This is a genomic window from Leucobacter chromiireducens subsp. solipictus (assembly GCF_016758195.1).
GTDB lineage: Bacteria > Actinomycetota > Actinomycetes > Actinomycetales > Microbacteriaceae > Leucobacter > Leucobacter solipictus.
On sequence record NZ_QYAC01000004.1, the window covers coordinates 156,283 to 213,480 of the forward strand.

Here is a 57,198-nt window from a genome sequence, read left to right on the forward strand (position 1 = left end):
CCGCCCCGAGAGTGCCACGCTGGTTCGATCCCAGTATCGCGCACAGACAGGGACTCGGCTTCGCCGGGTCCCTTTTTCGTTGCACCACGACCAGTGACCTCGCGGCACTCGCGAACGCTGCGCGTCCGCCCCGAGAGTGCCACGCTGGTTCGATCCCAGTATCGCGCACAGACAGGGACTCGGCTTCGCCGGGTCCCTTTTTCGTTGCACCACGAACCAGTGACCTCGCGGCACTCGCGAACGCTGCGCGTCCGCCCCGAGAGTGCCACGCCTACCCTGCCCGCCGCTCCGGGAGCGCCGCGAGCCAGCGCCGCGTTTCTCGCGGCGTGCGCAACCGCACCACGCTGAGGTCCGGGTTCCTGGCGAGCACCACCGCCATCCGCGAACGCCAGGTGTGCAGGGTCTTCGTTTGCCAGGCCATGATGTTCTGTTCGGGGTCCCGCGACAGCATGCGCCACACCGGCCCCTCGCGATTGCCGTTCCAGAGCCGCGTCCGCAGGAGCCCGCGCCCGAAGGTGCGGCGAAAGAGTCGCCAGCGCACCACCGGGCGAGAGTAATCGAGCCACACCGCGAGTTGCGCACGCGGCTCCAGGATCTCACCGGCCCCCTTGCTGGTGTACTGCCACTCCGTCACCCAGCGGGCCTCGCGCGCAAACCGGCTCACGTCCGCAAGAAACTCGGGGCGCGGCTCCCAGCCCGGCCCGTGATACAGGCCGTCGATTTCTGTGTGCGGCAGCCCCCAGCGAACGCCGATCGCGCGGGCGAGCGTGGTCTTGCCGGATCCACTCACGCCGCACACCAGCACCCGGTCGACGGGGCTCGTGATCGGATCGTCCACGCCGAGTAGCTGCCGCGAACGGGCCTTCCGAGCGACTTCCCCACCGCCATTGCTCAGGCCCCGTGTCGTCATGGCCGACAGCTTATCCCGCGCGCAGGCCCCCACGGAGCGTCAGATGCCCGGCGAGGCCCCTACCCCTCAGGTCCGGGATCAGCCGCAGGCACCCGCCCCGCCGCGAGGAGCGCGCGAAGTCCCGCGTGCATCAAGTGTTCGGGATCCAGATTCTGCACCGCGTGAAGTGCGGCGTACCGAGGTGCCTGCTCGCGTGGGATCGGAGTAGCGACCTCAGCGGACGCCATTGACGCGGTCGTGGCGCTCCCAATCACGAAGTTCGAGACGGTGTACGCGGTCGCGAGCGGATCGTGGACTCCGCGGGCCTCGAGAAGTCTCACCATCCGCTCCGAGAGCGCCAGATAGTGCGGGCCACGCGGGGCCCGGGCCGCAAGGACCTGCACCGCCCACGGGTGCGCCACGAGGTGCCGGTAGTACTCCCCCATGAGCTGCATGAAGTCTTCGCCCGGGCGCGCCTGCAGATCATCGACATCGGCACCCAACGCCGCATCCAATGCCAGATCGAACAGGTCGTCGATCCCCCGCACCCGGGAGTACAGGCTTGCCGGGGTCACCCCGAGCTCCGCGGCCACCGCGCGGACGGTCAGCGCCCGGAGACCACCCGCGTCGAGCAGCCTGACCGCGGCATCGGCAAGTGCGGCAGCGTCCACGGCGCGTCGACGCTGCACCGGTTTGGCGTGTTCCCAGTAGCTCACAGATTCAGACTAACCGAACCATGTTAAGTTTAGGAAATGCTCGATCCCACCGTCCTGCCCCTCACGAACTCACGCGCAACGCTTCGCCGTATGTCTCCCGCCGATGCATCGGCGTACGCGGCCGGCACCGAAGACCCGGTCACGCGGGCCTGGGCCCACCTTCCCGAGCCGGAATACACTCCGGAGTCGGTGACTGCGCTCATTCACGGGCCGATCGCCGACGGCCTCGCGGCGGGCACGCTCGCGGTGCTCACCATTGCGGACCCGAAGACCGATGCGTTTGCCGGCAGCCTCGTCGTCTTCGACGTCGCGGAGACCGCGACAGGCAACACCGCAGAACTCGGGTTCTGGCTCGATCCAGACCACCGCGGACGCGGGCGCGTGGGTGCGGCGATCGAGCTCGCCGCGGAGTTCGCGCGGCGCAGCGGGATTCGTTCGCTCACCGCGCGCACGCTCACCGACAATGTGGCGTCGATCCGGAGCCTGGAGCGAGCCGGCTTCGCGTCCCTCGGTGACCGCGAGGACACCGCCCCCTCAGGCGCCTCCGTGCGCACCCGTCACTTTGTGCGGGAGCTACCGGAGGCCGCAGAATTCCAGCTCACCTCCGAGCGGCTGACCCTCCGCCCGGTGGAGCGTGCTGACACGGAATCGCTCCTCAGCTTCTACTCCCAGCCCGGCGTGGCCCGGTATCTCCTTGAGGAGCCGTGGTCCCACGAGGATGCCCACCGCGCGCTCACGCGGCGACTCCCCCAGGTCTCGCTGTCGGGGATCGATCACTCCAGGACCCTTGTGGTCGAACACGACGGTCGGGTGATCGGCGATGTGCAGCTCTGGCTCACGGATCCCGAGCGCGGCCAGGCGGAACTCGGGTGGGTGCTCGACCCCGCAGCGGGCGGTGCCGGCTTCGCGACCGAGGCGGTCTCGGCCGTCATCGCTTGGGCCTTTCGGGAGGCCGGGCTGCACCGCGTGGTCGCACAGCTCGATGCGCGGAACACCGCCTCGGCTCGCCTCGCCGAGCGCGTGGGGATGCGGCGTGAGGCGCACTTCATGCAGAACTGGTGGAGCAAGGGCGAGTGGACGGACACCCTCGTCTACGCGGCGCTCCGAGACGATGTGGTGCGGGAGTGAGCGATCCCGCACACGCGAACGGGCCGCGCCTCAGAAGTGAGGCGCGGCCCGTTTCGGCGTGAACCTACTGGTTGCCGATCTTGCCGTCGAGGTTGTCGCGCACCTCGGCGATCTTGTCGGCGTGGTTGCCGCCGGTCACCTTGTTGGCGAGGTCTGCAGCACCGTCGAGGATCTTGTCGCTGATCGACTCGGCCTGATCGCTCTTCAGCGCCTCGCTGACCTTATCCGCGTTCTCCTTCGCGAACTCCCCCACCTTGCCCGCAACTTCGCCGGCCTTCTTGCTCAGATCTTCGATGCTCATCTGCCCATCCTTCGTGTGAGACGCGCTGCCGAACGATTCGGCCGCTTGTGGCCATTATGACGCGTTCCCGGGGTTCTGAAAAGCAATTGAACAGGAAGTCGTGAGGAATTCTGGGGGCCTGCGCGCCTGAGGGGTGACGCGAGCATGATTTCCGGCCACACTAGAGACACGACGCGCACGAGAGGATCGCAGATGAGCGACGCACGATCAATCGGTTCCCTCACCGGGGTCATCTTCGACTGTCCCGAGCCGGCCGTGCTGGCGGAGTTCTATCGCGGCGTGCTCGGCGGGGTGATCGAGCCCGACGGCGACGACTGGGTCGACCTGATCCTCCCCGGCGGCGGTTTGCGCATCGGGTTTCAGCTCGTGCCGGGCTACGAATCCCCGGAATGGCCAGGCGATGCTGGGGCCCAGCAGGTGCACCTGGACATTGCGGTGCCGGATCTTGCCGCGGCGGAGGCACCGCTGCTCGACCTGGGAGCTCGGCTCGTTGATTCCCAGGAGGGATTCCGGGTGTATCTCGATCCCGTCGGGCACCCGTTCTGCACCGTGCACTAGCGTTCACCGCGCACGAGTACCCGTCACAGCCGAACTGAGCTGAGCTGAGCTGCACTGAGGCTGTGCGCCGGCACCCGGCCGGGTGTGGGTGGCTAGGCCAGGCCGCGGGCGCGCAGAAGCGCGGCGACCGCGGGTTCGAAGCGCTCCCGCGGGAGCACGGTGCCCTCGCGCCGCATACCGTCGTGCGTCACGCGCAGAAGCCGCTCCGGGGACAGGAAGCTCTCACGCCCCTTGCTGTCCCACGGGCCCGCGCCGATCGACACAAACCCACGGTGCTGCTTGGTGCTGAGATAGCAGCCCGCCGTCGTTTCGGCGTCGAGCCGGGCAATGATGAGCACGGGCCGGTCTTTGCCCCGGCCGTCGTTCTCCACGTAGGGCACCCAGGTCCAGACGATCTCCCCAGGATCCGGGTCGCCGTCGACCTGGGGCGCGTAGCTGACGCTCAGCCCGCGCGCCTCGGCCGGCGTCAGGTCGCGCGTGGCGCCGGCACCGTACTGGCCGGGACTCTCCGAGTAGTCTGCACCGCTCGACGTCCCGGACGCGGATGCCGGGCGCGACGGGCGCGGCTTCGGCTGGGCCTTCTCGGAGCGGATCGTCCCCTGCTTGGGCCGGGCCGCCCCCTGCTGAGGCGGGGTCGACCCCTTCCGGGCGGCGCGCAGAAACGCGTCGAGGAACGAGCGGAGAAACTCCGCCCATCGCCCGGAAGACTCGCTCATGCCGCAGTCTCGCTCGCCGTGAGCGCGTTGAGCCGGGAGATGCAGCGCAGGTACTTCTTGCGGTATCCGCCGTCGATCATGCCGCCACCGAAGATCGACGTGAGCGAGAGCCCCGTCGCGCGGATCGGAATCTGCGCGTCGTAGACCCGGTCAATAAACGCGACGAAACGCAGCGCCGCCGACTGATCGGTGAGCTCGTGGACGTCGCGGATGCCGATGCAGTCGACGCCGGTGAGGAGACCGGAATAGGCGGAGGGGTGCACGGTCGCGAGGTGTGCGGTGAGCTCGGCGAAATCATCGTCGGTCATCCGCTCGCCAGCGGCTGCCACGTCCGCGAGCGCGAAGCGATAGGCGTCCGGCTCGAGGACGCGAGCGTCCCCCTCGATATCGCGCTGCCGGTAGTCGACGCCGTCGATCCGGATCGTGCGGAAACGATCCGACATCGCCTGGATCTCACGCATAAAGTCCGAGGCCGCGAAGCGCCCCTCGCCCAGGGCGTTCGGGGGCGTATTCGAGGTGGCGACGATCTTGGAGCCTGTGGAGGTGAGATCCCCGATCAGGCGGGTCATCAGCATCGTGTCGCCCGGATCGTCAAGCTCGAACTCGTCGATACAGATCAGCCGAGCACCCTGCAACACCCCGACGGCACCCGCGTATCCGAGCGCCCCCACCAGGGCGGTGTATTCGATGAAGGTGCCAAAGTATTTCCGGCCCGCCGTCGCATGCCAGGTCGCGGCAAGGAGGTGCGTCTTGCCCACGCCGAAACCGCCGTCGAGGTAGACGCCGGGCTTCGGGGTCTCCACCGGGGCCGCGGGCTTTTTCCGACCGAATCCGAAGAGCCCGCCGCCGCGAGCCACGGGCGCTCCCGTGCCGGCGAAGGCCTGCAGGAGGTCCCGCGCCTCCGCCTGTGACGGATGGTTCGGGTCGGGCCGGTACGACTCGAATGAGGCGTGATCGAACTGCCGCGGCGGCACCAGTGTCGCCACGATTTCTGTTCCCGAGATGGTGGGCCGTCGGTCGACGAGGCGCGCGGCGCTGTGCTGCTGTTCAGTGGACATCGCGGATCAGTCTAGCCGCACCGGGGGCGTCGGCAGTTCTCCCCGCCAGCCCGGACGCGGCAACGCGCGCGCGAATTGCTCGGTCACGCGTTCCCAGGCCACCGAATCGGTGTTCCACAACCGCACGTGCTCCGCGTCGTGCTGGAGGCGTAACTGCACCAGGTCGGGCCGCGCCGCCGCGAGCGCCTCGGCACCCGCACTGGGAACAAAGGTGTCGCCGCGACTCGCATGGATCAGGGTGGGCACCGGCAACGCCGCCGCAACGCGTTCCGGGCTGAGGCTCGGGAAGTCGATCCCGCCGGGTTCTCCCGCCTTCACCAGGCCGCGCTGCAGCAGCTCGATCCCGACGTCCGCAAAGGGTCGCGGCACCGGAACACCGGCAGCCTGGTGGCGCAACAGCGCGGGCCAGTCAACGGCGGGCGAGTCCAGAATGATGCCGTCCACCAGCGCGGCATACGGCCCAGTGGTGGCAGAGCGGAGCACGGCCGTGCCGCCCATGGACCACCCGACGAGGGTGACGCGATCGGCACCGCGTCGCCGTACCTCAGCCAGCGCCGCGTCAACGTCTCGGCTTTCGGCGACACCGATCCCGTACCGGCCGAATTCACCCGCTGGCGCGCCGGGATCGTTGCGGTAGGAGATCACGAGGCTGGTGACCCCCGCGCGCGCCAGTGGCAGGACCCCGCGCAGCGTCTCCTCGGGGAGCGCCCCGCGGCCGTGCACGTGCACCGCCCAGCGCCCGCGCTTGACCCGCTTGGGCCTGAGCACCCAGGCCTCGGCGTCGCCCAGCTCGGTGGGGTAGGTGATCCGCGAGCTGGCAAGCCCCAACGACTCGGGATCGGGGTACCACCACCCGGTCAGCCGGCCGCGGGTGCCGGGCGCAAGCCGTCCCCGGTCCACCTGCATGACCTCCCGCGCCACCGCTGCCGCGGTCCGCTGCACGACTGGACCGAGCCGCGCGTGACCCCGCCCCTCGTCGAACAGCAGGGAGTACTGGCCCGGCAGCGTCGCGTGATGCCCCGTGAGCCAGGCGATCACCCGGTCTTCGTCGCGGGTCAACTGCGTGATCGTGACCGGCTCCGCGGTGCTGCCCTCCGGGGTGACCACTCGGCGCGCGAGCGCCGTGCCTCCCGCGAGGAGACCGGCCGCGCCCACGGCCGCCGCTCCCACGCCGATTCCCACCGCGCGGCCGACCGCCCGTTCCCAGTTCCGCATACCCTCCACTTTCGCTGACCCCGGCCCCGCCGCGCACCCCGACACTCCGCCGCGACGACGATCCGACACTCCGCGGCGTGGCTGCACGGGAAGATTCGCGGGGAACTCTAGTCTCACCAGTGTGATGGCAATGATCGGCGAACCCGCGCTCGAGTTCAGCGTCGCCGCCGAGCAACTCCGGACCGCACGGCTGCGCAGCGAGCTCGTGTCGCAGGAGATCGCGCCCCCCGAGCGGGTCGCGCCGAATTCGATGGCGCTCGCCGCCGGAGTGGCTCGCGGGCCCCGTCGCGGGCACGCCGCAGACATCGCCCTCGACTCCCCGTACGGGGCGGGGCGGCTCATCCTGATGCATGATCCGGCGTCCACCGAAGAGTGGGGCGGCCCGTTCCGGATCGTGTGCTTCGCGCACGCGCCGCTCGAACTCGAGATCGGGGTCGATCCGTTCATCTCCGATGTCGCGTGGTCGTGGCTCGTCGATGCGCTCGACACGCGCGATGCGCGGCATACGGCGCTCGCCGGCACCGCCACCAAGACGATCTCGAGTGGATTCGGTACGCTGGAGTCGAGGGGCGATGCCGCTCAGATCGAGCTGCGCGCCTCCTGGTCGCCGCTCGGCACCGACTTCTCCGCTCACGCGGAAGCCTGGTCAGAGCTCATTTGCTTACTCGCCGGTCTCCCCCACGCAGAGGGAGTCGAATCGATCTCGGCGCGACGGACGCGCCGGTCACCTGAGGAGCGCAATACCCGTGGTTGAACAGTCGGAACTCGAGACCAATTGGTCACTGATCACCGACGATGCGGGCGTGCAACGCGCTGCCGCCCTGATTGCGGCCGGAGACGGGCCCATCGGCGTCGACGCCGAGCGCGCGTCCGGGTTCACGTACGGCTCGGAGGCCTACCTGGTTCAGGTGTATCGCCGCGGCACGACCCCGCTCCTCTTCGATCCGGTGGGGATCTCCTCGTTCGGGCCGCTCGCCGAGGTACTCGCCGACGAGGAATGGATCCTGCACGCCGCGAGCCAGGACATTCCCTGCCTCGACGAACTCGGTCTGCACCCCGACCGCCTCTTTGACACAGAACTGGCCGCCCGGCTCCTGGGCTATGAGCGCGTCGGCCTCGGCGCGATCGTGGAACAGCTGCTCGGCATCCACCTGGAGAAGGCCCACTCCGCCGCGGACTGGTCTCAGCGCCCGCTGCCGGAGTCGTGGCTCGAGTACGCCGCATTGGATGTGGCGCTCCTTCCCGACCTGCGTGACGCAGTGGCCGCCGACCTCGATGCGCAGGGCAAGGCCGAGTTTGCGCGGCAGGAGTTTGAGGCCGTCCGCACGAAACCGGCGAAACCGAAGAGCCCGGAGCCGTGGCGCAAGCTGTCCGGCGGCCACGCCCTGAAATCGCCACGCAGCCTCGCCCTCGCCCGGGAATTGTGGTTAGCTCGCGACGAGCTCGCCCGCGAACGTGACGTGGCACCGGGCCGCTTGATCCCGGATTCGTCGGTCGTCGCGGCCGCGGTCGCGAATCCCCGATCAAAGAACGATCTCGCCCGACTCGCCACATTCAAGGGCCGGGCAAGCCGCACCGAGCTGGACCGGTGGTGGCGCGCGGTGCTGGCCGGAAAAACCACCGAGGATCTGCCGGGCACGAAGCCACGCGATCCGGACGCGATTCCGCACCACCGCGGCTGGGCGCAACGGCACCCGGAGGCGGCGGAGCGACTGGCGGCGGCTCGCGCCGCCGTGGAAGCAGAGGCTGAGCGCCAGGGCATTCCGATCGAGAATCTCCTCACCCCGGATCACCTCCGGCGCTTGGTCTGGCGTCCGCCGGCCGATCCGAGCGCCGAGAACATCGCACTGCGTCTCAGGGAGCTCGGTGCCCGGGAGTGGCAGCTTGGGATTGTCTCACCAATTATCGCGGCCGCTTTTGTAGAGTTGCGATAAGCGCGACCCCGGTTTTCCGCAAAGTTCCGCCGATCCCTCACGGCATGCCCCACGATTGAGACTCCGTCCCTAATATGGAGTCAGGCAGATTCACATACCTGATGGAGGCGAAGTGGCCGCAATGAGAGATGTCGTGTTCGTGGATGGGGTGCGCACCCCCTTCGGACGCGCAGGTGACAAGGGCATGTACGCGGGAACGCGAGCCGACGACCTCGCCGTGAAGGCGCTGCAGGGGCTGCTCGCCCGGAACGAGGCGCTTCCCCTCGACCGCATCGACGACGTCGGGATCGCGGCGACCACGCAGCAGGGCGACCAGGGACTGACACTCGGTCGCACGGTATCCATGCTCGCCGGCGTGCCCCTGACGGTCCCCGGGTTCGCCCTGGACCGGATGTGCGCGGGTGCGCTCACCGTCGCCTCCTTTTTGGGTGCCGCGATCGGCTCCGGCCAGTACGACATCGCGGTTGCCGGCGGCGTCGAGCACATGGGACGCCACCCGCTGGGCCTCGACGCGGATCCGAACCCCCGGTTCGTGGCCGAGAAGCTCGTGAGCCCGGACGCGCTGAACATGGGCCTCACCGCCGAGCGCCTCCACGACCGTTTCCCGGCGCTCACCAAGGAGCGCGCTGACCGCTTCGGCATGCTGAGCCAGCACAAGGTGCAGGCCGCCTACGACCGCGGCGACATTCAGGCCGACCTCGTGCCGGTGGCAACCCGATCCGCGGCGGGCTGGGGGCTGGCCACCGAGGACGAGGGCCGCCGACCCGAGACCACGCTGGAGGGCCTGGCGGGCCTCAAGACCCCGTTCCGGCCGCACGGCCGCGTGACGGCCGGCACGTCCTCGCCGCTCACCGACGGCGCGACCATGTCGCTCATGGCCGGCGCGGACACGGCGCGGGAACTGGGACTGAGTGCCAAGATGCGGCTCGTCGGCTTCGCGTTCGCCGGCGTCGAGCCCGAGGTCATGGGCCTCGGCCCCGTCCCCTCCACGGAAAAGGCCCTGAAGCGCGCCGGGCTCTCGATCTCCGACATCGGCCTGTTCGAACTCAACGAGGCCTTCGCGGTCCAGGTGCTCTCCTTCACCGATCACTTCGGGATCGCCGATGAGGACCCCCGGGTCAACCCGTGGGGCGGCGCGATCGCGATCGGCCACCCGCTCGCGGCATCGGGCGTTCGCCTCATGATCCAGCTCGCACGCCAGTTCGAGCAGCGCCCGGACGTTCGCTACGGCGTCACCGCAATGTGCGTTGGCCTCGGCCAGGGCGGCACCGCAATCTGGGAGAACCCCCACTTCGACGGCAAGAAGGGCAAGTAACACGCCATGACTGACTACCGCAGCATCGACTTCGCTCCGCTCCTCGCGGCGTCGGCCGACGAGGTCATCACCGAGTCCTTCGTCCGCGACGTGACCCTGCCCTCCGGCGGCACGCTCGCGCTCATCACGCTCGACAACGGGCGCGATCACACCCGACCGAACACGCTGGGTCCGCGCACGCTCGAGGCGCTCGGCCGCGTGCTCGACGACCTCACCGCGCGCGCCACCGCCGGCGAGATCGCCGCGGTCGCCGTGACCGGCAAGCCGTTCATCTTCGCCGCGGGCGCGGACCTCTCGAAGGTTTCGACGCTCGCAACGGCCGAGAACGCGCGGCTGATGGCGCAGTACGGGCACCACATTCTCGGCAAGCTCAGCACGCTCGGGGTGCCCTCCTTTGCGTTCGTGAACGGTTTGGCACTCGGCGGTGCCGTCGAGATCGCCCTCCACTGCACCTACCGCACGGTGGACGCTTCGGCGGCCGCGATCGCGTTCCCGGAGGTCTTCCTCGGGATCATCCCGGGCTGGGGCGGCGCGACGATCGTGCCCAACCTGATCGGGATCGAGCAGGCGCTCGAGGTCATCGTCTCGAACCCGCTGAAGAACAACCGCACGCTCAAGCCGAAACAGGCCACGGAGATGGGCCTGTTCGACACCATGTTCGGTGCCGCGAGCTTCCTCGAGGAGTCGCTCGCCTGGGCGGACGGGGTACTCACGGGGAAGACGAAGGTGGCCCGCCCGCACGTTCCCGGGAAGCTTGAGCGGCTCACCAAGTGGCCGGCCGCGATCAAGATCGCGCGGGACACGTTGAAGGCTCGCATCGGCACCGCGGCGAAAGCGCCGTACATAGCGCTGGATCTGCTGAGCGCCGCAAAGGACAACGACCTGGAGCGCGGTTTCGAGCGTGAGGACGACGCCCTCACCGAGCTCATTGCCGGAGACCAGTTCGTCGCGTCGATCTACGCCTTTGACCTGGTGCAGAAGCGCGCGAAGCGCCCCGCGGGCGCCCCGGATAAGGAGCACGCGAAGCCTGTCAAGAAGGTGGGCGTGATCGGTGCCGGGCTGATGGCGAGCCAGTTCGCCCTGCTCTTCGCTCGGAAGCTCCGCGTGCCGGTGGTCATCACGGACCTGGATCAGTCGCGGGTCGACAAGGGCCTCGACTACATCCGCGGCGAGATCGACAAGATGGCCGAGAAGGGACGTCTCAGCTCCGACGACGCGAACCAGGTCAAGGCGCTCGTGAGTGGCACGACCGACAAGGCGCTGTTCGCGGATTGCGACTGGGTGATCGAGGCCGTGTTCGAGGAACTCGGCGTGAAGCAGCAGGTGTTCGCCGAGATCGAGCCGATCATCTCGGAGACCGCCGTCATCGCCACCAACACCTCCTCACTCTCCGTCGAGGAGATCGGTGCGAAGCTCACGCACCCGGAGCGCCTGGTCGGTTTCCACTTCTTCAACCCGGTCGCCGTCATGCCGCTCATTGAGGTCGTGAAGACCCCCGCAACCGACGACGCCACCCTCGCGACCGCGATGGGCGTCGCCCGGAAGCTCGGCAAGAGCGCCGTGATCACGGCGGATCGCCCCGGCTTCGTGGTGAATCGACTCCTCGCGAAGGTCATGGGCGAGGCGGCGCGCGCGCTCGATGAGGGGACGCCGCTCCCCGTCGTCGAACGCTCGCTCGCACCGATCGGGCTCCCGATGGGTCCCTTCGAGCTCATCGACCTGGTGGGATGGAAGGTTGCGGCGCACGTGCAGGACACGATGGTCGGTGCCTTCCCCGAACGGTTCTACGCGTCCCCGAACCTGCACGCCCTCGCCGACGTCGAGGCACCCCTGGTGAAGTCGAAGCAGGGCAAGGTCGAGGATCTGTCGAAGGCCGGCAAGAAGGCGCTGAAGCTCGGCTCCACCGCCGTCACCGAGGCCGAGATCCTGCGGCGCGTTGAAGATGAGCTCGCCGGCGAGATCAAGATCATGCTCGATGAGGGCGTGGTCGCGGCCGCCGAGGACATCGATCTCTGCCTCATCCTGGGCGCGGGGTGGCCGTTCCAGGCCGGCGGCGCGACCCCGTACCTTGACCGGGTGGGCGCGAGCGAGCGCGTGTTCGGCGCGACGTTCCACGATCCCCGAATCGCGGCCGCGGGCTAGTCGCGGGGCGAACGTCTGCATGAGGGGCGGTCGGCGCAGTGCGCTGGCCGCCCCTCAGTCGTCGACGGCGATCCCTAGGTGCTGGGCAAACACGCGGGTCAGCGACGCGGCCTGCGCTGCGCTGATCGTCGCTCCGCGGAGCGCCTTCGCGTCGCTCACCGTGCCGAGAATCGTGAGCCCACGGAGGTCAACGCTGCTGAGGGACGAGGCGTTCACCTCCAAGGATTCGGTGCGGCAGTTCTCAAACGAGACACCCTCGAGTGTCGCTCCGGTGAAATCCAGCTCCGCGAAGACGCAGTCGCGGAAAATTACTCGGGTAAGCCGCGCAGCACGAAATCCCGCCCAGCCGAACTTGCTCTCGGCGAAGAGCGTCGAACGCACGCCACTGTCCGCGAAGTCCAGGGCGCCCACCCGTGACCCCCGCCACTCAACATCGCGGAGCAGCGCGCGGCTGCCGCGCACCGTGGGCACGTTCACGGCCGTGATCGCGGTCTCGGCGAATCGGCTCCCGCGCAGCGAGAGCGACTCCCCCGTGAGCCCGGGAAACGAGCACTCGGTGAAGCTCGCGCCGTCGAGGTCCCCCGCGGCCAGGTCGAGCTCGGGGAAGGCGATCCCGTCGTAGTCGTGCCGGGCGTGGGGCCCCACGTCGCCGGCCGGTTCCAGATGCGGCAATACGAGCGGCTCGAGCACCGGAAACCGTGGACCGCGCCGCCCCGCCATCGGGGTTACGCGCTCGCCTGCGGTCGCGGCTCGGGCCGCGCGATCGGGATCTTGACCCCGCGCACCTGTGCGGACGCGTCTGCCGCGATCCGTTCCGCGGTCAGGCCCGCGTCCGCGAGCAGCTCCTCGCGGCTCGCGTGTTCGGGGAACTCGTCGGGGGTCCCGAGCTCGCTCACGGCGGTATCCACCTCGGCGTCGCGCAGCGCCTGCCGGATCCGGGTCCCCACACCGCCGACGCGGATCCCGTCCTCGATGCTGATCACCAGGCGGTGCGAACGGGCCAGCTCGACGACGGAATCCGCCACGGGCACGACCCACCGCGGGTCGATCACGCTCGAGGAGATCCCCTGCGCCTCGAGCAACGCGGACGCCTCAAGCGCAATGGCTGCCATCGGGCCCACGGTGACGAAGAGCACGTCGCGCTCTTCGACCTCCGGCGGCACCTCGCGCAGCACGTCGACCCCGTCTGCGGTCCGCCGGATCGCGGGCAGCGGCTCACCCACGGAACCCTTCGGGTAGCGCACGACCGTCGGGCCATCGTCAATCGCGGTCGCTTCGCCGAGCAGCTCACGCAGCGTCGCCTCGTCGCGCGGGGCGGCGATCCGGATCCCCGGAACCACCTGCAACGTCGCGAGATCCCACACGCCGTTGTGACTGGCACCATCGGGGCCGGTCAGGCCGGCACGATCCAGCGCGAACGTCACGCCGGCACGGTGCAGGGCGACGTCCATGAGCAGCTGGTCGAAGGCACGGTTCATGAAGGTGGCGTAGACGGCAACCACCGGGTGCAGCCCGCCGTAGGCGAGGCCCGCGGCGCTCGTCACGGCGTGCTGCTCGGCGATGCCCACGTCATACACCCGGTTCGGGTGCTTCTCCGCCATCGCGTCGAGGCCCGTGGGAGCGAGCATCGCCGCCGTCAGTGCCACGATCCGCTCGTTCTCGTCGGCGAGCTCGACCATCCGCTCGCGGAACACACCGGTCCAGCTGCGTCCCCGAGACACGGAAACGGGTTCCCCGTTGCCGGGGTTGATCTGACCGACCGAGTGGAACTGATCCGCCTCGTCGTTCTCCGCGGGGGCGTAGCCGCGCCCCTTCTCCGTGATGACGTGGACGAGCGTGGGCCGGCCGTAGCCTTTCGCCTGTCGCAGCACCTCTTCGACGGCGACGAGATCGTGGCCGTCGACCGGGCCCAGGTACTTGATGTCGAGGTTGGAGTACAGGTGCTCGTTGTTGCTCGCGCGGCTGAGGAAGCCGTGCAGCGCGCCGCGCGCACCGCGATAGATGGTGCGGCCGGGGCGGCCGAAGCGGGAGAACAGCTTCTCGCTGCCCTCCTGAAGGTCACGGTACGTTTCCTTCGACCGGACGGAGTTCAGGAAGCGCGCCATCCCGCCAATGGTCGGTGCGTACGAGCGCCCGTTGTCGTTGACGACGATCACGAGGTTGCGGTCGTTGTCATCGGTGATGTTGTTGAGCGCTTCCCAGGTCATCCCCCCGGTAAGCGCGCCATCGCCGACGAGCGCAACCACGTGCCGATCCGCCTGTCCCGTCTGGTGGAACGCGCGGGAGATCCCGTCGGCCCAGCTCAGCGAGCTCGACGCGTGCGAGCTCTCCACGATGTCGTGTTCGGACTCACTGCGCTGCGGGTACCCCGCGAGGCCCCCGCGGCGACGCAGCATCTCGAAGTCACGCCGACCCGTCAGGAGCTTGTGCACGTAACTCTGGTGCCCGGTGTCGAAGACGATCGGGTCACGGGGCGATTCGAAGACGCGATGCATCGCGATGGTGAGTTCCACGACGCCCAGGTTCGGCCCGAGATGTCCGCCCGTCTTCGCGACCTCGGCGATCAGGAACTCTCGGATCTCGGCCGCCAGCGACCGGCATTGCTCGGGTGTGAGGGCGTCGAGATCTCGTGGCCCGTCGATTCCGTCCAGGATCGCCACCCGAACACCTCCCCTTCGGCCCCGTACCGGTAGCGCCGGGGCATCCCCACAGTCTACCCGCAGCGGCATCCCCTGATCGCCCACCGCGGACACTCGGGCACCGTTCGGGTCATGCGCGGGGCCGCCGCCCCTCCCAAAGGAACGGCTGAGGCCCGGGTGCGTCTGCACCCGGGCCTCAGCTCATCACGCGTGTGGCTTAGACCAGCGAACGCAGCACGTACTGCAGGATGCCGCCGTTGCGGTAGTAGTCCGCCTCGCCCGGGGTGTCGATGCGCACGATCGCGTCGAAGGAGACGACGCTGCCGTCTTCCTTCGTGGCGGTGACGGCGACCGTCTTCGGGGTAACGCCCTCGTTCAGCTTTGTGACGCCGGAGATCTCGAAGGTCTCCGTACCGTCGAGACCGAGCGAGTCGGCGCTCTCACCGGCGGGGAACTGCAGCGGCAGCACGCCCATGCCGATCAGGTTCGAGCGGTGGATGCGCTCGAAGCTCTCGGTGATGACGGCCTTCACGCCCAGCAGACGCGTCCCCTTGGCTGCCCAGTCGCGCGACGAACCGGAGCCGTACTCCTTGCCGCCCAGGACCACGAGCGGCACCCCGGCCGCCTGGTAGTTCTGCGAGGCGTCGTAGATGTACGACTTGGGGCCGCCCTCGAGCGTGAAGTCGCGGGTGAAGCCACCCTCGACACCGGCACCATCGTTCTCAGCCGCGAGCAGCTGATTGCGCAGGCGGATGTTCGCGAAGGTGCCACGGATCATGACCTCGTGGTTGCCGCGACGCGAGCCGTAGGTGTTGAAGTCGCGGACCGCGATACCGTTCTCGATCAGGTACTGACCGGCCGGGGTCTCCGCGCGGAAGCTGCCTGCGGGGCTGATGTGGTCGGTCGTGACCGAATCGCCGAGCTTCGCCAGCACGCGCGCCCCGGAGATGTCCGTGACGGGCACCGTCTCGAGCGTCATGCCCTCGAAGTAGGGGGCCTTACGCACGTAGGTGGACTTCTCGTCCCACGCGAAGGTGTTGCCGTCGGGGGTGGGGAGCGAGGTCCAGTGCTCGTCGCCGTCGAACACGGTGGCGTACTTCGAGGCAAACATGTCCGAATCGATCGACGCGTCAGCGATCTGCTGCACCTCGGTCGGGTCCGGCCAGATGTCGCGCAGGAAGACGTCGTTTCCGTCCTGATCCTGGCCGAGGGCCTGGGTCTCGAAGTCGAAGTCCATAGTGCCGGCAAGCGAGTACGCGATCACGAGCGGGGGGCTCGCGAGGTAGTTCATCTTGATGTCCGGGTTGATGCGACCCTCGAAGTTTCGGTTGCCCGAGAGGACCGCGGTGACGGCGAGGTCGTTGTCGTTGACGGCCTGCGAGATCTCCTCGTTCAGCGGACCGGAGTTGCCGATGCAGGTGACGCAGCCGTAGCCGACCGTGTAGAAGCCGAGGGCCTCGAGATCCTGGTTCAGGCCGGACTTCTCGTAGTAGTCGGTGACGACCTTGGAGCCGGGTGCCAGCGTCGTCTTGACCCAGGGCTGCGCCTTCAGGCCCTTGGCGACGGCGTTGCGTGCGAGCACGCCTGCCGCGAGCATCACCGAGGGGTTCGACGTGTTCGTGCAGGAGGTGATCGAGGCGAGGGTGACCGCGCCGTGATCCAGCTCGAACTCGTTGCCGGCCTGATCCTTCACCTTGGCGGGGTTCGCCGCGGCGGCGTAATTCTTGAGATCGGTCTCGAACTGCGTCTTCGCGGAGGTAAGTTCGATGCGATCCTGCGGGCGCTTCGGGCCGGCGATCGACGACACGACGGTGCCGAGGTCGAGCTCGAGGTACTCGCTGAACTCGGGCTCGACGGCCGGGTTGTGCCACATGCCCTGTGCCTGGGTGTAGGCCTTGATGAGCTCGATCTGCTCTTCGCTGCGACCGGTGAGGCGCAGGTAGTCAAGCGTCACGTCGTCCACGGGGAACATCGCCGCGGTCGAGCCGAACTCGGGGCTCATGTTGCCGATGGTGGCGCGGTTGGCGAGCGGCACGGAGCCGACGCCCTCGCCGTAGAACTCGACGAACTTGCCGACCACGCCGTGCTGGCGGAGCATCTGCGTGATGGTGAGCACCACGTCGGTTGCCGTCACGCCCGCGGGGATCTTGCCCGAGAGCTTGAAGCCCACGACGCGCGGGATCAGCATGGAGATGGGCTGGCCGAGCATTGCCGCCTCGGCCTCGATGCCGCCCACGCCCCAGCCGAGCACGCCTAGGCCGTTTTCCATGGTGGTGTGCGAGTCGGTGCCGACGCAGGTGTCCGGGTACGCCTGCAGCGTGCCCTCGACGGTGCGCGTGAACGTGACGCGGGCCAGGTACTCGATGTTGACCTGGTGCACGATGCCGGTCCCCGGGGGGACGACCTTGAACTCGTCGAAGGCACCCTGACCCCAGCGGAGGAACTGGTAGCGCTCACCGTTGCGCTGGTACTCGATCTCCACGTTGCGGGCGGCCGCGCCGGCGCTGCCGTAGACGTCGGAGATCACCGAGTGGTCGATGACCATCTCGGCGGGTGCGAGCGGGTTGATTTTGTCGGGCGTGCCACCCAGATCGACCACGGCCTCACGCATGGTGGCGAGGTCGACCACACAGGGCACGCCCGTGAAGTCCTGCATGATCACGCGCGCGGGCGTGAACTGAATCTCGGTATCCGGTTCCGCGGAGGAGTCCCAGCCGCCCAGCGCCTCGATGTGCGCCTTCGTGACGTTGGCACCATCTTCGGTACGCAGCAGGTTCTCCAGCAGCACCTTGAGGCTGTACGGCAGACGCTCGTGACCTGGGACCTTGTCGATCCGGTAGATCTCGTATTCCTGCTCGCCGACGGCGAGGGTGCTCTTCGCGTCGAAGCTGTTGACGGCTCCCATGAGGCTCCTCCAATTTATCTCGATGTCAAGATAACTCTACACCGAAATTCTGGACGCTGCCGTCACTCCGGAGGGGCTGACTGCCCAATGCTCCCAACACTATCGGGCCGGGAATCATCAGATGATTTGGTCACGCGCCGCACCCCGAACCAGGTCACCACAATGACTGCAACAAAGAGCGGCGTGCCCATCACGATCCGCGCCGTGCCGAGCGCCGCAACCTGCTCCGAAAGATACATCGGCAGCTGCACGGCGAGTCGCGCCACGAACATGGCGAGCCAGAGCAGCGTGAGCAGCGTGCCCACGCGCTTCAGACGCAGCTCGCGGCGCCACCCCTTCAGATCCCCGCGCAGGAATCCGATGACCAGGCCGATCGCCGGCCACCCCACCAGCAGCGAGATCAACAGTCCGAGAGACCAGGCCGCGTTCACCACAAAGCCCCACAGGAAGTAGTCGACGCCCCGGCCCGTCACGAGCGTGATCAGCACGGCGATCCCCACACCCAACATGCCCGACAGCGCGGACACCGGGGTTTCCCGACGCACGAGCCGGATCACGAACAGGATCACGGCCAGCACGCCCGGAATGACCGCGGCGAGCCGGGCATCCTGCGTCGGCACATAGATCCCGAGGAAGAGCAGGCTCGGCAGCAGCGTCTCGGCGACGCCCCGCCACCCCCCGATCGCGGCGAGCACGCTCTGCGCGGAGAGCTCCTCCCCCGCAACGCCGGCCTGCACGGCGCGCGCCATGCCCCCCAGGCGGCCGAGCCGATCCGAATCTGCGCCCGCCTCGTGTGGCTCGGGCGCAGCAGCCACGCCGTCGCCGACGGGCGCCTGCTCGGGATCCTGCGGGGCGGCGGCACTCACGCGGGCTGCGCCCCGCCCTGAGCCTGCCCGGGGTTCGGCTGGCGCTGGGCCTGCACGCCCTCGGGCACGCGGAGCGGCAGGAGCTCGCTCGGCGGCATCGGCTGGTCACCACGGACCACGACCAGCTCCCGGAACAGATCGAGGACGCGCTCGCGCACCGCCGCGTCCGTCGCGGCCTTCCCCATGATCACGCCACGAAGCATCCAGCGCGGGCCATCAACCGCAATAAACCGCACCTGTCGCGCGCCGCCCTGATCCGCCGCGGCCGGGGTCTCGACGAAGAGCTCGGGCCCGAGCGGACCGGTCTCCTCCGTCGCCGTGCCGCCCTGCGAGGTCATCTGCTGCGCGAGATCCGCGCGCACCCCGTGCCACAGGCCCGTCGTCTTCGGCGCGGCAAACGCCTGCACCTGGAGCAGCGACTCCTGATACTCGAGCGAGACCGCGACCACGCGGTTGGCGCGTTCGTCAACCTCTAGGCGGAGCTGCAGCCCCTCACGGGGGGCCACCTTGATGCCGCCCAGGTCCACGTAGGGACGCATCGCGGGCACCTCGGAGACGTCGAACGGCCCCTGAGTGTCGCGATCCGCGGGGGCCGACTTTGCGTCGTCAATCTCCTCCGGGCCGCCCTCGTGCAGCTCGACCGCGTCTGCGCCGCTCGACACTTCCGATTCGGGTGCGTCCTGTTCGCGCTTCTCGTCGCTCATACTCGCCTTACTCCTTGATTGCGCCCCGCGGGGCTCCGTACTCATCGCTCACGCCGCCCACTGCGGCGCGCCACAACCTAGCCCCGAACCCCGGTCGATCCGAAGCCGCCGCTACCCCGCACACTGTCCGGAAGTTCGGCCACCGGCGTAAACACCGCCCGGGAGACCGGCATGATGATCACCTGGGCGATGCGATCGCCCGGTTCAACGACAAAGGTCTCGCGCTGATCCGTGTTCAGCAGCGTCACCTTGATCTCGCCGCGGTAGCCCGCGTCGACCGTCCCCGGGGAGTTCACGACCGTGATGCCGTGCTTCGCCGCGAGCCCGCTACGGGGCACCACGAACGCGGCGTAGCCCTCGGGCAGCGCAATCGACACCCCCGTGCCGATGAGCGCGCGTTCGCCCGGCGCGAGCGTCGCTCCCTCCGCGGCCATCAAATCGGCCCCGGCGTCACCCGGATGGGCGTAGCGCGGCGGGGTGTCGGCAAGGATCGGGATTTCTACAACGTCGGTCACTCCGCCAGGGTATCGGATCAGAGCGCGGCTCGGCCCGCAGAATCACTGATGTCCGCCGCACACTCAGGTCTTCTCTGGGTGACACAGAGGATAATGGACCCCATGACGAGCGACGTTCCCGCCTCACCGGCGGCCCCCGCATCCCCGGCCCCGCAGAGCTACCGCGAGCGGCTGATCCCCGGACCGGGCATGTTCCTGGCGCTGCTACTGCTCCTTCCCGCGGTCGCGCTGGTGTTCACCCCCATCAACGCATCGATCGCCATCCCCGCGGGCATCATCGTCTACCTCATCGCAGCCGTCACGCTGCTGTTGCTCGCCCCGACCATCCGCGTCGTGGGCGACCGCCTGATCGCCGGCCACGCCGAAATCCCGGTCGGACAGCTCGGCGAGATCGAGCTCCTCGGTGCCGAGGGACTCCGCGCTGCGATCGGGCCCGGCCTCGACGCCCGCAGCTACCTGCTGGTCCGCGGCTGGATCCATCGCGGCGTGCGGATCACGAACATCGATCCGGCCGATCCCGCGCCGTACTGGATCCTGACCACCCGGCACCCGCAGAAACTCGCGACGGTGATCCGCGCCGCCCAGGCGTAAACGCCACAAAACTTCCGCCGGCACGACAACCACGGAGGGCCCGGGTGCGGGAGGTCTGGATTCCAGACCTCCCGCACCCGGGCCCTCCGTGTGTGTTCCGTGAGTGTGTGTGCCCCCACCGAGCACGGTCCCCGACGCGCGAGCGAAGCCTCCGGTCAGTGCACTCCTCGCGCAGTGGCGCGAGCGCAGAATGCGGTCAGACGCTTCGCGTCTTCCCTAGGAGCACTCCTCGCGCAGTAGCGCGAGCGCAGAATGCGATCAGACGCTTCGCGTCTTCCCTAGGAGCACTCCTCGCGCAGTAGCGCGAGCGCAGAATGCGGTCAGACGCTTCGCGTCTTCCCTAGGAGCACTCTGCGCAGATCGGACCGAGGTCCGTCTGGTGGTCCATCTGGGAACGGTGACGAACGAGGAAACAGTTCACGCAGGTGAACTCATCGTCCTGCTGCGGGAGGACAACAACGTCCAGCTCAACATCGGAAAGGTCCGAACCACCCAGGTCGAAACTGGGGTTGTCCGCGTCCTCCGAATCAAGGCCAGACGCGCCCTTTGCGGGGCCGCGCTCTTTCAGAGCCTCAATGGAGTCGGCTTCCTCTTCGGACTTCCTGGGGGCGTCGTAATCAGTGGCCATTCTCTCCTGCAATCTCGTGCCGCGTGTCGGCACCTCAACCATCGAGCGGCCACAGTCTGCCGCAAGAGTGCCCGTTCGCGCAAACTCTAGCCCGGGGAGTTCTCTGTACGCGAAACGTGCGGGGGCGAAGTTTCTCCCGCGCCGCGTCAATCCAGCGCCGTGGCGGCGAGATGTGCCACCCTGGTTCGCGAGCGAGGAAGGGATGCGCCCATGGATGAATTGCGCTTTGTGCGACGCGAGGATCAGACCCTCATCGTCGCAAACGATGCCGACCAGGAGTTCCGACTCGTCGTTGACGACGCGATCCTGAGCGAGCTCCGATCCCTGAGCCGACGGGACAAGCCCGCGGGCAAGGTTCGACCGCGCGAAATCCAAGCGTTGATCCGCTCCGGCAAGACCCGCGCCCAGGTGATGGCCGAGACCGGCCTCGACGAGGCCGACATCGAACGCTACGAAGAGCCCGTGCTCGCCGAGCGACGCTACATCCTTGAGCGCGCGCAGGCGGTCCCGGTGCGCACCGAGGCGCACACCGATACCGAAGAGCGGTTCGGCGCGGTCATTCAGGAGCGCCTCATCACGCTCGGCGCGGACGCGAGCGAGTGGGCGTCCTGGCGTGACGAGGAGGCCGGCTGGATGGTGAGCCTCGAGTTCATCTCCCGTGACGTGGCACACCGGGCCGTGTGGTCGTTCGAGCACCGCAAGGGCACGCTCTCCCCCATCACGCCCGACGCGGTGACCCTGTCCAAGCAGGGCGACGTCGGCGACCGCCTCATCCCGAAGCTGCGCGCCGTCGACACGGGGGACGCCCCCAGCCGCTTCGACTCCGGCGCCTTCGACACCGACAGCGTCACACCCGCGGCACAGCCCGAAGACGCCGCAGAGACCGAGCCGCAGTCCGGTGATGCCGAGCCGGCCGAGTCGAACGCCACCGAAAGCGCTGACGCCGTGTACGAGCGCCGCCGCGAGATCGATCAGCGCGCCATCAAGACGAACGAGACGCAACCGGTCGACCTGAGCCAGACCGCTGACCTGCTCGACGCCCTGCGCCGACGCCGTGGGGAGCGCGACCAGGAGCACCGCGCTGCCGCGCTCGCGGATCTCTCACCCGCGAGCGCGTCGGGCGAGTCGACCGACGACGCGGGCGACGCGGCGGAGGCCGCCCCCGAGACCGACGCCCCCGTCGAGCCCGCCCCCGGCGCACGAGCCCGAAGCATCTGGGGTGCCAGCGGGGTCAGCGGTTCCGCACCGCCGCTCGGGGCCCGTCGGGATGCCGCGTCGGCCGATCCGTCACGTGCGGGCGATGCGCGCCGTCCCGGGGCGAGCGATACCGAGCCGCTGCCGGGTGCCCGGCTTCCCGAGACACCGAAGTTCCGTGCCGTGCCGCCCGCGGACGCGCCCGCACCCCCCGCCGAGGAACCGGCGGGCAAGCCGAGCAAGAAGGGTCGGGCGTCAATCCCCAGCTGGGACGACATCCTCTTCGGCACGCGCAGCGACGACGACCCGAGCTAGCGGCGACCCGGGCTAACGCCCTGCTGCTGCCCCGGCCACCGTGGCCACGGTCGCGGCAAAGCCGGTGCCCGCGAGCGCTCCGCCGAGGGCCAACGGGACCCCGCGCTCCTCGTCACTGAATGAGCCGTGCTGGCCGATCATGGCGTGCGCGCCCGCGGTGTCGGTGCTCAGCGTGTACGCCACGCGCTTCCTCGCGGCGATCATCACGTCGCCAAGCCGATCCGCCACTCCCGCCGCCATCGGGCCGAACATCCCCGCCGCGATCGCCTCGTCGCGGGTGAATACCCAGGCGCGATCCCCCTCCGCGTCGGCCCAGCGGTCGCGGACGGCGGATGGATCGACATCGGCTTCCAGGTAGAGCGAGCGAAACCGGGGCTCGCCGCCGATCAGGGTCACCCCCTCGAGCAGCTCCGGTGCCGAATCGAGGAGCACGTGCTGCGCGGGAGCCACGTCCACGATGCCGTGGTCCGCCGTGACCGCCAGGCCCACGTGTCCGGGGAGCGTGCGGAGGAATCCGTCAAGTGCGGAGTCGAGCTGTTCGAGGCGCCGCACCCACTCTGCGCTCTCCCAGCCGTACTCGTGCGCGGCGCGGTCGAGCTCGTCGACATAGAGATACATCACCGTGGGCTCACCCGTGCGCAGCGCCTGCGAAGCCAGCGCGAAGCGGTCGTCGATCCGCTGCCCGGCGAGGTACTCGGCACCGCTCAGAATCGCTTCGGTGAGGCCCCCGCTCGCGTGCGCGGGGCGACCGATCGTGACGGTGCGCGCGCCGAGGCGGCGCGCCAGCGGGAACAGGGGCTCGGCGCGTTGCCACGAGCGACGATCCGGGATCTGGTCCCACTCGCTCAGCGTCGTCACGAGTCCGAGTTCAGGGTGGCGGATCCGGTAGCCGACGAGCCCGTGCGTTCCGGGGAGGCGCCCGGTGGTGATCGTGGTCAGCGCGGCGCCCGTGGTCGACGGTGCCACGGTCTCGATCCGGCGTTGTGGCAGGCCGGCCAGCGTGGGCGCGTGCCCCTTGCGCGCGCGCAGATTGGCGTGTCCGAGCCCGTCAACAACGAGCATGACGAACGATCGCAGTTCGGGGAGCGCGTCCCCCTGCAGCGGGACACCGCTCAGCTCGTGCGTCGCTCCCCCGAGCGCGGTGGCGAGTGTCTCGGACGGGTCGTGGCCGAGCCCTCGGGCGACGGCGGCGATGCCGCTTGGCAGAATTGCGGCAAGCCTCGCGCCGTTGTCGGCAGCTGTCGGTAGCATGATCTCCATTATGACCGAATCGCCCCGTGCACCCCACGAGATCGACGGCGAACGCATCGAGGACATCGACATCTCCCAGGAGATGGAGGGTTCGTTCCTCGAGTACGCCTACTCCGTGATCTATTCGCGCGCCCTGCCCGATGCCCGTGACGGGCTCAAGCCGGTGCAGCGCCGCATTCTCTACATGATGGACGACATGGGCCTCCGGCCCGACAAGGGTCACGTCAAGTCGGCCCGCGTCGTGGGCGAGGTGATGGGCAAGCTGCACCCGCACGGCGACTCGTCGATTTACGATGCCCTGGTGCGGATGGCGCAGAGCTTCAACATGCGGCTCCCACTGGTGGACGGTCACGGCAACTTCGGCTCACTCGACGACGGCCCCGCCGCCTCCCGGTACACCGAGGCCCGGCTCGCGGGCGCGGCGCTCGCGATGACCGACTCGCTGCACGAGGACGTCGTCGATTTCGTGCCGAACTACGATAACCAGCTCATGCAGCCCGAGGTATTGCCCTCCGCGGTCCCCAACCTGCTGGTGAACGGGGCGAGCGGCATCGCCGTCGGCATGGCGACGAACCTGGCACCGCACAACCTCATCGAGGTCGTGGACGGCGCAAAGCATCTGCTGCACCATCCGAAGGCCACGGTTGAGGAACTCATGGAGTTCATTCCCGGGCCGGATCTGCCGGGTGGCGGAACGATCGTGGGCCTTGACGGCGTGAAGGATGCGTACCGGACCGGGCGCGGGGCGTTCCGTACCCGGGCGAAGGTCGCCGTCGAGCAGCTGGGCCCGCGCCGCACCGGACTCGTGGTCACCGAGCTGCCCTATCTCGTGGGCCCCGAGCGGGTCATCGAGAAGATCAAGCAGGGCGTCGAAGCGAAAAAGCTCTCCGGCATCGCGGACGTCGCGGACCTCACGGACCGCAAGAACGGGCTGCGCCTCGTCATCACCCTGAAGACCGGCTTCGCTCCCGAAGCCGTGCTCGAACAGCTCTACCGATACACGCCGCTTGAGGATTCCTTCAGCATCAACTCGGTCGCGCTCGTGCAGGGGCAGCCGCAGACCCTGGGACTGCGTGAAATGCTCCGCGTGTTCCTCGATCACCGGCTCGACGTCATCACGCGTCGCTCGAAGCACCGGCTCGCCAAGCGTCGCGATCGTCTGCACCTCGTCGAGGGGTTGCTGATCGCGATCCTTGATATCGACGAGGTGATCCAGCTCATCCGCACGAGCGATGACTCGGAGACCGCGCGCACCCGGCTCATGCAGGTGTTCGACCTCTCGGAGGCGCAGGCCGAGTACATTCTCGAACTGCGGCTGCGGCGGCTGACGAAGTTCTCCCGCGTCGAGCTCGAGGCAGAGCGTGACGAGTTGAACGCGGAGATCGCAAAACTGCTCGAGATCCTCGGCAGCGATGCTCGGTTGCGGAAGGTGGTCGCCGACGAACTCGATCAGGCCGCCGCGGCCTGGGGCACGCCTCGGCGCACCCTCCTGACCGGCGCCGTGGTCCGCCCCACGCGCGCGGCGGCGGCGTCGGCGTCCCTGCAGGTCGCGGATTCCCCGTGCACCGTGCAGGTGTCGGCGACGGGGCGCGCGCTCCGCATCGATCGCGATCCCGATGCGCCGGAAACGCCGCGTGGTGCCTCTCGCGCGACCAAGCACGGCGCGGTCCTGGCGAGCGTCGAGGGAACCGTACGCGGCGAGTTCGGGGCGGTGCTCTCCGACGGTACGCTGCACCGGTTCACCCCCGTCGATCTTCCCGTGGTGCCCGCCGCCAGCGTCGCGTTCTCCGCGGGCGTGAAGCTCACGGAGTATCTGGGCCTCAGTGGCACGAAGCTCCGGGTGGTTGGCGTCGTGCCCCTCGACCAGGAACAGCCCGTGGGTCTGGCCACCGCGCAGGGGGTCGTCAAGCGGGTGGTCCTGACCGACCTTCCCGCAAAGCCCGAGTTCGAGGTGATCGGGCTGAAGGCCGGCGATCAGCTGCTCGCCGCGTTCCCCGCGCCCGACGGCAGCGAGTTCGCCTTGGTGACGAGCGACGCGCAGCTCCTCCGATTCGACGCCGGATCGGTGCGGCCCCAGGGGCGGCCTGCCGGCGGCATGGCCGGGATTCGACTCGGAGCGGACGCGCGCGTCGTGTTCGCGGGTGCCGTGCCCGCGGACGCCGAGGCGCGCGTCGTCACGGTCGCGGACAGCTCCATCACACTGCCCGGCACCGACGTCGCCACCGCGAAGGTGACCGACTGGGCGGAGATTCCCCCGAAGGGGCGCGCCACCGGCGGCGTGCGGATCCAGCGTTTCCTGAAGTGGGAAGATCAGATCGCGTGCGCCTGGGTCGGGACCGGTGAGCCCCGCGCCCTCGCGGCGGACGGTGCCGCGAGAAAGCTTCCGAGTGAGCTCGGCAAGCGCGACGGCTCCGGGCAACCGATCGACGGCGCGGCCGCGTACATCGGCGCGGCCCCGTAGGCCGCATCGTCGGCGTCCCCCCATCGCGGGGACGCCGACGATGAGCCGTTACAGGCCGATGAGCACCACGCCGGCGACCACCACGATCGCGGCGAGGATCCGCAGCACCGGACGCGACTCCCGGAAGCGCCAGACGCCGTAGAGCCCGACCAGGATGACGCTGACCTCGCGCACCGGCGCAACGAGCGAGACGGGGGCGATGGTGACGGCGGTGAGGACCAGGACGTAGGACAGCGGCGACAGCACGCCGAAGGCGAGCAGCGCCCGCCAGTTCGCGCGCAGCTCGGGCAGCAAGCGCCTGAGTCCATCGCCCGCGCCACCCCGCACCAGCGCGAGGGTGAAGAACGGCACCTCCCCGAGCGCGCAGCCCACCATGAACGCCACGGGGCTGACGCCCCACTCGGTCACCACAAACGTGTCCCACAGCGTATAGGCCGCGATCGCGGTGCCCGTGAGGACGCCATAGCCGATCGACGGGTCCACGCGGCCGAGCCGCCCGGCGGCGCCCCGCTGCGTGGAGTCCCGGTGGGCGCGGCCCCGCCCGCGGGCCTCACGCCCCAGGAGGCCGAACCCCACCACGCCCACGAGGAGCACGCCGATTCCGAGCAGCGCCACGGGGCCGGGACGTTCCCCGAGCACCAGCACGGCGACGAGCACGGTCAGCAGCGGCCCCGAGCCGCGCGCCGTGGCGTACACCGTCGAGAGCTCGCCCCGGGCATAGCCCCGCTGCAACACCAGCATGTAGGCGACGTGCAGCACGCTCGACACGGCGATCCCGAGCAGCAACTCCCGCACGCCCGCGCTCCCGATCCCCCCGGTCACCGGGATCAGCCCGGCCCAGAGGACGGCGGAACCGAGTGACGCCCACCACAGGAACGGGATGCCCGATCGGCTTGCGCCGTGCGCGATGATGTTCCATGCCGCGTGGGCCACGGCGGCGGTGAGGACGAGGAGGAGCGCGGTGAGCGACATGCGGGGAACCTTCTGAACGCCGCGGGCGCGACGAACGGGTTCCTCCAGGCTTTTGTCCGTTCAGATGACGCCGCGTCACGAGAAGCGGCGTGGTGTCGCTCGGACCAGGCGGACGTCGAGTCCCGGAACCCTAGACACTGTCAAGACGAGCCTAGCAGGTGCCGCACAGTCTTCCTCCCGCACGGTCGGCCCCCACAGTCCCCCGCATGGCTTCCCGGCACCCCAGCAGCCCGGCGGCCCAGCAGCGGCAACCGAAACCACGGAGATCCTGCGACGCGGCCCGGTTTTCGGCAAAGAATCTCCGAGGTTTTCGTGAATCTCCTACGGTTTGAGTGACGTACGGACGGCGCGAGCAGCACGATCCCGCAGTGATTCCGGGAGCCCCCTCACGCAGCACCGGCCCTGCCGCACACGGGCGCTCAGATTCCCGCTCGGGCCGGGGCTCACGCCCAACCCGAGGGCCCATCGGGCGTCGGCGCCGAGCCGTCATCGAGACACTTCGCTCCGATGCCGGCCCCACGCTGCGTGAGAGGCGCGCCTTAGGCGTCGATGCGCTCGCGATCCAGGTCGTCAGCGTTCTCGATGATGAACTCCTTGCGGGGTGCCACCTCGTTGCCCATCAGCAGCTCGAACACCTGCGAGGCCGCGTGAGCATCCTCGACGCGCACCCGCCGCAGGGTGCGGTGCTCCCGATCCATGGTGGTCTCCGCCAGCTGATCGGCGTCCATCTCGCCGAGCCCCTTGTACCGCTGGATCGGTTCCTGGTACTTTTTCCCGCGCTTGCGCAGATCGGCGAGGAGCGCGTTCAGCTCACGCTCGCTATAGGTATAGATCACGTCGTTGGGCTTGCGCCCCGAGTTCTGCACGATGACGCGGTGGAGTGGCGGCACAGCGGCATACACACGCCCGGCCTCCAGCATCGGGCGCATGTAGCGGAAGAACAGGGTGAGCAGCAGGGTGCGGATGTGCGCGCCGTCGACGTCGGCGTCGCTCATCAGGATGACCTTGCCGTAACGGGCCGCCTCCAGGTCGAAGTCGCGGCCGGATCCCGCGCCGATGACCTTGATGATGGCACCGCACTCGGCGTTGCTCAGCATCTCGGCGACGGACGCCTTCTGCACGTTCAGGATCTTGCCGCGAATGGGCAGGAGGGCCTGGAACTCGCTGTCGCGCGCGGGGCGCGCGGTTCCGAGGGCGCTGTCGCCCTCGACGATGAAGATCTCCGTCTCGGCCACATTCTTCGAGCGGCAGTCGATCAGCTTTGCCGGGAGCGAGGAGCTCTCGAGCGAGCTCTTGCGCCGCGCGGTGTCGCGCTGGGCCCGCAGGGCGATGCGCGCCTTCATCTCCGAGACCATCTTCTCGAGCAGCGCGCCCGTCTGGGCTTTGTCCTGTTTCTTGGTGGACTCGAAGCGCTCGGTGAGCCCCGTCGTCAGGGCTTTGGAGACGATCTGCCGCACGGCTGCGGTACCGAGCACCTCTTTGGTCTGGCCCTCGAACTGCGGCTCGGGCACGCGCACCGTGACCACGGCGGTGAGTCCGGTCAGGATGTCGTCCTTCTCCGGCTTATCACTGCCCGACTTGAGTTTGCGCGCGTTCGTCTCGATCTGCTTTCGGAAGAACTTCGTGAGCCCCTGCTCGAAGCCGGTCAGGTGCGTGCCGCCCTTCGGCGTCGCGATGATGTTGACGAAGCTTTGTACGGCGGTGTCGTAGCCGGTGCCCCAGCGCAGCGCGATGTCGACCTCGCACTCACGCTGTACCTCGCGGGACACCAGGTGTCCGGTCTCCTCGTCCATCACCGGGACCGTCTCGGTGAAGGTGCCCGAGTCGGTCACCCGCCAGGTCTCGGTGAGGGGCGCATCGACGGCAAGAAATTCGACGAACTCCGACAGGCCGCCCTCGTAGGCGAACCGGTGCACCTGCGGTGCACCCGACTCGTCGAGCGACTCGGCGCGCGCGTCCGTGATCTCGATCGCGAGGCCGGGCACGAGGAATGCGGTCTGTCGGGCCCGTGCCGTGAGCGACTCCGGCTCGAACTGCGCGGTGGCGAGAAAAATCTGCGGATCCGCCCAGTAGCGCACGCGCGTCCCGGTGACGCCCTTCTTCACCTTTCCGACGACGCGCAGCTCGGACGAGTCCTCGAACGGCGTGAAGGGACTGTCCGGGCCTTCGCCCGCAAAGGTCCCCGGCTCACCGTGTCGGAACGACATAGCCCAGGTCTTGCCATCGCGGTCGACCTCAACGTCGAGGCGCGAAGACAGCGCGTTCACCACGGACGCGCCCACCCCGTGCAGGCCGCCGGAGGACGCGTAGCCGCCCCCGCCAAACTTGCCGCCGGCGTGCAGCTTCGTAAACACGAGTTCCACCCCGGAGAGGCCGCTCTTCGGTTCGACGTCGACCGGAACACCACGGCCGTTGTCGGCGACGGTCACGCTGCCGTCGGCGTGCAGGGTGATCCCGATCTCGTTCCCGTGGCCGGCGAGGGCCTCGTCGACGGAGTTGTCGATGATCTCCCACAGACAGTGCATCAGGCCACGCGAATCGGTCGTGCCGATATACATGCCGGGTCGCTTCCGCACCGCCTCGAGCCCCTCGAGAACGGTGAGATGACGCGCGGAGTAGCTCGACTCCGCGGGCTTCCCGGCTGATTTCTGCGTCGCCACGTGCTGGGGTCCCCTCTGTTTACTGACTCCCCTACCCTAATCGAGGCCACCGACAAACCCGGTGTCCCGCACCGTCGAGCGGCAAAGCGCGCCGCACACGGCGCGCGACGGTACGCGGTGAGCGAACCCGGAGGCCTCCAATGGGGTATTCACGGGGAGAACGTGTTTGGATAGTAGCAATCGAACGAAAGATGAACGGGAGGTCGACATGACGACTATCGAGCAGGATCGGACCACCACGGTCGATGCCGCGGATCGCCCGCTCAGCGCGCTTGACCGCTGTGACAGCTGCGGCGCACAGGCCTACGTGCGCGCGACACTGAGCGGAAGCGAATTGCTGTTCTGCGCACATCACGCAAACAAGCACGAAGCCAAGCTTCGCCCCATGGCGGAGTCCTGGCACGACGAGAGCCACAAGCTGAACGCGTAACCCACGCGCAGCTACAGAACCCCCGGGCGGATCATCCGCCCGGGGGTTCTCTGCGTGTGCGGCCCGGGACACCGGGCCGGGGTGCACACGCGAACGGGGCCCCGGACCGCCGAAACAGTCCAGGGCCCCGCGCACGCCATCCGCGAGCTTGACGGCCTACTCGAGGTAGTCGCGCAGCTGCTGGCTGCGCGAGGGGTGCCGCAGCTTCGCCATCGTCTTCGACTCGATCTGACGGATCCGCTCGCGGGTCACACCGAAGGTGTCACCGATCTGGTCCAGCGTCTTCGGCATGCCGTCGCCCAGACCAAAGCGCATCCGGATCACGCCGGCCTCGCGCTCGGACAGGGAATCGAGCAGCTGCTCCAGCTGCTGCTGCAGCATCGTGAAGCCCACCGCGTCTGCGGGGACCACGGCCTCGGTGTCCTCGATGAGGTCGCCGAACTCGCTGTCGCCGTCCTCGCCGAGGGGCGTGTGCAGCGAAATCGGCTCGCGGCCGTACTTCTGCACCTCGATGACCTTTTCGGGGGTCATGTCGAGCTCGCGGCTGAGCTCCTCGGGGGTGGGCTCGCGGCCCAGGTCCTGCAGCATCTGACGCTGCACGCGGGCGAGCTTGTTGATGACCTCGACCATGTGCACCGGGATACGGATCGTACGTGCCTGGTCAGCCATGGCGCGCGTGATCGCCTGGCGAATCCACCAGGTCGCGTAGGTCGAGAACTTGAAGCCCTTGGTGTAGTCGAACTTCTCGACCGCGCGGATCAGGCCGAGGTTGCCCTCCTGGATCAGATCCAGGAACTGCATGCCGCGACCGGTGTATCGCTTCGCCAGCGAGACGACGAGCCGGAGGTTGGCTCCCAGCAGGTGGCTCTTCGCACGCTGCCCGTCGCGAGCCACCCACTTCAGCTCGCGCTCGAGCTTCTTGGGGAGGCCCTTCTCAGTGCCGAGCTTCTCCTCGGCGAACAGGCCCGCCTCGATCCGCATCGCGAGCTCGACCTCTTCGGCCGCGTTCAGCAGCGCGACCTTACCGATCTGCTTCAGGTAGTCCTTCACCGGATCCGCCGTCGCGCCGGGGATGAGCGTGGTGACGGTCGGAACGTCCTCTTCCTCGCTCGCCTTCAGCACGATGGCACCCGTGGGAAGCGGTTCCGTGATCGTCGGCGCCGGCTTTTCTTCCTCCGGCACCTCCTCGATCTCGGGCTCGTCGTCCTCGAACTCGGCGTCCGCAGCCTTCTTCGCGGCCGCACGCTTGGTGACGGGCTTCTTAGCGGCAGCCTTCTTCGGGGCTGCCTTCTTCGCCGGAGCCTTCTTCGCGGCTGGCTTCGTTGCCGACGCGGGAGTGTCCGTGTTCTCCTCGGCAGTCTCCGCCGACACGAGTGCGGCGTCCTCAGCCGCCGTCGCGCGGGAAGAGCTTGCACGAGCCTTGGGGGTGGATGCAGTTGCCACGCAGCCGCCTCTCTGTTTCGAAATGTCGCGCTGTGTCGCCGACGAAACGCCGCCGAGTGCTCACAGCATGAAAACCCATGTCAAGCCCGAACGATTTTCACAAGCGGAAAACACATTCGGATTGAATGGGTTGGTCCCTTCTATTATTGCACGGTCAGACCCGGCAAGCTGACCATCGCCGACACCCGCGCGCCGACCGCTGCCCGACTATGCGCCGGGAAACTCCCCCGCCTCCGAGTCACCTTCGGACTGCTGCTCAGCGAGGAAGCGTTCCAGCTCGCTGGCGATCTGATCGGCGGTCGGGATCGAGCCGTCCTCGCTCATCAGCGGGGACCTCGTGGTTTTGTCCTCCATGTACGCGTCGTATCGATGCTCGAGCGTGCGCACCATCTCGAGGGACTCCGCGTTCTCTGCGAGCTGGGCGTCCAACTGCGCGTCGAAGCGGCGGGACGCCTCGCGCACCTCGTCGGTGGCGAGGATCAGCCCGGTCGCGGACATAATGCCGTCGAGCGCAGCACGGAGCGCCTCCGGGTACTCCGTGTTCGCCAGATAGTGCGGGATCAGAAGCGCGAAGCCCGCGACCTCTTCACCGAGGCTATGGAGCCGGTACTCGAGCACGTGCGCTGCGGAGGCCGAGAGTTTGGTCGTGGGCCGCCACACAGACTTCGCCTCGATCAAGTCATCGCGTGAACCACTCACCGTCACGGAGAGCGGTCGCGTGTGCGGCACGGGCATCGGGATCGCGTGCGACCACACCGTGATCGACACCTCGAACTCGTGCACGAGGAGCAGCACGGTGTCGATGAAGTGCTCCCACCGGAAATCTGGCTCGTACCCGCTGAGGAGCAGGAACGGAGACCCGAACTCGTCGCGGCCGAGGCTCAGGCTGAGCTCCTCGGGCGAATAGTCGGTGAAGTGATCCTCTTGGAAGGTGATGATCGGCCGGCGTGCCCGATAGTCGAGAAGCATGTCCGCGTTGAAGCGCAGCACCTCTTCGGGTGCGTAGCGCCGCCAGAGGTACTCCTCAAGTTGCGAAATCGCGTTTCCGGCATCCGTCAGGCCCTGCATCGCGACGATCAGCGGCAGACCCCGCGGCACCGTCGCCCGACGCTCGGCGTACTCGGCGGAAAAGATCGATTCAGTCACGCCCCCAGTCTACGAAAATCGGCGGAAAAATAGGTGATTCTCGTCACGCCCGCAGCGAACCCCCTATTCCCCGGACCCGCCACCGGGAGCGGCGGATCCGCCACCCTGCGACCCGCCTGCGCACCAGCCACTTTCCGTGGCCGCGGGTGTAGGGTTGGGGAGGGTACGCCCGCTCACTCGCGGACGCCCATTTCCATTGCGCATAACCGAGGGAGACCCCACTTGGCCGAACAGCAGTTTGACATTGTCGTCCTGGGCGGCGGCAGCGCCGGATACGCGACCGCGATCCGAGCTACGCAGCTTGGACTCAGTGCCGCAGTGATTGAAAAAGACAAACTGGGCGGCACCTGCCTGCACCGCGGCTGTGTCCCCACGAAAGCGCTTCTGCACGCTGCGGAGATCGCAGACGTTGCGCGGAGCGGCGAGTCGTACGGCATCCTCTCGTCTGTTGCCGGTGTCGACATCGCCAAGGTGAACAGCTACCGGGAGAACCTGGTGGCTGGAAAGCACAAGGGCCTGCAGGGCCTGTTGAAGGCAAACAAGATCACGGTGATCGAGGGCGAAGGCCGCCTCGTCGCCGCGAACACGGTTCAGGTCGGCGATGACCGGATCGTGGGCAAGCACGTGGTGCTGGCGTCGGGATCGTACTCCCGGTCCCTTCCGGGCTTGGAGATCGGCGGCCGCGTCATTACGAGCGAGCACGCGCTGGAGCTGCAGGAGATCCCGGGGCGCGTCGCGATCCTGGGCGGCGGCGTGATCGGCGTCGAGTTCGCGAGCGTCTGGCGTTCGTTCGGTGCCGAGGTGACCATCATCGAGGGCCTGCCCCACCTCGTTCCGAACGAGGAAGAGTCGGTCTCGAAGCAGCTCGAGCGCGCGTTCCGCAAGCGCGGAATCGATTTCAAGCTGGGGGTCCGGTTCCAGTCGGTCAGCCAGGATGCGAACAGCGTCACCGTGAACCTCGAGGACGGCACCGTCGTGAACGCGGATTACCTGCTCGTCGCCGTGGGCCGCGGCCCAGCGACGCAGGGTCTCGGTTACGAAGAGGTCGGGATCGAGATGGATCGCGGGTTCGTGCTCACCAATGAGCGCCTCGCCACGAACGTCCCCGGCGTCTACGCCGTCGGCGACATCGTGCCCGGCCTGCAGCTCGCCCACCGCGGCTACCAGCAGGGCGTGTTTGTCGCCGAGGAGATCGCCGGTCTCGCACCCGTGATCGTCGAGGACGTGAACATCCCGAAGGTGACCTACTGTGACCCCGAGATCGCGTCGGTCGGCCTGACTGAGGCAAAGGCGAAGGAACAGTACGGCGACGCCAACGTCACCAGCTACGAGTACAACCTCGCGGGCAACGCGAAGAGCTCCATCCTCGGGACCGCCGGATCCGTCAAGGCGGTTCGCGTGGTCGATGGCCCCGTCGTGGGTGTCCACATGATCGGCGCTCGCGTGGGCGAGCTCGTCGGCGAGGCACAGCTCATTGTGAACTGGGAGGCCTACCCGGAGGATGTGGCACCGTTCATCCACGGCCACCCGACGCAGAACGAAACCATCGGCGAAGCCATGCTGAAGCTCGCCGGCAAGCCGCTCCACGCGATCTAATCGCCGCGGCACACACAGATACGCAACGAAACGGAGAAATGCACGATGAGTGAATCGGTGGTCCTCCCCGCACTGGGCGAGAGTGTAACCGAGGGGACGGTGACTCGTTGGCTCAAGAACGTGGGCGACACCGTTGAGGTCGACGAGCCGTTGCTCGAGGTCTCGACCGACAAGGTCGATACGGAGATCCCCTCCCCCGTTGCAGGCGTTATTCAGGAAATCCTCGTCCAGGAGGACGAGACCGCAGAGGTCGGCGCGGTGCTCGCGGTCGTCGGTGACGGCGCAGCCGCCCCCGCCGCCGAGGCACCCGCCGCCCCCGCACAGGCAGAAGCACCGGCCGCGCCCGCAGAGCCGGCCGCAGCCGCAGAGCCCGCCGCAGCCGCAGAGCCGGCACCGGCACCGGCAGCCGCCGCTGCCCCCGCCGGCGACGGCGAGGATGTGGTTCTGCCCTCGCTCGGCGAGAGCATCACCGAGGGCACCGTGACCCGCTGGCTCAAGAACATCGGCGACACCGTCGAGGTCGACGAGCCGCTGCTCGAGGTGTCCACGGACAAGGTCGACACCGAGGTCCCGTCGCCCGTCGCGGGCGTGCTCCAGGAGATCCTGGTGCAGGAAGACGAGACCGTCGAGGTCGGTGCCGCACTGGCACGCATTGGGTCGGGAGCCGCACCCGCGGCAGCACCTGCCGCACCGGCACCCGCAGCAGAGCCCGCAGCAGCCCCGGCTGCACCCGCGGCAGCTCCTGCCGCACCCGCGCCCGCGGCAGCCCCGGCTGCACCGGCGGCAGCACCGGCAGCAGCACCGGCAGCAGCACCCGCACCGGCGGCGGCACCCGCAGCACCCGCAGCAGCACCCGCACCGGCCCCGGCTGCTCCCGCAGCAGCCCCCGCGGCGGCGTCGGCTTCCGGCTACGTCACCCCGATCGTGCGCAAGCTCGCGCACGAGCGCGGCGTCGACCTCGCCACGGTCACCGGCACCGGTGTGGGCGGCCGAATCCGCAAGGAAGACGTGCTCTCGGCCGCTCCCGCTGCGACCGCCACCTCTGCCGCGGCTCCGGCTGCTGCCGCGCCCGTCGTGGAGGTCTCCCCGCTCCGGGGCACCACGCAGAAGATGAGCCGCCTCCGCAAGGTCATCGCGGAGCGCGCCGTCGCCTCGCTGCAGGGCACGGCCCAGCTCACCACCGTGGTCGAGGTGGACGTCACGAAGGTGGCGCAGTTCCGTCAGGCGAAGAAGGACGAGTTCCTCGCCAAGACCGGTTCGAAGCTCTCCTTCCTGCCGTTCTTCGCCCTGGCTGCGGCCGAGGCGCTGCGCACCTACCCGATCATCAATGCCACGGTGGAGGGCGACCAGATCGTCTACCCCGATACCGAGAACATCAGCATTGCGGTCGACACCGAGCGTGGCCTCCTCACCCCGGTGCTGCGCACCGCGGGCGAGAAGAACCTCGCGCAGATCTCGAACGAGATCGCGGATCTGGCCCAGCGCACGCGTGACAACAAGCTCACGCCTGACGAGCTCAGTGGGGGCACTTTCACCCTCACGAACACGGGCTCGCGCGGCGCGCTGTTCGACACGCCGCTCGTCTTCCTCCCGCAGGTCGCCATTCTCGGCACCGGCGCGGTCGTGAAGAAGCCCGTGGTCGTGTCGGGCCCCGAAGGCGACGCCATCGCGGTCCGCTCCACGGTGTACCTGGCACTGTCGTACGATCACCGCATCGTTGACGGCGCGGACGCCGCTCGCTTCCTCACGCAGGTGCGCACGCGCCTCGAGGCCGGCGACTTCGCGGGGAACCTCGGCTTCTAAGCCATTCCCTAACGCACCGGAGGCCGTGGCCGCTCAGCTGAGCGGCCACGGCCTCCGGCCTGTGTTCGGCGCTTCCGCCGAGTCCGGCCACGCACCCGCGGCCCCTCCGGGATGCCCCGGGCCGCGTGGCGTGATCCGCGCCCGAATCGCCGCACGCCACGCGTCCAGCGCCCCGTCGGGGTGCCAGGCGGTGCCCCACTCGCCGATCTCCGAGACGGCCGCATCAGCCGCCTCCTGCAGGAGCATCGCCGCACCCCGGTGACCCGATCGCCGGAGGAGGCGCGCGATCCGCGGCAGCGGCACGCCGAGCGCCGCACACGACCGATCATGGCGGTGCCTTCCGGTGGCCGCGGCCTGGGCCAGACACTGTCCCGACGAGCGCGCCCGGATTCCCTGTTCCCCCAGCCGTTCGAGTTCAGCCGCAAGCCGCGCCCCCGCACCGCGGTGATGCTCCTGGATCATGCCCGCACCGCCTCTCTCGGTCCCAGGCTCGCACACCCGCCCCGTGGTTCACCGTGCGGCGCCGAGTCATCCACAGGGCGGCCGCGTCACCCGCCGCGCACACCCGCTGTGAGCGAACCGCGAAGCCCGCTTACGCGCCGCGTTCCTGGACACCCGACGAACGCGATACTCTAGATGTCATGGCAGAGAAGGTGAAGCGGAACGGCCGCATCAAGCAGATGATTGAGGTCTATCGGACCACGAAGGTCCATGACCGGAATCTCCCCTGGGTGCTGCTGCTCGTGTTCATCGCGCCCGTTGTGGTCTCGGTGCTGCTCGCGTGGCTGATCCCCGGAAGCTGGTTCGGCTGGGTGCTGTGGCCCCTGACCGGCCTCCTGGTCGGTCTCCTCCTCGCGATGATCGTGCTCGGGCGTCGCGCAGAGAAGATGGCATACCAGCAGATCGAGGGCCGGCCGGGCGCGGTGGGTGCCGTGGTCCAGGGCGCGCTGCGCCGCTCGTGGCGCGGTTCCGAGGTCCCGATCGCGATCAACAAGAACCAGGACGCGGTGTACCGAGTCGTCGGGCGCGGTGGCGTGGTCCTCATCTCGGAGGGCTCGCGCAGCCGCACGCAGCGTATGGCCGCCGAGGAGGAGCGGAAGCTCAAGCGCGCGCTGCGCAACGTCGAGGTCGTGCACCTCTATGTCGGCCCGGACGGGGACGGCGTCCCCCTGCCGCAGCTCTCCAAGACGCTCGTCAAGCTGAAGCCGAAGCTCAACCGCAACGAGGTTGCCGCCGTGTACAACCGGCTCTCCTCGCTGCAGGCGACTCCCGTCGGGATCCCGAAGGGGATGGACCCGAATCGCGTTCGCCCGCAGCGTCCCCGCTAAGCAATGTCCGCTTCCAAACCGCAACGGTTCGGCGACCTCGAACCCAGCGCCTGGCCGGGCGAACGGCTCGGACTCCCCGAGTCCGGGCCGCGCTCGGTGGGGCGGATCGGCCGCCGCTTCCTCGCGCTCTTCGTGGACTGGGGCCTGGCCGCACTTCCCGCGTTTATGCTGATCGGCGGCCCGAACGCCAGCTTCTGGAATCTGCTGTTCTTCGCGCTGATTCAGATCGTGTTTATCCCCACCATCGGCGGCTCGATCGGGCACCGACTGCTGGGCATGCGGGTCGTCCCCATCGCGGGGGGTTGGGTCGGCTTCTGGCGGCCCATCGTGCGCACCGCGTTGCTCTGCCTGGTGATTCCGCTGCTGGTGTGGGATTCGGATCAGCGCGGATTCCACGACAAGATCGCCGGCACTGTCCTGGTACGGGGGTAACACACTCTGTAACACTCGTGAAACACGAGAATCACGCGATGGAAACTCAGCACGCATAGGCTTGATGTAAGCGAACGGTGCCGGATCGGCACACCAGCAATGAGGAGCAGCATGTTCACCACCCCGCAGGAAGTCATCGATTTTATCAAGGAGACCGACGTCAAGTTCGTCGACATCCGGTTCACCGATCTCCCCGGGGTGCAGCAGCACTTCAACATCCCCGCGGCCACCGTGGACGACGATTTCTTCGAGGTCGGTCAGATGTTTGACGGCTCCTCGATCCGCGGTTTCGTGGGCATCGCCGAGTCCGATCTGCAGCTGATCCCCGACGTGACCACCGCGTACATCGATCAGTTCCGCATGGAGCGCACGCTGATCGTGATCTGCGACATCTTCAACCCGCGCACGGGCGAGATCTTCTCGAAGGATCCCCGCCAGGTCGCGAAGAAGGCCGAACAGTACCTGGTCTCCACGGGCATCGCGGACACCGCGTTCTTCGCCCCCGAGGCGGAGTTCTACATCCTTGATTCGGTGCGCTACGAGAACAGCCCGCAGCACACCTTCTACGAGATCGACTCCGAGGAGGCGCATTGGAACTCGGGTCGCGCGGACGAGGGCGGCAACCTCGGCAACACCACGCCGGAGAAGGGCGGCTACTTCCCCGTCTCCCCCGTCGACAAGCAGGCCGATCTGCGCGACGACATCTCGCTCCGCCTCATCGAGGCTGGCCTGCAGCTCGAGCGCTCGCACCACGAGGTCGGCGCCCCCGGGCAGGCCGAGATCAACTACCGCTTCGACACCATGGTCAACGCGGCGGACGACGTGCTGAAGTTCAAGTACATCGTCAAGAACACCGCTGAGATGTGGGGCAAGACCGCCACGTTCATGCCGAAGCCGGTCCTCGGCGACAACGGCTCGGGGATGCACACGCACATGTCGCTGTGGTCCGACGGCGAGCCCCTGTTCTACGACGAGAACGGCTACGCCGGCCTCTCCGATATCGCGCGCTGGTACATCGGCGGTATCCTGCACCACGCACCCGCGCTGCTGGCCTTCACGAACCCCACGATCAACAGCTACCGACGCCTGGTCAAGGGCTACGAAGCGCCCGTGAACCTCGCCTACTCGGCGGGCAACCGCTCGGCCGCGATCCGTATCCCGCTCACCGGCTCGAACCCGAAGGCGAAGCGTATCGAGTTCCGCGCTCCCGACGCGTCCGGCAACCCCTACCTCGCGTTCGCCGCGCAGCTGATGGCGGGCCTCGACGGGATCCGGAACCGGATTGAGCCGATGGAGCCCATCGACAAGGACCTCTACGAGCTGCCGCCCGAGGAGGCAAAGAACATCCCGCAGGTCCCGAGCTCGCTCGAGGCGGCGCTCGAGGCGCTCGAGGCGGATCACGACTTCCTGCTCGAGGGCGGCGTCTTCACCGAGGAGCTGATCCAGACCTGGATCGACCTCAAGAACGAGACCGAGATCGCGCCGATGGCGCTGCGCCCGCACCCGTTCGAGTTCCAGCTGTACTACGGGGTGTAAGCTCCCGGCGGCCGAAACGGCCCCGGGCTCCCTCCCCGAAGCGCCCCGCACGACGCAGCGTCGTGCGGGGCGCTGTACTGTCCGGGCCAGCCTCCGCGACCTCGTCGCCCGCCGCCGCGCAGCGTGTGCGAGACACACGTAGGCGCGAGGACGCACGCGTAGATCCCGCGCTCCGGCCCCGTAGATCGCCCCAGGGCACCTGCGGACCCTCCCGCGTTCGCGTTGACTTGAGGCAACGAAGGGGGCCGCTATGGGCACGGAGAGCGCACGCACCACCGCACAACACCGCACCGCGGTGCGGCGAGCCGGCCTCGGTCTCGCGATCGGGGCGGCCTGCATGGTCGTCGCGTTCGGGGCGACGTCGACGGTCGTCGGGGCCGTGACAACCGAGCGCTCGACGGTGCACGGCAACCGTTTCGCGACCGCGCTCCGGACCGCCGGAGGCGTGTACGAGCTCGCCGCGACGCCGGAGCACGGCACCGCGTTCGGACCAGGCCCGGCACTCGGCACGGTGAGCTTCGCGATGCTGCCCGAGGGCACCGACGCGGTCGAGCTCGAGGCCGGGGACACCATCACGATCGACGTCGCGCTCCCTGCCGGCGTCGTCCCCGGCGATCTCGCCCCCGATGATGCCGGACGCGGGTACACGCGCAGCTGGGCAGCGGCGGAGACCGGTGGCCGGTGGACCGTCAGCCAGTCCGTGACCGCCACCGCGACGGGGCGGGTCGCGCTTCCCGGAGCGCGCTTCCCGATCACCACCGACCTGGTCGAGGTGCGCCCTTCGGAGGATCTCACCATCGAGGCCAGCGCGCGTCTCCCCGAGCGGTACGTGAGCACCCACCCGACCGACCGCGCGGTGATCCCCGCCCACTGGAACGTGGAAGCGGGCGTCTATGGGCTCGAAGTCTCGGGCGGCGCCTCGAACACCGTCGACATCTCGTTTGCGAGCCACCCCGAGGACGCCGGGGAGTACCTCGCGCTCGTGCCGGGCGACGTGATGAGCACCGAGGTCTCGCTCCCCGCGGGTGTCTCCCCCGCCGCGCTTCCCGACGCGACGGAGGCCGCGGGCATCGCGTCTTCCTGGACCAGCGCGCGCGTCGGCCAGGGCTGGACGGTCACGCACACCCAGACGGTGACAGCGCCGCGCGCGGAGTACGGGCCCGTGACCGGCGCGTTCACGGCGAGTGTCACTCCCCAGGCCTGGAACGACGGGTACACCCTGACGGCTGCGGCGACGCTGCCGGCACGGTTCACGAGCGCCCAGGCGCGCATGGCCACCGAGGTTCCTGGCCGGGTGTCGCCGCCGGGGATCGGCCGCATCGCGGCGGGTGGGGGCCAGTCGATCGCGATCTCGCAGGCGTACCGGGACGGCTACGGCTGGGGGGTGAACGCCTTCGGGCAGGTCGGATCGGGCACGACCGCAGCGCAGGTGACGGCCCCAACCCGGCTCCGTCCGCTCGGAATCCAGCCGTACCTGCAGGTCGCGGCGGGGGCTCAGCACACCATCGGGCTGAGCGCCGATCTCCGGCTCTACGGCTGGGGTGCCGATCACGATCGCCAGACCGGGACCCCGCAGGGCACCGCAGGCACGGTCCTCACCCCGACAGAAGCGATCCCGACGCAGAGTGTCGCGTTCACCCAGGTCGCCGCGGGAACGCGCACGTCGCTCGCGCTCGATCGCACGGGCAGGGCGTGGGGCTGGGGCTCCCGCGCCTCCGGCGCACTCGGCAGCAGCGGCGCGGGCTCTCACGTGGACCGGCCCACCCCGCTCGCCCAGCCCGCCGACGTCAGCTTCATGCAGCTCGCCGCCGGGAACCAGACGACGTTCGGGGTCGACACCGCCGGTCGTGTCTGGGGCATGGGATCGAACGCAAACGGCCGCCTCGGTCTGGGCACCGGGGTCGCGCAGACGGGTGAGTTCACGCGGGTGCCGATGCCCGACGACGCGCGAATCGTGCAGCTCGCCGTGAACGGGTCCACCGAGAACCAGCAGGCCCTCGCCCTCACCGATGCCGGCGAGATCATCGCCTGGGGCATGAATGCGGGCGGCGAGGCCGGAATCGGCGTCGACGGGTCCCAGCCCGCGGCGGTGTGGACGCCGCGGAAGATCCAGGCGCCGGAGGGGGTCCGCTTTACGAAGCTCGCCGCGGGCGACGGCGTGTCGCTCGCGCTCTCCGAGACCGGGCACGTGTACTCGTGGGGAATCCAAACCCTCGGCTATGCGACGCCGTACCAGACGGCCGTACCGACGCTCGTCCCCCTGCCTGTCGTGCCCGGAGGGATCGTCGATATCGCCGCGGGCGACGCGCACGCCCTCGCGCTCGGCGCCACCAACGAGCTCTACGGGTGGGGCATGCACAACGGCGGCAGGCTGGGCACTTCCGAGACCGGCTTCCAGGTCACGCCGACGCGCATCGATCTCGCGCTGGCCCGGACCGCGGACGACAAGGCCGAAGCGGGCGATCCCGAGGCAGACGCGGCGGCCACCGGCCCTGCCGAGGACTCCGAGGACTCCGAGGACCCGGCCGAGCCCGCCGAAGCGGATCCGGACGGCACTTCCCCAGCGCCGGCCGACGATTCCGAAGCGCCGGCCGGCCACGGCACGGACGCGGACACGGACCCCAGCCTGGGAGGCGATGCGCCCGGCGCAGGGGACGGCGATGGCGACGCCGCCGTTAACGCGCTCTCCGGAGCGCCGGAGCTCGCCGCTGCAGCCGGCGCGCCCGCCGCTACCGGTGGCTCGCGTATGCGCCGATTTCCTCGCGCTCCAGCGCGCCGGACTTGCGGCGGATGTTGCGCAGGTGGGTCTCGACGGTGCGCACGGACAGCGTGAGCGCGCTCGCGATCTCCGGGTTGGTCATGCCCTCGGCGACGAGGTCGATGATCTCCCGTTCGCGCTCGGTGAAGCCGAGGCTCGACTCGATCTGCGTCAGCGCAACCTCGGTTGCGGGATCCTCCGAGGCCATGAGCGCCGCGACCTCCTCGCGCACCTCAATGGCCTGATCCTCCGCTCCAGCCTCGCGGAACAGCTTCGCCGCGGCGAGGAAGTACTTCAGCGCTGAGTCGTTGGCGTGCTCACGACGCAAACGCCTGGCGGCCTCGACCAGCGCCTCCGCGTCCCCGGTGTGGTGAGCGATCCGGGCATCGAGATACGCGAGGAACACGGTGCCCCCGAGATAGGCGAGCCGATCGCGCTCGGCCACAGCCGCGTCGACCCTGAAATCGAGCAGCAACGCGAGCATTGTCGAGCCGGCGGCCGAGAACTCGTAGCCCCGCTCGCGCAGCTCGGCGGCGAGGGCGAGGTAGTGCGCGCTCGTCTCCTCGGGTGTACCGTCGATCTCGGTGACCAGCGCGGCCGGGAAGCCGAGCGCTCCCATGGGCAAGGCGTCGCTTCTGCCGTGATATGACGCGCCGCGCTCAATGAGGGTGCCGACCGAGCTGATCCGGCCGCTGCGTCGGGCCGCGATCGCGAGCGCGTTCATCAGCGCGCGGTCAGGACCGAAGAGCAGATTCGCCGCCTGGAACTGGCCGCTCGCGGCGATGCTTCCCGCGGCCGTGGCGTCGGCGTAGCGACTCATCGTGAGCAGCGCCATCACCGCGACGTACGCTTGCGCAACGACCGCTGAGCGATCGAATCGTTCGCGGGCCACCGAGAGCTGCGACGAGGCCCACTCCAGCGCTTCCTGCGGCCGGCCCGCCGTCACGAGGGCAAGCCCACGCAGCGGTGCCGCAAACCGCGGCACCCAACCGGTGTTGGGCAACTTCGCGAACTGGGCAAGTGCGGTGTCGGGCCGCCCGCCGAGCGCGTGCATCGCGACCAGGACCAGCCCGCCCACGTCTCCCTCCAGGCCCGGAAGCTCGGCGATCTCCGCGATGCGGGTGAGCATCTCATCGGTCATCGCGTCCTGCTCGGCACGGAAGCCGAGGATCAGCGCCTCGACCGCGGCGGGGTGCTCCGAACGGCCGTTCGCCCGCAGAGCCGTCTCGATCTCCGCGAGCGGCCGCCGCTGCGTCACGAGCCACCGAGCATGCAGGTAGCCGAAGTAGAGCGCCTCCATCGGCGCGGCGGACTCGAGCGCGGTCCCCGCGACAATCTCCGCGATCTGACCGTCCGGTGCGTCGCCCGTGAGGCGCAGCTCAAGCGCTGCGATCGCCGTCCCCGGCGCGGGCCGCTCCGACCAATTCGCCCAGGTTCGGCTGAGATCCGCCTCGAAGCGATCGCGGAACGCGCGCGCGAGGAGCGGAACATCGGGGCTCGGGATGACATCGGCGAACTGGCGCGGCACCTGCGGCTGCTCAGCGATATCCTTGCCAAACTCGGCCCCCAGCACCTCCTCGATCTGCTGCCGGATCCGGACTCCGCGCACGGACGGCGCTCGGTGCCGGAAGTAGTCGCTGATCCCAGGGGGGTTCACCGTCACGCGCGGCCCGGCCCCCGCGGTGAAGAGCCGCACGAGTCCCCGACCCTCAAGCCGTTCGAGCTCGTCCTGGCCGAGGAGCGCGGTCGCCTGGTCGACGGCCAGGGGGCCCGTTGCGGCGAGCATCTCAAGTGCCTCACGCGTTTCCTCGGGGTACCGGTACAGGAGCGACTCGAAGGGTCCGTCGAGTTCGTCGGACCACAGGTCTGCGCCGTCGTGCCACACGTTGCCCTGCCGACGGATCTTCGCGTGTCGCCTGCCGCTGTCAGCGAAGGCGATCGCGTAGCCCGGGAGCCCGCCGGACTTCATGTGGATCCGGCCGCTGAGCGACGGTGATACCTGGTCTCCGAGCCGCTCCTCCAAGAGGTCGTGGATCGCGTCAAGTCGCAACTCGTCGAGGGTGAGCTTGACGACGGGATGCGCCACGCGGATGAGCAGGCGCTCGCCAGGATCGATGTCGCTTCGCGATGCCGAGCTGCCGACGATCGGCACGCCGGTCGCCTTGTGAATCTGTTCGAGCAGCACCCACGAGGCGGGGTCGAGCAGGTCGATGTCGTCCACGAGCACGACGGCGGGCCCCTCGCTCAGGAGCTCGGTGACGGCAAGCGAGAACTCGCCGCTGAGCTCGGCATCGGGTCGCCGGGTCGTCGGCAGGTTCGGGAGAGCGAGCCGGAACGCTTCGAGCGGCCGGGCGTGCTCGATACCGCGAAGCCGCACGAGCGCGAGCCCGATCCCGCGCAGCGCGTCCGCCGCGCGGCCGAGCAGTTCGGTCCGACCGGACCAGTGCTGCCCGATCACCGACACCGACGTGCCGTCGATCACGTACCTCACGATGCGCTGGACCTCGGTGTTTCGCGCGTACACGGGCTCCCCCTCCTGCTGCCACGGCGGGAGCCCCCGCTGGATGAGGGACATCGGGCACCCGTCCCGGTGGTTCACTACCGGCAGGATATCGCGCATCAGCACGCTCGCGCAGGAGCTGAAGGTCGGGAGCGGCGCAGGATCGAGGCGGAACCCGCGGTGAGCAACCCGGCCGCCCCGAATAGCAGGGCGAGCAGCGCGGGCCTGCTCCCGCCCGTGCCCGCGAGGTCTGAACGCTCGGGGTGCCCCGGAACGCCGCGGTCGATCCCCGTGAACGCGAGGTCGACGACCGACACCGCCTCGCCTTCGCCGGCGCGCGCGGCGGGATACTCCACCTGCACGCACAGTTCGATGGTCGCACCGGCGGCGATGATGCCGTGCGGCACGGGTGCGCCCGCGGCGAGCGTACCGTCCCGCGCTTCCGCCATGAGCTCGGCCGAGCAGTCTGCGGAGCGGCGGGACGAGAGGAACAGCGCATCGGCGCCGTCGCCCCCGCCGTGCTCGGACACCACCACGGGCGTGAGGGCGAGTTCGAGGTCTCTGCCGGAGCCGTTGTGCACTCGCGCTGTGGCGCGCACCTGCTCGCCGGGGTGCAGCGTCACGGCGAAGAGCTGCCGTGCTGGCGTGACCGTGAGTGGCTCGATGCGCTCGGCACCCGCCGCGTCGTGCTGCGCGAGCGCCGGGCCGGGACCCGCCACCGCGACCGCGAGGGCGGTGACGGCCACGCCTCCCGCGCGCAGCATCGCACGCAGGTGCCGGGCGGTCATTCGGCGTGGCCGGGCTGCGCCGCACGGCCCGTGCGCCGGCTCGGCAGAAAGAGGGCGATGAGGAACACGGCACCCACGATGAGTCGGACCGCCCACAACTCGGACACCCGGAAGAGCGTTCCCCAGATCCCCGTGAGCGCGAGCCGCGGGGTGCCGAGGACCTGAGCTGCGGTGACGGGAAGCGGGTCGCTCACCTCGTTGCCGTCGCCCTTCAGGATCGCACCGTCGTCCGTGACGGTCTCGACACGGTGGACGTACTGGTCCGAGGTATCGCCGGCTGAGAACGACACCACGACGGGGTGCCCTGGGGTGCGGAGTTCGTTCCCGGTGGGGGCCTGAACGACGAGCACGTCGCCGACGTCATAGGTGGGTTGCATCGAGACGCCGGTCACCGTCATGTAGTAGTCGCCGCTCACGGTGGCCCAGAGAAACGGGACGGCGAGGGCGACGAGTGCGAGGCTCGCGAGTGTCCGCAGGGTCAGAATGAAGCTTCGCATGGTGTCCTCCGGGTACCGGCCCGCGTGGGCCCTGACGGGTCTGGCGTGTGTGCAACGTGCGCGCGGCGCCGAGCAGGGGGATCCCCAGGGGGGTGGGGGGGGTGGGGCTGCTCGGCGCCACGGGTCTGGGGCCGCCTCCGCGTTAGTTACTCGTGGCGATGCTGGAGAACAGGTAGTCGGCGGTGACCTGCGAGTCGTCGAGGTCCGCTGCGTGGAGCGCTGCGGCGTCGTCGACAAACACATCGACGCGGACCTTGGCGCTTGCGCCCGGAGCGAGCTCAAACGCGTCGCTGCCGTCGAGGCGCATGTCGGCGAGCGAGCCGGTGCCGACGAGCGTGCCGCCGTCGACCGCAACGCGCGTATCAAGCGCGTCGGCGAGCTGCGCACCGTTCGCGCCGCCCGGCTGAACCTGGGACGCGAGCGTCACGGTGAGCGTCGCGTTCGTGGAGGTGTTGGTGGCCGTGTAGTATCCGGTCACCGCTTCGCCATCCATCTCGCCGGTAAAGGTGTTGGTCATCGGATCGCCCGTGACGACGAGCTCGCCGTCCGCGCTCGTGTCCGAGATGTCCGTGCGGAACACGTTGTCGAAGATCGTACTGTTCGCGGTGACGAGCGCACCGCCCACGGTGACTCCGGCAATCAGGAGGAGCGAACCGCCGGCGATCGCGATCTTCTTCTTCTGTGTGGATTTCTGCGCAGCCATGGTGCCGTACCTTTCTCAGGGGGTGTGGGTGAGAGCCACGTCGCGTCGGTGTGCCGATGCGCTGTCCGTGCCTCGAGACCGAGTCAACCGCGGCCGGCCGGTGCCCCCAGCCCCCTGAGCTGAATCTGCGGGGTGCGGCACCGAGATCTACGCGTGGTGCACGCGCACGTACGTCCATCACCCGTGGCGCGTACTCGATGCCGGGCCGCTCGGATCATGCAGACAGCTGGGGCGGTGTCCCGCCCGGTGGCAACGTCGCTGTTGCGGCGCTGGGTGGCGCTAGGATTCGAGCTCGTCCTCGAACTCGGCCCCGTCTTCGGCGAGCAGGGCCTCCAAGAGTGTTTGTAAGTACTGCATAACGATCAGGTTACGCTTCGGTAACGGATTCCGCTACCCCTCGTGGGTGAACGGTGGGAAAACATGCCGTGTCGGCGCCGTTCCCGAGCTACGGCACGTCGCGATACTCGGGCTCGTCGGTGTACCCGAAGAAGTCGCGCTCCACCACGGCCCGAGCCCGCCGGGACACCGCGAACCAGCGTTCCTCGAGCTCCGAGGTCTTCCCGCGCGGCAGTCCCAGGACATTCGCGATCCCCTCGAGCTCGTTCCAGTCCGTGGGGAGCGCATCCGAGGAGCGCCCGTTCCAGAGCTTCAGCGCCGAACGAACCCGGCTCGCGTAGCGCCAGGATTCCTCGAGGTGCGCCGCGTCCTCGTCGTCGATGAGGTGCAGCCGAACTGCGGCGTGCAAGGCAGTGAGCGTCGACACGGTGCGCAGTTCCGGGTGCTCGGCACCGTGGCGCAGCTGCAAGAGCTGTACGAGCCATTCGACATCGCTCACTCCCCCGGGGCCCAGCTTCAGGTGCCGGGTCCGGTCCCCGCCGCGCGGCAGCCGCTCAGCCTCCACCCGGGCCTTCATCCGCCGGATCTCACGCACCTGTTCCTCGCGGAACGCGGCGGGATAGCGGATCTCGTCCGCGAGCGCGACGAAGTCCGCACCCAGCTCCGGATCCCCCGCGACGGGGCGGGCACGCAACAACGCCTGGGCCTCCCAGGTCACCGACCACCGCTCGTAGTAGGCGCGCGAGGAATCGAGGCTCCGTGCGAGCGGACCGTTCTTCCCCTCCGGCCGGAGATCGAAGTCGAGATCCACCGGGAACCTGGGATCCGACACCAGCCGGCGCAATTCCGAGACGCGGCGGAGCGCCTCGCGGCTCGCGGCCTCCGGGGCCACGCCATCGAGGGCACGGTACACGGCGATGACGTCGAGATCCGAGGCAAAGCCCATCTCGCCCCCGCCGTATCGGCCCATCCCGATCAGCGCGAAGGCAATGATCGGTTCGCGACCTGCCGCCACCTCCTCGCGACCGAGCGCGAGCAGCAGGCCGTCGAGGAGGGCGGTGTGCGCCGAGTCCAAGCCACGGGCGACGTCGCCATCGGTCGTGACGCCGGTGAGTCGCCCGAGAGCGAGGCGGAGCACCTCGCGGCGGTGCACGGTGCGCAGCGCCGCCGCGGCCTCATCAATCGTGGCGCGACGGGACGCGAGCGCGCGCATCTCCTCGAGCAGCGCGGTCAGACCGATCGGGCGCAGGAGCTCATCGCGTTCAAGCCAGGCGACCGCCTCGGGGATCGACTCGAGCAGCTCCGCGGCAAACCGCGACGAGGACAGCACGCGGGTCAGCCGTTCCGCGGCCTCGGTGCCGTCGCGCAGCAGTCGGAGGTACCAGGGTGCCTCCGTATTCGCCTCGCTCACCCGGCGGAAGGCGAGGAGGCCGTAATCCGGGTCGGTCCCGTCGGCAAGCCACTGCAGCAAGACGGGCAGCAGATTGCGGTGGATCCGCGCCCGCCGCGACGTCCCACGCATCAACGCGGACAGATGCCGCATGGCGCCATCGGGATCGCGGAAGCCGATGCTCGAGAGCCGGGCCCGCGCCTCGTCGCTGCCCAGCACGAGCTCCTCATCCGGCAACGCCGCGACCGCGCTCAGAAGGGGTGCGTAGAAGATCTTGAGGTGCAGTTCCCGCACCTCGCGTTGCGTGCGCCGCCAGGTCTCAAGAAGTTCCGGGCCGGTCGCGGCGAGCCCGCTCGCGCGCGCCAACACACGCAGGCCCTCGGGATCGAGCGGCATGATCGCGGTGCGCCGCAGCCCCTCGAGCTGCAGGCGGTGCTCCAGCACGCGGAGAAACTGATAGTCGGAGATCAGCCGGTCGCCGTCGCTGCGAGCCACGTACCCGCCGCTCACCAGCGCCCGCAGCGCCGGGAGCGTTCCCGCGACGTGGAGGCGATCATCGTACTGGCCGTGGACCAGCTGCAGCAGCTGCGCGCTGAACTCGATATCGCGGAGGCCGCCCGGGCCGAGCTTCAGCTGCACGTCGAGCTCATCATCGTCGATGTGCTCGGTGACCCGCTCGCGCATCCGCTGCACCGAACCCACGAAATCCTCGCGCGACGACGAGGCCCAGACGAGCTCGCGCGTGCCGTCCACAAAGTCGGTGCCGAGTTCGAGGTCCCCCGCCAGCGGCCGCGCTTTCAGCAGGGCCTGAAACTCCCACCCCTTGGCCCAGCGGTCGTAGTAGGCGAGCATCGAACCGAGGGTGCGCACGAGCGCCCCGTGCCGGCCCTCCGGACGCAGGTTCGCGTCAAGTTGCCACAGCGGTGGCTCGATCCCGGGATCATGGATCCCGCGCATCGTCTCGGTCGCGAGGCGGGTCGCGATGCGGATCAACGCGTCCGTGTCGAACGCATCCGCGTCCGCGCTCTCCGCGATAAAGACGACGTCCACGTCGGAGACGACGTTGAGCTCCTCCGCGCCGCACTTCCCCATCGCAACGATCGCGAGCCGCACCGCGTCGAGCCGTTCCTGACGCACCGGCGGACCGCTCACGCCCGCGGCGAGGCTCGCGCGGGCCACCGTCAGCGATGCCTCAATGGCGGCGCCGGCCAGCACCGACAGCGATCCGGCGACGTGCTCGAAGGCCTCCTCCGCGAGCCCTTCGGTGGTGCGCTCCAGGTCGAAGAGCGCGACGCTGGCAAGCAGTCGCCGGTAGGCGACGCGGAGCGCCGTCCAGCCCGCGTCCCCCGGAATCGGCGCCCCGGTGGCGTCGTGCACCGCCGCCTGCAACGCGGCGTGCGCGTGCGCTTCGGGGACGAGCGCCCCCCCTCCAGCGAGCAGCTCCGTGAGCCCCTCGGGTCGGCGCGCAAAGAAATCGCCGAGCGCGGGTGACGCGCCAACGAGCAGGCACAGTCGCTCGAGGCTCGTCACATCCAGCTCGTGCACCAGCTCGGGATAGCGCTCGCACAGTTCCCGGACGCGGCCGAGCGCCGCGTCCGGGTCCGCCGCCGCGGCGAACGCGCGGAGCAGCTCTCCCGGGGCGACCCCGAGATCCGGCAGCAGCTCCGCGAGCGCGTCACGGGATGCGGTCAGCTCCTGAAACCCCACCCGCGCCGCGTCCGCAAGCGAGAACGGGTGCTGATCCTGCACCCTCCGGTCGCGGGAACTCACACGGTGTCAAGCATCGAGGTGAGCTCGTACGGCGTCACCTGGCTGCGGTACTCGGCGACCTCGCGGCGCTTGTCGCGCAGGAAGTACGCGAACACCTGCTCCCCAAGGGTTTCCGCCACGAGCTCGGAGCGCTCCATGACCGCGAGCGCGTGGTCGAGGCTCGTGGGCAGCGGGTCGAAGCCCATGGCACGGCGTTCACCGTCGCTCAGCGCCCACACGTTGTTCTCCGCCTCGGGCGGGAGTTCGTACTCCTCTTGAATACCCTTGAGCCCCGCCGCGAGCAACACGGAAAAGCCGAGATACGGGTTCACGGCGCTGTCCAGGGCGCGGTATTCCACCCGAGCGGCACCGCCCTTGCCGGGCTTGTACATGGGGACCCGCACGAGCGCGGAGCGGTTGTTGTGGCCCCAGCTCACGAAGGAGGGCGCCTCGTCACCGCCCCAGAGGCGCTTGTACGAGTTAATGTACTGGTTGGTCACGGCAGTAATCTCCGGGGCGTGCCGCAACAGGCCCGCAACGAAGCGGCGCCCCGTCTGCGACAGCTGGTACTTCGCGCCCGGATCGTAGAAGGCGTTGGTGTCCCCCTCGAACAGGGAGAGATGCGTGTGCATGCCGGAGCCCGGGTGACCGGCGAGCGGCTTCGGCATGAACGTGGCGTGCACGCCCTGCGAGATCGCGACCTCCTTCACGACCGTCCGGAACGTCATCAGGTTGTCCGCGGTCGTGAGCGCATCCGCATAGCGCAGATCGATCTCATTCTGCCCCGGACCGGCCTCATGGTGGCTGAACTCGACCGAGATCCCGAGCTCCTCCAGCATGGCCACGCTCTCGCGCCGGAAGTCGTGGGCCGTGCCGCCGGGCACGTTATCGAAGTAGCCGGCCCGGTCGACCGGGACGGGACCCTTCCGGCCAAACACCTTCGATTTCAGGAGATAGAACTCGATCTCCGGGTGCGTGTAGAACGTGAAGCCCTGCTCCGCGGCGCTCGCGAGCGTCCGCTTCAACACGTTGCGCGGATCGGCGACCGCGGGCTCCCCGTTCGGGGTGCGAATATCGCAGAACATCCGCGCCGTCGGCGCTTCCTTGCTGCGCCACGGCAACAGCTGGAAGGTGCTCGGATCCGGCACAGCGAGCAGGTCCGACTCGTAGGCACGGGTCAGCCCCTCGATCGCAGAACCGTCGAACCCGATGCCCTCGCTGAACGCCCCCTCGACCTCGGCCGGCGCGAGCGCGACCGATTTCAAGGTTCCCGAGACGTCACTAAACCAGAGCCGCACGAAGCGCACACTGCGTTCCTCGATCGTGCGCAGGACAAAATCACGCTGCTTGCTCACACCGACTCCGTTTCGTTCGGGGTCACCGCCGCGGGGTCCCGCGGCAGCGTTCACCGTTTCAGACTATCGCCCGCCCGTGACGTTCGTGGTACTGCGGCACGAGCCACGCGGCCTAGGCGTCCTTTTCCTCGTCTTCCTCGCGCAGCAGACGCGCGCGCTCCGCGAGAATCTGCGTGGCGTGGGCGGCTTCCTCGCGCGTGCGGAACGGCCCGACACGGTCGATCGAGAGCGACTGCGGCCCCTCTTCGACTTCCCCGGTGCGCTGATTGAACCAGTACGTCTCCTCGGGATCGTCGATCCCCCAGTCCCGCTTGCTCATGAGCCGTCTCCCTCCATCTCGGCCGGTGCCCGACAGATGCCGGGCGTACTTCATAGACTAGAGGCATGCCCTTCGATGCACACGGAAATTTGATCCCCGGGTCGCGCCCGAGCCCACTGACGGTCCCCGCTCACATTGCGCGACCCCCGTACGTCGGGCTCCAGGTGCCCCCGGCCTACACCGGCAACAACACCTACACGGAGGCCGAGATCGAGCTGATCCGCACCGCGGGCCGTATCGCGTCCCAGGCGCTCGACGCGGTCGGGGCGGCTGTCGCCCCGGGAGTGACGACGGCCGAACTCGATCGGGTCGCTCACGACGTCGTGGTGGCCGCGGGCGCGTACCCCTCGACGCTCGGGTATCGCGGCTACCCCGCGTCCTCCTGCACCTCCGTCAACGAGGTGATCTGCCACGGCATCCCCGACGACACCGTGCTTCGTGAGGGCGACATCGTGAACGTCGACGTCACCGCATACCTCGACGGCTTCCACGGTGACACGAACCGCACGTTCCGCGTGGGCCAGGTGAGCGAAGAGGTCGATCTCCTCATCGAACGCACCCACGAGGCGATGATGCGCGGGATCAAGGCCGCCAAGCCCGGCCGCGCCGTGAACGTCATCGGCCGCGTGATCGAAACCTACGCGAAGCGCTTCGGCTACGGCGTGGTCCGCGACTTCACCGGGCACGGCGTCGGCTCTTCGTTCCACACGGGCCTCATCATCCCCCACTACGACTCCGCGCCGAGCTATGGCGACCTGATCGTGCCCGGCATGGTGTTCACCGTCGAGCCGATGCTCACGCTGGGCACGCACGAATGGGAGCAGTGGGACGACGGGTGGACCGTCACCACCCGCGACAAGAGCGTCACCGCCCAGTTCGAACACACGATCGTGGTCCGCGAGGACGGCTTCGAACTGCTCACGGTCTCGGAGTAGCGCGCCGGGCGCGCTCTCAGTGGAGAGCCCGCCCGGCGTTCCTCACGCCGCGCGACGCCGGGCGAGCAACACTCCGGCGCCCGCGGCGAGCAGCAGCGCCCCGACGCCGAGCCCGGCCAGCCCGTCCTCGGCACCCGTCTTCGCGAGTTGCGCGCCGCTCGGCTTCTGGGGCGCAGGATCACTCGTCCCCGGGTCCGAGCTCGTCGGGTCGGTTGCGGGATCGGTGCCCGGGTCCGTCGCCGGATCGGTGCCCGGGTCCGTCGCCTGATCGGTGCCCGGGTCCGTTGTCGGATCGGTAGCCGGGTCCGTTGCCGGATCGGTCGCCGGGTCCGTTGCGGGATCAGTGCCCGGGTCGGTTGCCGGATCCGTCGCGGGATCGGTGCCCGGGTCGGTTGCCGGATCCGTCGCGGTGTCCGCAAGCGTCACCGTGCATCCTGGCCCCTCGTAGGGCACCTCCTGATCCGCTTCCCACACATACGGGGGTTCCACCCACTTGGTGCTCCAGAAGCTTCCGGTGAGGCCATCGACGAGGGAAACCTCCCCGCTCAGGCTCTCCGGAAATGTTGCGGTGAACTGCAGCACGCTCGCCGCGTCGTCGGTCAAGTTCCAGGGGAAGGGAAAGTCGCTCGGACGGACTTGCTCGCCCGCGATGCCCCCGCTCGTCTCCGTGCGCGCGTCGATGTCATGGGTCCAGGTGATCGTGCGACCGTTCAGCTCGGCCCCTTCCCAGGGTGCCGCCTCGTTCTCGAGCACGGTCTCGACCTGCCAATCGGAATCGACGCCGTCGTCGGCCGGACCCGTGACCACAGACTGGCTCACGCGCAGCGACGAGATCGTCACGTCCGGCCCGATATGCACCAGGTTGCGCGCATCACGATACTCCGCGGGCAGCGGCGCGAACGCATCATTCGCCGTGGGCGAGTTGTCCTCACCGGCGAGGGTGTTCTGGTCAACGTAGGTGACGTCGAAGGTCCGATCGCCGGTCTGCACAACGTGCATGTTTCGGATGCCGCTCAGGAAGACATCGCACACCACGTCCCCGACCTCGGCCCGGGCCTGCGCACCGGTTGCGGTACTCGCGACGATCCCGGTGCCGGTCCCGATCAGCAGGAGCGACAGTGCCCCCGCAACGTAACTTTTCTGCAAGAGTTCCCCCATGTCTCATGACGCTGCCGACGCACACGGAGGATCGGGCTGCGCGAGCAGGCGTGCCCCCGAGGCAGGTGCATCGACGGTGCAGGCAGCAACACGCTACCTGCGGCGTCTCTCGGACTGTAACACACGGGCGTTGCAGCGCCGGGCCCCGCATCGCAGCTCAGCGCTGGGCGGCACGTACCGGGGGGGGAATGGGCCGGATCATACGCCGGGTTCTGTCTCGACGGCCGAAGCCGACTCTGACGGTCATCTCTCTCGGGACACTGTTGCCAGTGCCCTCTAGCGGCCTACCCGAGGACTCGGCGGGGCGCGTCATCATCCTCTGTCTGGCCTTGCTCCGAACGAGGTTTACCTGGCCGCCCGTGTTACCACGAACGCCGGTGGTCTCTTACACCACCCTTTCAGCCTTACCGGGGGCGGCAAGCCACCCCTGGCGGTCTACTCTCTGTTGCACTTTCTCGCGGGTTGCCCCGGGTGGGCGTTACCCACCGTTCTCCCCTGCGGAGCCCGGACGTTCCTCGGCGCGTGCACTTGCGTGCCGCGACGCGACCGCCTCACCGACCCATTCCGAGACCTATCGTACACCGCGGGAGGCCCCGAAATCGCGCGCTACGCCTCGTCCTCGACGCGCACCAGGATCGCGCCGGTGCCCGGGCAGAAGACGAGCTCGTCCGGCGCGGTGGTGCGGATCTCGGTGAGCTCCGCCGGGGTCAGCGCCATGTTGCTCGCCTCGGACACCGTGCCGCGAAGCCGAGCCGCCCCGATGCCGATGCGGCCGCGCAGCTCCTCGTACACCTCGAGCACGTCGCGCTGCACCTCGGCGGCGACGCCGGCGCGCTCCTCCGTGTTCGAGTCGAACTCACGCTTCAACTGCGCCTCGGCCGCGTCGATCGCGGACTGGATCTCGGCGCGGCGCGCGTCCACCCCGCCGAGCACCCGCTCGGCCTCGGTAAACGCGGCCTGAGCCTGCTCCTGCTGTTCCATCACCGCGAGTTCGCGGTCTTCGAGCTCGCTCATGCGGTGCGCGAGCGTGTCCAGCTCGGCCTGCAGCGCCTGCGCCTCCTTCGCCGCGGTGCTCCGCGCGAGGAGCTCCTCGTCGCGGGCGCGCCGGTCGCGCACCATCTTCACGTCCGCCTCGATGCGCTCGATCTCGGCGGTGTGGGTGTCGAGCTCGCGCTGCGCCGCCATGTACGCCTCGCGAGCCGCCGCGATCTCGCCGCTCAGCCCGTCGAGTTCTGCGCGTTCGGGGAGCGTGGCGTGCTTGCGGCGCACGCGCGCGATCGTGGTGTCGAGTTCTTGCAGGTCGAGCAGGAGTCGCTGCTGGCGAGGGCTGGCCTTCATACCTCTAGCCTAGCGGTGCCTCAGCCCGCGGCTCCGACGGCGAAGGTCCACGGATCCGTCCGGAGACTGCTCACTCGGAACTCCACGCCCGGAAGCGCGGCCCGCATCCGCTCCGCCGCGCCTTCAAGCCACAGCGACTCGCTCGCCCAGTGCGCCACATCGATCAGCGCGGGGCCGCGCGAGGCCGCGGACTGCTCGAGCGACTCCTGAGCCGGGTGGTGCCGCAGATCCGAGGTGACGTACACGTCCGCACCGCGCACCACGGGGTGGTCGAGCAGACTATCCCCCGCGCCCCCGAGCAGAGCCACCGAGGTGATTAGCCGCTCGGGATCCCCCGCCACGCGCACGCCCGTGACGGTCGCGGGCAGCACGCCGGAGACGAGCTCCGCAAACGCGCGCAGCGGCATCGGCTCCGGCAGGATTCCACACCGCCCGATGCCCGCGGTCGGGTCCGCGCCGGGCACAATCGGCACCGCCTGCGCGAGCCCGAGTCGTCGCGCAAAGATATCCGATACTCCGCCCTCGGGCGCGTCGGCGTTGGTGTGCGCGGCGTACAGCGCGCAGCCACTGCGGATCAGCGTGGCGAGCAGGGCCCCCTTCGACGTTTGCTCGTCGAGGGTGTGGATCCCGCGCAGCAACAGCGGGTGGTGCGTGAAGAGCAGGTCCGCGCCCCACTCGCGGGCTTCTTCGACGGTCTCGGCGACCGCGTCGACCGCGAGCAACACCTTGGTCAGCGGCGCCCCGGCGTGCCCGGACACCAGGCCCACGCGATCCCAGCTCTCCGCGGTGGCCGTGGGCCAGACGGATTCCGCGTAGGCGGTGAAGTCACTGAGCGAGCGTTCTGACACGATCTACCTCCGAAGCAGCTTGCGGGAAATGACGTTGCCGAGCAGCTGCACGAGCTGCACGATCAGGATGATGATGATCACGGCGGCCCAGGTCACCCAGGGGTTGAACTGGCGATACCCGTACTGGAGCGCCAGGTTCCCGAGCCCGCCGCCGCCCACCACACCGGCCATCGCGGTCATGTCCACGACCGCGATGAAGGCGAAGGTGTACCCGAGCACCAGCGGGCCGAGCCCCTCGGGAATCAGCACGGTGAAGATGGTGCGCAGCGGCCCCGCCCCCATCGCCCGGGACGCCTCGATCACTCCGGGCGAGACGGTGAGCAGGTTTTGCTCAACGAGCCGCGCGATCCCGAACATCGCGGCGAACACGAGCACGAACATGAGCGCGCGGTCACCGATCCCGGTCCCCACCACGAGCCGTGCGAGCGGGGTCAAGGCCGCGATCAGGATCACGAACGGGATCGGCCGGAAGAAGTTCACGAGGAAGTTGAGGATGACAAACACCGGGCGGTTCTGCAAGAGCCCGCCACGGCGCGTCACGGTCAGGGCGACGCCGACGACCAGGCCCAGCGCGCCGCCGACCCCCATCGCCACGACCACGTACATGAGCGTCTGCAGCGTCGCCTCGAGGAACTTGCCGTTCGCGAGGAGTTCAATGAGCCGGTCCATTACGCCAGCACCTCCAGTTCAGTCTCCTGCGCCAGTGCCGCCACGGCGTGCTCCACGCGAAGTTCGTCGCCGATCAGTTCGAGCGTGAGCTTTCCGAAGCTCCGGCCGCCCACGTCGGTGATCCCGCCGTGCACAATACTCACGCCCACGCCGCGCTCGGCGAGCGTGCGGAACACGACCGGCTGATCCACGTCTCCGTCGCGGAACGTCAGACTGACGAGCCGGCCGCGGTGGCGCTCGCGGAGCTGTTCGAGATGTCCGGCGGCAGGCTCGCTCGGCAGTGCGGTCGCCACGAACTTGCGTGTCGTCTCGCTCTGCGGGGCAGAGAACACCTCGAACACATTGCCCTGTTCGACCGCGCGACCCCCGTCCATGACGGTGACGCGGTCGGCGATCTCCCGCACCACCTCCATCTCGTGCGTGATGAGCACGATCGTGATGCCGAGTTCATCGTTGACGCGTTTCAGG

49 protein-coding genes and 1 other RNA gene (1 of these 50 only partly in view) are annotated in these 57,198 nt (G+C 69.0%); 18 read left to right on the forward strand and 32 right to left on the reverse strand.

Going from position 1 to position 57,198, the window contains the following annotated elements:
* Positions 1–271 precede the first annotated feature (271 nt).
* Together D3230_RS08650 and D3230_RS16400 are read right to left on the reverse strand one after the other, a co-directional pair.
* A complete protein-coding gene (locus tag D3230_RS08650; RefSeq protein WP_237467239.1) occupies positions 272–910 on the reverse strand; it encodes a P-loop NTPase family protein in 639 nt (212 codons plus the stop codon).
* Positions 911–969: 59 nt separating this feature from the next.
* Positions 970–1,605 (reverse strand): TetR family transcriptional regulator, encoded by a 636-nt coding sequence (locus D3230_RS16400; protein ID WP_202344635.1) that lies wholly within the window; start codon positions 1,603–1,605, stop codon positions 970–972.
* A gap of 36 nt (positions 1,606–1,641) precedes the next feature.
* On the opposite strand from D3230_RS16400, the gene D3230_RS08660 reads away from it, so the two are divergent.
* The gene (locus tag D3230_RS08660) at positions 1,642–2,733 is read left to right on the forward strand and encodes a GNAT family N-acetyltransferase (RefSeq protein WP_202344636.1); all 1,092 of its coding nucleotides are present in this window, start codon (positions 1,642–1,644) and stop codon (positions 2,731–2,733) included.
* A gap of 64 nt (positions 2,734–2,797) precedes the next feature.
* Here D3230_RS08660 and D3230_RS08665 read toward each other — a convergent pair whose 3' ends face one another.
* On the reverse strand, positions 2,798–3,034 hold the full coding sequence (locus D3230_RS08665) for an Rv0909 family putative TA system antitoxin (protein WP_202344637.1): 237 nt from the start codon (positions 3,032–3,034) through the stop codon (positions 2,798–2,800).
* 192 nt (positions 3,035–3,226) lie between these two features.
* Between D3230_RS08665 and D3230_RS08670 the strand changes: the two genes are divergently transcribed.
* On the forward strand, positions 3,227–3,592 hold the full coding sequence (locus D3230_RS08670) for a VOC family protein (protein WP_202344638.1): 366 nt from the start codon (positions 3,227–3,229) through the stop codon (positions 3,590–3,592).
* A gap of 92 nt (positions 3,593–3,684) precedes the next feature.
* On the opposite strand, the gene D3230_RS08675 is transcribed toward D3230_RS08670, so the two are convergent.
* From D3230_RS08675 to D3230_RS08685, 3 genes are read right to left on the reverse strand one after another with little or no spacing between them, the layout of a single operon-like run.
* Positions 3,685–4,308: a type II toxin-antitoxin system PemK/MazF family toxin gene (locus D3230_RS08675; RefSeq protein WP_237467241.1), complete on the reverse strand. Its 624-nt coding sequence runs from the start codon at positions 4,306–4,308 to the stop codon at positions 3,685–3,687.
* Positions 4,305–5,366 (reverse strand): cell division protein ZapE, encoded by a 1,062-nt coding sequence (gene zapE / locus D3230_RS08680; protein ID WP_202344639.1) that lies wholly within the window; start codon positions 5,364–5,366, stop codon positions 4,305–4,307. Before zapE ends, D3230_RS08675 begins: the two co-directional genes overlap by 4 nt.
* Before the next feature lie 6 nt (positions 5,367–5,372).
* Complete coding sequence (locus D3230_RS08685) at positions 5,373–6,581, reverse strand: alpha/beta hydrolase family protein (RefSeq protein WP_202344640.1); 1,209 nt, start codon at positions 6,579–6,581, stop codon at positions 5,373–5,375.
* A 124-nt stretch (positions 6,582–6,705) separates the two neighbouring features.
* Between D3230_RS08685 and D3230_RS08690 the strand changes: the two genes are divergently transcribed.
* From D3230_RS08690 to D3230_RS08705, 4 genes are all read left to right on the forward strand, one after another.
* Entirely contained in the window at positions 6,706–7,335 is a 630-nt protein-coding gene (locus tag D3230_RS08690) for a DUF3000 domain-containing protein (protein WP_202344861.1), read from the forward strand.
* The gene (locus tag D3230_RS08695) at positions 7,322–8,515 is read left to right on the forward strand and encodes an HRDC domain-containing protein (protein ID WP_202344862.1); all 1,194 of its coding nucleotides are present in this window, start codon (positions 7,322–7,324) and stop codon (positions 8,513–8,515) included. The genes D3230_RS08690 and D3230_RS08695 overlap by 14 nt, the downstream gene beginning before the upstream one ends.
* A gap of 112 nt (positions 8,516–8,627) precedes the next feature.
* The gene (locus D3230_RS08700; protein ID WP_202344641.1) at positions 8,628–9,830 is read left to right on the forward strand and encodes an acetyl-CoA C-acyltransferase; all 1,203 of its coding nucleotides are present in this window, start codon (positions 8,628–8,630) and stop codon (positions 9,828–9,830) included.
* A 6-nt stretch (positions 9,831–9,836) separates the two neighbouring features.
* Positions 9,837–11,972 (forward strand): 3-hydroxyacyl-CoA dehydrogenase NAD-binding domain-containing protein, encoded by a 2,136-nt coding sequence (locus tag D3230_RS08705; protein ID WP_202344642.1) that lies wholly within the window; start codon positions 9,837–9,839, stop codon positions 11,970–11,972.
* Between the two features lie 54 nt (positions 11,973–12,026).
* On the opposite strand, the gene D3230_RS08710 is transcribed toward D3230_RS08705, so the two are convergent.
* The 6 genes from D3230_RS08710 to dut all read right to left on the reverse strand — a co-directional run bounded on the left by D3230_RS08710 (position 12,027) and on the right by dut (position 19,601).
* Positions 12,027–12,662, reverse strand: coding sequence for a pentapeptide repeat-containing protein (locus D3230_RS08710; protein WP_202344643.1), 636 nt, complete (start codon positions 12,660–12,662; stop codon positions 12,027–12,029).
* Positions 12,663–12,697: 35 nt separating this feature from the next.
* Complete coding sequence (gene dxs / locus D3230_RS08715) at positions 12,698–14,632, reverse strand: 1-deoxy-D-xylulose-5-phosphate synthase (RefSeq protein WP_202344644.1); 1,935 nt, start codon at positions 14,630–14,632, stop codon at positions 12,698–12,700.
* Positions 14,633–14,828: 196 nt separating this feature from the next.
* Positions 14,829–17,516 carry an aconitate hydratase AcnA gene (gene acnA, locus D3230_RS08720; RefSeq protein WP_202344645.1) on the reverse strand — a complete coding sequence of 896 codons (2,688 nt, stop codon included), beginning with the start codon at positions 17,514–17,516 and terminating at the stop codon, positions 14,829–14,831.
* A 62-nt stretch (positions 17,517–17,578) separates the two neighbouring features.
* On the reverse strand, positions 17,579–18,382 hold the full coding sequence (locus tag D3230_RS08725; protein WP_202344646.1) for a DUF3159 domain-containing protein: 804 nt from the start codon (positions 18,380–18,382) through the stop codon (positions 17,579–17,581).
* Positions 18,379–19,086, reverse strand: a complete 708-nt coding sequence (locus tag D3230_RS08730) for a DUF3710 domain-containing protein (protein ID WP_202344647.1) — start codon at positions 19,084–19,086, stop codon at positions 18,379–18,381. Before D3230_RS08730 ends, D3230_RS08725 begins: the two co-directional genes overlap by 4 nt.
* Positions 19,087–19,163: 77 nt before the next feature.
* Positions 19,164–19,601 (reverse strand): dUTP diphosphatase, encoded by a 438-nt coding sequence (gene dut / locus D3230_RS08735; protein ID WP_202344648.1) that lies wholly within the window; start codon positions 19,599–19,601, stop codon positions 19,164–19,166.
* Between the two features lie 102 nt (positions 19,602–19,703).
* Here dut and D3230_RS08740 point away from each other — a divergent pair, with 102 nt between their 5' ends.
* Complete coding sequence (locus D3230_RS08740) at positions 19,704–20,192, forward strand: DUF3093 domain-containing protein (protein ID WP_202344649.1); 489 nt, start codon at positions 19,704–19,706, stop codon at positions 20,190–20,192.
* Between the two features lie 340 nt (positions 20,193–20,532).
* Here D3230_RS08740 and D3230_RS08745 read toward each other — a convergent pair whose 3' ends face one another.
* Positions 20,533–20,820 carry a DUF4193 domain-containing protein gene (locus D3230_RS08745; protein ID WP_087010670.1) on the reverse strand — a complete coding sequence of 96 codons (288 nt, stop codon included), beginning with the start codon at positions 20,818–20,820 and terminating at the stop codon, positions 20,533–20,535.
* A gap of 210 nt (positions 20,821–21,030) precedes the next feature.
* Between D3230_RS08745 and sepH the strand changes: the two genes are divergently transcribed.
* The gene (gene sepH / locus D3230_RS08750) at positions 21,031–22,329 is read left to right on the forward strand and encodes a septation protein SepH (RefSeq protein WP_202344650.1); all 1,299 of its coding nucleotides are present in this window, start codon (positions 21,031–21,033) and stop codon (positions 22,327–22,329) included.
* A 12-nt stretch (positions 22,330–22,341) separates the two neighbouring features.
* Here sepH and D3230_RS08755 read toward each other — a convergent pair whose 3' ends face one another.
* Positions 22,342–23,580 carry an alkaline phosphatase family protein gene (locus D3230_RS08755; RefSeq protein ID WP_202344651.1) on the reverse strand — a complete coding sequence of 413 codons (1,239 nt, stop codon included), beginning with the start codon at positions 23,578–23,580 and terminating at the stop codon, positions 22,342–22,344.
* 10 nt (positions 23,581–23,590) lie between these two features.
* On the opposite strand from D3230_RS08755, the gene D3230_RS08760 reads away from it, so the two are divergent.
* On the forward strand, positions 23,591–26,041 hold the full coding sequence (locus D3230_RS08760; protein ID WP_202344652.1) for a DNA gyrase/topoisomerase IV subunit A: 2,451 nt from the start codon (positions 23,591–23,593) through the stop codon (positions 26,039–26,041).
* A gap of 48 nt (positions 26,042–26,089) precedes the next feature.
* Here D3230_RS08760 and D3230_RS08765 read toward each other — a convergent pair whose 3' ends face one another.
* Together D3230_RS08765 and D3230_RS08770 are read right to left on the reverse strand one after the other, a co-directional pair.
* Positions 26,090–27,013, reverse strand: coding sequence for an EamA family transporter (locus D3230_RS08765; protein ID WP_202344653.1), 924 nt, complete (start codon positions 27,011–27,013; stop codon positions 26,090–26,092).
* A 539-nt stretch (positions 27,014–27,552) separates the two neighbouring features.
* On the reverse strand, positions 27,553–29,673 hold the full coding sequence (locus D3230_RS08770; RefSeq protein WP_202344654.1) for a DNA gyrase subunit B: 2,121 nt from the start codon (positions 29,671–29,673) through the stop codon (positions 27,553–27,555).
* Positions 29,674–29,881: 208 nt separating this feature from the next.
* Between D3230_RS08770 and D3230_RS08775 the strand changes: the two genes are divergently transcribed.
* A complete protein-coding gene (locus tag D3230_RS08775) occupies positions 29,882–30,103 on the forward strand; it encodes a DUF7455 domain-containing protein (protein ID WP_202344655.1) in 222 nt (73 codons plus the stop codon).
* Between the two features lie 156 nt (positions 30,104–30,259).
* Here the strand turns inward: D3230_RS08775 and D3230_RS08780 are convergent, their stop codons facing one another.
* Both D3230_RS08780 and D3230_RS08785 read right to left on the reverse strand, forming a co-directional pair.
* On the reverse strand, positions 30,260–31,546 hold the full coding sequence (locus tag D3230_RS08780) for an RNA polymerase sigma factor (protein ID WP_202344656.1): 1,287 nt from the start codon (positions 31,544–31,546) through the stop codon (positions 30,260–30,262).
* Positions 31,547–31,753: 207 nt separating this feature from the next.
* On the reverse strand, positions 31,754–32,692 hold the full coding sequence (locus tag D3230_RS08785; RefSeq protein WP_202344657.1) for a PAC2 family protein: 939 nt from the start codon (positions 32,690–32,692) through the stop codon (positions 31,754–31,756).
* A 222-nt stretch (positions 32,693–32,914) separates the two neighbouring features.
* Between D3230_RS08785 and lpdA the strand changes: the two genes are divergently transcribed.
* Both lpdA and sucB read left to right on the forward strand, forming a co-directional pair.
* On the forward strand, positions 32,915–34,288 hold the full coding sequence (gene lpdA, locus D3230_RS08790; protein WP_202344658.1) for a dihydrolipoyl dehydrogenase: 1,374 nt from the start codon (positions 32,915–32,917) through the stop codon (positions 34,286–34,288).
* A 45-nt stretch (positions 34,289–34,333) separates the two neighbouring features.
* The gene (gene sucB / locus D3230_RS08795; protein WP_202344659.1) at positions 34,334–36,091 is read left to right on the forward strand and encodes a 2-oxoglutarate dehydrogenase, E2 component, dihydrolipoamide succinyltransferase; all 1,758 of its coding nucleotides are present in this window, start codon (positions 34,334–34,336) and stop codon (positions 36,089–36,091) included.
* 33 nt (positions 36,092–36,124) lie between these two features.
* On the opposite strand, the gene D3230_RS08800 is transcribed toward sucB, so the two are convergent.
* Positions 36,125–36,553 carry a hypothetical protein gene (locus tag D3230_RS08800; protein WP_202344660.1) on the reverse strand — a complete coding sequence of 143 codons (429 nt, stop codon included), beginning with the start codon at positions 36,551–36,553 and terminating at the stop codon, positions 36,125–36,127.
* 179 nt (positions 36,554–36,732) lie between these two features.
* Here D3230_RS08800 and D3230_RS08805 point away from each other — a divergent pair, with 179 nt between their 5' ends.
* From D3230_RS08805 to D3230_RS16405, 4 genes are all read left to right on the forward strand, one after another.
* On the forward strand, positions 36,733–37,419 hold the full coding sequence (locus D3230_RS08805) for a DUF4191 domain-containing protein (RefSeq protein WP_087010690.1): 687 nt from the start codon (positions 36,733–36,735) through the stop codon (positions 37,417–37,419).
* Between the two features lie 3 nt (positions 37,420–37,422).
* Entirely contained in the window at positions 37,423–37,851 is a 429-nt protein-coding gene (locus tag D3230_RS08810; RefSeq protein WP_202344661.1) for an RDD family protein, read from the forward strand.
* Between the two features lie 111 nt (positions 37,852–37,962).
* Positions 37,963–39,387, forward strand: a complete 1,425-nt coding sequence (glnA, locus tag D3230_RS08815) for a type I glutamate--ammonia ligase (protein WP_202344662.1) — start codon at positions 37,963–37,965, stop codon at positions 39,385–39,387.
* 250 nt (positions 39,388–39,637) lie between these two features.
* Positions 39,638–42,220, forward strand: a complete 2,583-nt coding sequence (locus D3230_RS16405; protein ID WP_202344663.1) for an RCC1 domain-containing protein — start codon at positions 39,638–39,640, stop codon at positions 42,218–42,220.
* Here the strand turns inward: D3230_RS16405 and D3230_RS16410 are convergent.
* The 4 genes from D3230_RS16410 to D3230_RS08840 all read right to left on the reverse strand — a co-directional run bounded on the left by D3230_RS16410 (position 42,117) and on the right by D3230_RS08840 (position 46,633).
* Positions 42,117–44,744: a LuxR C-terminal-related transcriptional regulator gene (locus D3230_RS16410; protein WP_202344664.1), complete on the reverse strand. Its 2,628-nt coding sequence runs from the start codon at positions 44,742–44,744 to the stop codon at positions 42,117–42,119. The genes D3230_RS16405 and D3230_RS16410 overlap by 104 nt on opposite strands.
* A gap of 20 nt (positions 44,745–44,764) precedes the next feature.
* Positions 44,765–45,433: a hypothetical protein gene (locus tag D3230_RS08830; RefSeq protein WP_202344665.1), complete on the reverse strand. Its 669-nt coding sequence runs from the start codon at positions 45,431–45,433 to the stop codon at positions 44,765–44,767.
* A complete protein-coding gene (locus D3230_RS08835) occupies positions 45,430–45,930 on the reverse strand; it encodes a S24/S26 family peptidase (RefSeq protein ID WP_202344666.1) in 501 nt (166 codons plus the stop codon). Before D3230_RS08835 ends, D3230_RS08830 begins: the two co-directional genes overlap by 4 nt.
* A gap of 142 nt (positions 45,931–46,072) precedes the next feature.
* Positions 46,073–46,633, reverse strand: a complete 561-nt coding sequence (locus D3230_RS08840) for a hypothetical protein (RefSeq protein ID WP_202344667.1) — start codon at positions 46,631–46,633, stop codon at positions 46,073–46,075.
* 216 nt (positions 46,634–46,849) lie between these two features.
* Between D3230_RS08840 and D3230_RS16220 the strand changes: the two genes are divergently transcribed.
* Positions 46,850–46,981 (forward strand): hypothetical protein, encoded by a 132-nt coding sequence (locus D3230_RS16220; RefSeq protein WP_272929020.1) that lies wholly within the window; start codon positions 46,850–46,852, stop codon positions 46,979–46,981.
* Positions 46,982–47,078: 97 nt separating this feature from the next.
* Here D3230_RS16220 and D3230_RS08845 read toward each other — a convergent pair whose 3' ends face one another.
* The 3 genes from D3230_RS08845 to D3230_RS08855 all read right to left on the reverse strand — a co-directional run bounded on the left by D3230_RS08845 (position 47,079) and on the right by D3230_RS08855 (position 51,782).
* Positions 47,079–50,129 carry a bifunctional [glutamine synthetase] adenylyltransferase/[glutamine synthetase]-adenylyl-L-tyrosine phosphorylase gene (locus tag D3230_RS08845; protein WP_337249137.1) on the reverse strand — a complete coding sequence of 1,017 codons (3,051 nt, stop codon included), beginning with the start codon at positions 50,127–50,129 and terminating at the stop codon, positions 47,079–47,081.
* Positions 50,126–51,463: a type I glutamate--ammonia ligase gene (gene glnA, locus D3230_RS08850; RefSeq protein ID WP_202344668.1), complete on the reverse strand. Its 1,338-nt coding sequence runs from the start codon at positions 51,461–51,463 to the stop codon at positions 50,126–50,128. Before glnA (D3230_RS08850) ends, D3230_RS08845 begins: the two co-directional genes overlap by 4 nt.
* 112 nt (positions 51,464–51,575) lie before the next feature.
* Positions 51,576–51,782 carry a methionine aminopeptidase gene (locus tag D3230_RS08855; protein WP_202344669.1) on the reverse strand — a complete coding sequence of 69 codons (207 nt, stop codon included), beginning with the start codon at positions 51,780–51,782 and terminating at the stop codon, positions 51,576–51,578.
* A gap of 65 nt (positions 51,783–51,847) precedes the next feature.
* Here D3230_RS08855 and map point away from each other — a divergent pair, with 65 nt between their 5' ends.
* Positions 51,848–52,717 carry a type I methionyl aminopeptidase gene (map, locus tag D3230_RS08860; RefSeq protein WP_202344670.1) on the forward strand — a complete coding sequence of 290 codons (870 nt, stop codon included), beginning with the start codon at positions 51,848–51,850 and terminating at the stop codon, positions 52,715–52,717.
* A gap of 42 nt (positions 52,718–52,759) precedes the next feature.
* Here the strand turns inward: map and D3230_RS08865 are convergent, their stop codons facing one another.
* From D3230_RS08865 to D3230_RS08890, 6 genes are all read right to left on the reverse strand, one after another.
* A complete protein-coding gene (locus D3230_RS08865; RefSeq protein ID WP_237467243.1) occupies positions 52,760–53,863 on the reverse strand; it encodes an LPXTG cell wall anchor domain-containing protein in 1,104 nt (367 codons plus the stop codon).
* 197 nt (positions 53,864–54,060) lie between these two features.
* Positions 54,061–54,437: RNase P RNA component class A (gene rnpB, locus D3230_RS08870), an RNA gene on the reverse strand.
* A 44-nt stretch (positions 54,438–54,481) separates the two neighbouring features.
* Complete coding sequence (locus tag D3230_RS08875) at positions 54,482–55,213, reverse strand: zinc ribbon domain-containing protein (RefSeq protein WP_202344672.1); 732 nt, start codon at positions 55,211–55,213, stop codon at positions 54,482–54,484.
* A gap of 20 nt (positions 55,214–55,233) precedes the next feature.
* Positions 55,234–56,061 (reverse strand): Nif3-like dinuclear metal center hexameric protein, encoded by an 828-nt coding sequence (locus D3230_RS08880; RefSeq protein ID WP_420029028.1) that lies wholly within the window; start codon positions 56,059–56,061, stop codon positions 55,234–55,236.
* Between the two features lie 3 nt (positions 56,062–56,064).
* Positions 56,065–56,730, reverse strand: coding sequence for a methionine ABC transporter permease (locus D3230_RS08885; protein ID WP_202344673.1), 666 nt, complete (start codon positions 56,728–56,730; stop codon positions 56,065–56,067).
* Positions 56,730–57,198 carry the 3' end of an ATP-binding cassette domain-containing protein gene (locus tag D3230_RS08890; protein ID WP_202344674.1) on the reverse strand. It continues 560 nt past the right edge of the window, so only the last 469 of its 1,029 coding nucleotides appear in the window; its start codon lies off the right edge, out of view — the gene reads right to left on this strand; it ends in the stop codon at positions 56,730–56,732. Before D3230_RS08890 ends, D3230_RS08885 begins: the two co-directional genes overlap by 1 nt.

Excerpts from the sequence above, each read along its gene's own strand:
- D3230_RS08650 (WP_237467239.1), bottom strand. The coding sequence starts at position 910 with ATGACGACACGGGGCCTGAGCAATGGCGGTGGGGAAGTCGCTCGGAAG.
- D3230_RS08660 (WP_202344636.1), top strand. The coding sequence starts at position 1,642 with ATGCTCGATCCCACCGTCCTGCCCCTCACGAACTCACGCGCAACGCTT.
- D3230_RS08665 (WP_202344637.1), bottom strand. The coding sequence starts at position 3,034 with ATGAGCATCGAAGATCTGAGCAAGAAGGCCGGCGAAGTTGCGGGCAAG.
- D3230_RS08670 (WP_202344638.1), top strand. The coding sequence starts at position 3,227 with ATGAGCGACGCACGATCAATCGGTTCCCTCACCGGGGTCATCTTCGAC.
- D3230_RS08675 (WP_237467241.1), bottom strand. The coding sequence starts at position 4,308 with ATGAGCGAGTCTTCCGGGCGATGGGCGGAGTTTCTCCGCTCGTTCCTC.
- zapE (WP_202344639.1), bottom strand. The coding sequence starts at position 5,366 with ATGTCCACTGAACAGCAGCACAGCGCCGCGCGCCTCGTCGACCGACGG.
- D3230_RS08685 (WP_202344640.1), bottom strand. The coding sequence starts at position 6,581 with ATGCGGAACTGGGAACGGGCGGTCGGCCGCGCGGTGGGAATCGGCGTG.
- D3230_RS08690 (WP_202344861.1), top strand. The coding sequence starts at position 6,706 with ATGGCAATGATCGGCGAACCCGCGCTCGAGTTCAGCGTCGCCGCCGAG.
- D3230_RS08705 (WP_202344642.1), top strand. The coding sequence starts at position 9,837 with ATGACTGACTACCGCAGCATCGACTTCGCTCCGCTCCTCGCGGCGTCG.
- acnA (WP_202344645.1), bottom strand. The coding sequence starts at position 17,516 with ATGGGAGCCGTCAACAGCTTCGACGCGAAGAGCACCCTCGCCGTCGGC.
- D3230_RS08730 (WP_202344647.1), bottom strand. The coding sequence starts at position 19,086 with ATGAGCGACGAGAAGCGCGAACAGGACGCACCCGAATCGGAAGTGTCG.
- D3230_RS08740 (WP_202344649.1), top strand. The coding sequence starts at position 19,704 with ATGACGAGCGACGTTCCCGCCTCACCGGCGGCCCCCGCATCCCCGGCC.
- D3230_RS08745 (WP_087010670.1), bottom strand. The coding sequence starts at position 20,820 with ATGGCCACTGATTACGACGCCCCCAGGAAGTCCGAAGAGGAAGCCGAC.
- sepH (WP_202344650.1), top strand. The coding sequence starts at position 21,031 with ATGGATGAATTGCGCTTTGTGCGACGCGAGGATCAGACCCTCATCGTC.
- D3230_RS08755 (WP_202344651.1), bottom strand. The coding sequence starts at position 23,580 with ATGCTACCGACAGCTGCCGACAACGGCGCGAGGCTTGCCGCAATTCTG.
- D3230_RS08760 (WP_202344652.1), top strand. The coding sequence starts at position 23,591 with ATGACCGAATCGCCCCGTGCACCCCACGAGATCGACGGCGAACGCATC.
- D3230_RS08765 (WP_202344653.1), bottom strand. The coding sequence starts at position 27,013 with ATGTCGCTCACCGCGCTCCTCCTCGTCCTCACCGCCGCCGTGGCCCAC.
- D3230_RS08775 (WP_202344655.1), top strand. The coding sequence starts at position 29,882 with ATGACGACTATCGAGCAGGATCGGACCACCACGGTCGATGCCGCGGAT.
- sucB (WP_202344659.1), top strand. The coding sequence starts at position 34,334 with ATGAGTGAATCGGTGGTCCTCCCCGCACTGGGCGAGAGTGTAACCGAG.
- D3230_RS08800 (WP_202344660.1), bottom strand. The coding sequence starts at position 36,553 with ATGATCCAGGAGCATCACCGCGGTGCGGGGGCGCGGCTTGCGGCTGAA.
- D3230_RS08805 (WP_087010690.1), top strand. The coding sequence starts at position 36,733 with ATGGCAGAGAAGGTGAAGCGGAACGGCCGCATCAAGCAGATGATTGAG.
- D3230_RS08810 (WP_202344661.1), top strand. The coding sequence starts at position 37,423 with ATGTCCGCTTCCAAACCGCAACGGTTCGGCGACCTCGAACCCAGCGCC.
- glnA (WP_202344662.1), top strand. The coding sequence starts at position 37,963 with ATGTTCACCACCCCGCAGGAAGTCATCGATTTTATCAAGGAGACCGAC.
- D3230_RS16405 (WP_202344663.1), top strand. The coding sequence starts at position 39,638 with ATGGGCACGGAGAGCGCACGCACCACCGCACAACACCGCACCGCGGTG.
- D3230_RS08830 (WP_202344665.1), bottom strand. The coding sequence starts at position 45,433 with ATGACCGCCCGGCACCTGCGTGCGATGCTGCGCGCGGGAGGCGTGGCC.
- D3230_RS08835 (WP_202344666.1), bottom strand. The coding sequence starts at position 45,930 with ATGCGAAGCTTCATTCTGACCCTGCGGACACTCGCGAGCCTCGCACTC.
- D3230_RS08840 (WP_202344667.1), bottom strand. The coding sequence starts at position 46,633 with ATGGCTGCGCAGAAATCCACACAGAAGAAGAAGATCGCGATCGCCGGC.
- D3230_RS16220 (WP_272929020.1), top strand. The coding sequence starts at position 46,850 with ATGCAGACAGCTGGGGCGGTGTCCCGCCCGGTGGCAACGTCGCTGTTG.
- D3230_RS08855 (WP_202344669.1), bottom strand. The coding sequence starts at position 51,782 with ATGAGCAAGCGGGACTGGGGGATCGACGATCCCGAGGAGACGTACTGG.
- map (WP_202344670.1), top strand. The coding sequence starts at position 51,848 with ATGCCCTTCGATGCACACGGAAATTTGATCCCCGGGTCGCGCCCGAGC.
- D3230_RS08875 (WP_202344672.1), bottom strand. The coding sequence starts at position 55,213 with ATGAAGGCCAGCCCTCGCCAGCAGCGACTCCTGCTCGACCTGCAAGAA.
- D3230_RS08885 (WP_202344673.1), bottom strand. The coding sequence starts at position 56,730 with ATGGACCGGCTCATTGAACTCCTCGCGAACGGCAAGTTCCTCGAGGCG.